This window comes from Parabacteroides sp. PFB2-10 (assembly GCF_029893085.1).
In the GTDB taxonomy this organism is placed as follows: Bacteria; Bacteroidota; Bacteroidia; order Bacteroidales; family Tannerellaceae; genus QVMG01.
Map to the genome: position 1 here is coordinate 230,686 of NZ_JARXWI010000003.1, position 57,671 is coordinate 288,356.

The following is a 57,671-nucleotide window of genomic DNA, read 5'->3' on the forward strand; positions in this document are numbered from 1 at the left end:
TCGTATTCACCTGTCGTACCATTGTATTCATAAATATCATACGGATGATTGATTGTTTTACCGTTATTAAAAGTCAAGTCGATAGCGGCATATCCTTCCAGGTATAACCCTTTAGTCAATACATCCAAATCAATACGAATACGCGGTTTCAGATTCAGTGTATTGTTCTTGTACCTATTTGTTCCCGGCAAATCCGTTACCATGATAGCCGCGTTACGGGTAAGACCATCTACACCGGCACGATACAAACCGTTCGGGTACTTTGCCGGTACCATGGGGCTTGTCTTCAAGAAATATTCAAACATATAATCGGTAGCATAGATACCACGGTTACGCGCTTCCTGACGCCCCAAAATATCTAAGCTAAACTTGATTGCTTTCGTCACCTTTGCATCTACATTGGCTGAGAACTGATACTGTCCATAGTTTTGTGCGCTTTCCTTATAGATAGCATCCTGCCACATATACTGGAAAGAGGTATAGAAAGATACTTTCTCAGAACCACCGCTTACCGACAAACTATGTTGTGTGCGCGGTGCCCAATTTTTAGCTACGGCATCCCACCAGTTGATATCGCCATAATTGATTGGATCTTCTCCACTCAATATTTTCTCGATTGCTTCATCGGAATAGGTCTGTGAAAGTCCGTGACCGGCATCGTATTCATTGATATAAGTAGCATATTGGTAAGAGTTCAACATCTCCGGCACGCGGGTAGGTTGTGATACAGAGTAGCTACCGCTGTAATTGATATTCACCTTTCCTTCTCTACCACGTTTGGTTGTTACCAGAATAACCCCGTTCGCTGCACGCGCACCATAGATAGCTGCCGAAGCATCTTTCAGGATAGAGATCGATTCGATATCTTCCGGGTTCAAGCGAGAGAAGCTACGGTCTGCAATACCGTCTACCACGATCAATGGAGAAGTACTACCGGTAGTACCCTTACCACGGATCAAAATACTGGCATTATCTTCGCCCGGCTCACCGGAGCGAACGTTAGCAATTACCCCTGCTGTTTTACCAGCCAAGGTATTCGTTAAATTGACTGCAGCCACTTTCTTCAGTTCATCACCTCCCACCTGAGATACCGAACCGGTCAGTGTTGCTTTCTTCTGCGTACCATACCCCACGACGATCACTTCATCCAATCCGGTCACACTCTCTTGCAGGGTAACATTGAAGTTTCGTGTACTCCCTACTGTCAACGTTTGTGTCGTATAACCGATATAGGATATCTCCAGTTGAGCGTTCGTACCGCGAACAGACAAAGAAAATTCACCATCAATATTGGTTACGGTACCATTGGTCGTACCTTTTTCCACAATACTAACCCCAACCAACAGTTCCCCGTAGGCATCGGAAACAACACCTCGCAGCTGGATAGTCTGCTGTTGTACTCCCATGGCAGTTCCTATTTTATCATTTGCTTTCGCAGAAAGCGTAGCGCATGCAAAGAAACATGTGAATAAAGCGTAAAAAGAGATTTTACGAGCTATTCTATGTGATTTCAAATAAATATTCATGTTTTTCTTTTTTTGTTTTAATTAATAGATCAAGATTATCTCTATCCGGTGATTTCCTATTTCGGCAACTTGAATGAATAGGTCGCTTTTAAATCTTTATCAAGCCAGCTTTCATACACATAACAGTCGATATAAATCTCACCTGTTTCCATATTGTAATAAGATTTATTATCCTTTACATCGTTGCTTCCACCATAGGCTTTCAAGGCTTCAAGGAAAGTATAGATCTCTATTTTCTTGCAATTCGCTTGACCCGGCATATCTTCGTCGGTTACCGAGAAGAGAACAGCATACCATTCGCCATCACCACCAAAGCCATATTGTGCTTTATCGAGCACATTCTCCCATTCAATAGCACGTCTACAATCTTTTGCGTGGAATATCCGGTTCGTGACATTACGCGTTCTTTCATTGGTAATCACTGTCAGATCGTATGTTCCCACTAAGCTCTTCGCTACCTCCAGGTAGATCACTTCAGAGCCTATCACTTCACCTACTTCCATATCTTCCTTCACCAATACCAGCGGTACCAGGTAGAAATCCGATAATTTAAGACCGGTAATATCAATCTCATAAGCGATATCAACACCTTTCGAACCAGCATTGATCTTACCATTGGTAATCTTGATCAGATCTGCACTCGGAAGAGTCTTGTAATTTGTCTTTTCTGTGGCATTATATGCTGCAATCAGAGAAGGATCATAAACCATATTGATAGTCAATTCTTCCGGCAATACGGAGTTGGCAGAAACAGTAACTGCTCCCTTAACTGGAGTGGAAAGAGAATACGCCCCTTTAAGCACAAATTCACCTTCTTCATCTACGGCATCTTCAATAGATACCTGCACACCGGTAATATTCAACAGGTAATAAACCGGCTCGTTCTGTGCCACAGCATAATCAACAGTAGAAGATTTAAAATAACAAGGCAATACATAAATAAATTCTTCCGTCAAATTCTTGGCATTAAACTCAATATCGGCTGCCAGTTTCTTGGTGCCGTCTAATTTCACCTGCCCAAGAGAATAGTTTGCTTCCGGAAGTAGCTTATACTGAGGGTCGCTCAACAAAGAGGCATTCTTGTCGACGGTCAAAGAGATGGCACTCGCATCAATACCCGTAAAGTTCAGGTTAGCCTCCATCGTTTTTGTTTCTTTGGCTGTGCTTTCTTCGACAAAGAAAAGATTAACGGGAGCGCTGGGGACAGTAGTTGTTACGGTAGCCGCTGCCATATCAATATGGAGAATCACCGTATTAGCACTTTCATCCTCATCTACCCCTTCTGATTTCTCTGCAATTGCCCGGATCGGCAAAGCATACTGGGATGCATTTTGTACAGAACCGGCGGATTTATAAAGCTGTTTGGACTTAACAACTACTTCAAAATCCGCATTTTTCGATTTGACATCAAATTTCACACTTGCCGGCATCGTATAATATTCAGCCGGAAGCATCTTGTAAGTTGTCCCGTTAGCCGCGTTAAAAGCACTCAACGCCTCTTCACTAACAGTCAATAACATCGTCAGATCTCTGGATATACCATATTGGCGACTATAAACCGCCTTATAGGTATCCGATTCATTTTGTGAAACAGCCGATATCTTCGCATACCCGGAGGTAGCAAATCCCGGATTAATCTCGACCGTAGGAATTGGGTTCTTCAGATCATCGGCACATCCGGCCATGATACATGCAAAAACAATGAGAAATAAATTTCTCACATAATGTAGTTTTCTTAGGTTCTTCATATCATTACTATTTGAATTAAAGTGTAATCGACAGCAAACATAGAGAATAAGCCTCTCTTCGCGTAGTATAATTGTCTAATAAAATAGCTTAATTATTTTATAATTCGAGAATAAATCAGCATCACCAACAGGCACACACACAAGATATTACAAAAAATAAATAGATTATTTTTTCAACTTCCAAGACTATATTTTCATTTCATTTATTTATCACATTTTTATTTACGAAAAAGACTTGCAAAATGGACAACAGAAAGAAAAGAGAGATCCATTAAAATTGCATATTAAGAACAAAGGTTGCTTTGTATTGCTTATTGTCTTTGGTGTAAACCAACGTGGGTTTGAGGGTGTACTTCTTTCCGGCTACACTGAATCCCGGTTTGTGCCCGTAGGTGATTATAAATGTCTCTTTGTCGTATTCAAACCATAATGGGTCGTTGTTTCCCCACGACCCTTGGTTACCCGCAGCTGTGCAATAGAAACCGACATTAGCGGTGTAGGAGTACGAATAGCTACCATCGCTTTGTAATAATCCTAATACGATTTTACCCTCTTTGGGTTCAACAGTATTCCCGCTGGCAATGGGCAACGTATTTCCACTGAATACTTGCGATGGCAGCACGAAGGCTTGTAGCAGTTTCTGCAGATCGCCATTGCCTTGCAAGTCGATAGAACCTAATATGTAATCCGCCTTGGTTGCGTCGCATATCAGGTCGTAGGTGAAAGAGATATCTTTTATGTCGGCATCGGGATCTATGTTGAAGTTGCCCAATAAATCAGTTCCTTCGAACTTCACCTTGTAGGGCCATTGTGCATCGTCTGATTCCTTATCGTTCCAGCCATGTATGACATATTGTGCGGGGGCACCCTGCACTACGAGGTATAGTCGGGTGGTATTGGCAGGAATGGTGTACGTTATTTGACTTTCGCTCTCTTTGTGCATAGGCTCGTATCGTGCTTTGCCGTTTACAATGGCTACAAATCCGTATCTCCATCCTGCTTTTACATGGTGGTTGTTGTAATAGCGGGTAGTGCCAACGACATTGCCATCGCCATCGATCATAGAACCCGGATCATCGGCAGCCAATACACTTCCGGGTTGCAACCCAACGAAGTCGGCTTTGATGGTTGTTCCCGCATCGGGTACATTGAGTGCTATCACGTTGAATCCGGTTGTTCCCGGGCAACTGGCATAAGCTACCTGATAGTAATCGCCTGCGCTAAACAGTTTGGTTTTATAGTTTCCGGCCGATGAGGGACGGTAATCGCGCACTACATCCAAGTCGTAGGTCACCATGCGTGTGGCATAGTCATACATATCTTCGTATAGCGTTTCTACCTTGTTGTTGCAGAAAAGACGCATATAGGCAGAGAGAGCATCTTCGGGTTTGACCGATTGTTTCCAAATTTCAGCAACACTCTCTATACCGTGTTTCTGCGCCCAATAGTATGGCAACCAATAACTCGCATAACGCATCCACTCATGTTCGAAGCTGCGATGACAGTTTGCTTCCCATACGCTGACGTGGTAGCCAAATAATTCATTCGGATAATCCTGGAACGATTGCCATTGCGCGCACTGTTCCCAGAAGGCACATCCACCGTTACTGCCTTCGTAGCCATAACGGAAACCTTGTGCAAAATCCTTAGGAGCACCTTGTGCTACTTTATCACAATATACCTGATACTGGAAACTGTGTCCGATTTCGTGTGCAATGGTCGAACCCACCGGATGGCAAGTGCTGGGATTTACCCACAAAGCGCCAATCACATCGTCGTATCCACTACCGTAAGCCATCCATTCCGTCGTGTAGTGCATATATATTTGCATTTTGTACTTATCAAGATTGGAGGCACCGCTACCAGTATTGGCAAACTTCAATTTTTCAATATTAGTTTTGTAGAATTGTTCAGCCTTTACTAATAGGTCATCAATGTCTACCCTCAATTCGCCGGGCACATCAGAGCTATTGGGGTTATTGCCAAAGCCTGCTTCCCAAAACACAAAGAAGTGTTCGCTCTGTTTGTAGCGGAAAAATGACCATTTAGACGTTTCTAACAACATATTCATATTGGAGAACTCTCCCGGTTTATGGTATTTTTCGTAGTCAGGTATATCTTTGGGATCGATTTCTTTGCCTATCGGGGCTGTGTTTTCTTTTTGCGTAATGGTGATTTTACCTTTACTTGTACCACAATGAATATAAATAATTGCACTACGCGGTTCTTTTATTTCATTTTTCTTTACAGTAACATTTACCTTGGTAAGATATGCTCCCACACCCTCTTTTCTATCCAGCTCAATCCAATCGGCTGACACTTCGGAAGTCCATTTGCCCGAAGCTGTAAAACTGATTTCAGTTACTCCGCCTGTTTCTTGAACAATTATTTCCGATTTTTCTACTTTCACAGAGTCAACAAGTATAGGATCATCGTTTTTGCAACTCTGTATGCCTAAAGCAATCAGTAACAGTTCTAATATCAGAATATGGTGTAGTTTTTTTAGCTTCTTCATATTATTTCTATTTGAATTAAAGTGTAATCGATAGCAAACATAGATAATCCTCCCCCCTTCGCGTAGCACAATTGTCTAATAAAATAGCTTAATTATTTTAGAAAACCCAAACAAGAAAAAGTCCGGTAAAGATTCGAATAAACCTTTACCGGACATCGAGACTATCTATCTACAATTGATTAATTATAGCCGGGATTTTGTTTCAACTCTGCACTCAGCTTCCCGACCCATTACTCACTGGGATATCCGGGGTTTTGCTTCATATTCTGGTTGGTATTGAGCACGTTGTAAGTGAAAGGGAAGAGAGTTCTGTATTCGTTACCGGGCTCTGCCACGTGGTTGAACCAGTTCTTTGTCGTGAATGTTCCAAAGCGGATCATCTGTTGACGACGCTGCATTTCGCAGGCAAATTCCCAACCGAGTTCGTCATACAAACCACCCAACACGACCGGCGTCTGGTCGCCGGGCACATCGATATTGCCATTGAGGTCGAGGGTTCCATATTTCATAACGGTATTACCCTTCAGATAAGCAGCGTCAACCGTTGCCTGAGCTGGATCGTCGAACGCGCGGGCACGGATCTGCGAAACCAAAGCGGCCGCTTCTTCTTCTCTTGTTCCCATACGCAACAAACATTCAGCTTTAATCATCAGCGTTTCAGCATAACGGATAAAAGGAACATCGTTCGCCCAAACGGAAGTCGAAGGTTGGTTTCTGGCTTCGAACTTACCTACGCGCAAACCGTAATTTTCACTAACATCTTTTTTGGTCGCATTGGGGTTATCCGGCGTGGGAGCGGGTACTGTCGGAGCCGTCATAGCAGGAACGTGATTGATCGGGCAGAAAAGCACCGTTCCGGTAATCGACGGAAAATCCTGATACTGATTGCCGTTGATCCAAGTCTTTTCAAAACGTTTATCATCCGAGATCAATTTGTTTTCTTCGCCTTCACGTATGTTAGTGTACGAGTTGATGAACTGAGGATTCGCGCACGAACCGCTCCATCCACCCCACGAGTTGCCAAAAGCACGACCCCAACCCGATGCAAACCACTTACGGTACATCAGGAACGGAGCATACACCGCATCATGGGGAATAGCCCAGATAATTTCTTTATTGGTGTAGTCCGTACTAACCTTAAAGTTATCGGAATAGTCGGCGGAGAGTTGGTATTTTCCCGAATCGATCACTTTCTGTGCAGCATCGAGAGCTTTCTGCCACTGAGGTGTACCGGTATAAACCCCGGCATTCAGATAAACGCGTGCAAGGGTCATATAGGCCGCCCACACATTCAGACGTCCATACGTATTCGCATTTACCTCTTCCGACAATAATCCGGAAGCGATAACGGCTTCGAGTTCGCTTGTCACGAAATCATACACCTGCTGACGGGTAGACTGTAAAGGTACTGTGGTGTCGGTAAAATCAGTCACGATAGGAACATTGCCGTGCGTGTCCAACAAGCGGCTATACCAGAAAGCGCGGATAGCGCGCAACTCGGTGAGCATGATATCCTTCTGATTTTCGTCAGTAAAGGGTAATGCACCCGATTCAATCTGAGCCACGATACGATTCGTGTTATTTACACCATTGATACTGCGGCCGTAAGGACCGGTTACGTGTCCATCGCGCGGAGTCCATTTATGCTGGTGATTGCGAAGATAGATACCGCCATCGACCCATCCGGTAGGACGTTCGGGGGTAATAATAACGTCAGCCGGTTCTTCCTGCGCGTCGAATTCGCCGTACCAGTCATAGAACTGACGCATGGGCTGGTAAGCCTTTGCCAAAACAGAGGCAATGTCTTGTTCGGTCGGAATAAATGACGCCTCGGTAATCTCTGAGAAGACCTCTTCGTCGAGATTAAAACAACCTGTAAATAGGCAAAGTGACAGTAGGGATACTCCCCATTTATATATGCTTTTCGTTTTCATAATTTTATTACATTTTAAAGTTGTTAGAATGTCACATTAACCCCGAAAGTAAATGAACGAAGGGTTGGATATTTGTCGCGCTGGTCGGAACCGGCATCCATAATGGTCGAACCGCCGCTGCGACGGCTGGAAATCCTAACTTCGGGATCGAGTCCTGAATAACTTGTGATAGTTAACAGGTTCTGGGTCGCCGCATAAACACGCAATCTGTTGATATATTTTGACTTCAGATTGAACGAGTAACCAAGGGTCACATTATCGATCTTCCAGTAACTACCATCCTCCACATAGTGGCTGACATATGACTGCGCACTGGTCAAGATATGGCTCTCGCCGGTGGGTTGTCCGGTGGCTACGTCCACTACAGGATGCAGGTCAAACGCGCTGTTCAACGAGTTGTAGAGGGTACCTGCATTGGCATAGAACATCTCCTGATAGTTGAGGATCTTTTGGCCGAACGCGCCACGCATATTGATCGACAGGTCGAGGTTCTTCCAGTAGATCGTATTGTTCCAGTTTAGGTAATGTTTGGGAATACCATTACCTAAGATCTGCTTGTCATCATTATTGGCTTCTTCCGCCAAACCATAATAACGTTCTGTAATGTTCCCGTTTTCATCTTTTTTCAAACGTTCTACTACCCATTTACCGTCTTTGTCGACACCGACCGATTTCCAACCATAGAAGTTACCGATGGGATTGCCTACCTGCACCCGGTGAGTGTATTGCTGAACAGGTTCACCCGTATGTCCTGTGTCGAAATAGTCGACGGTCATCTTAAACTCCTCATTATCGATGGAAACAAGTTTGTTCTTGTTGGTGGAATAAGACATGTTCGTTCTCCATCGGAACTCCTTCGTCTGAACCGGAACAGCGTTTATCATAATCTCGAACCCACTATTGGTCATCTCACCTACGTTGGCTCTGAGGCTTCCGGTTTGGTAAGGAGGAGAAGGTACGCTGTAGTTGTAGAGCAGGTCTTTGGTGTCGCGTTTATACAAGTCAATGGCACCACCCAGACGGCCTTTAAACAGGTCGAAGTCAACTCCCAGATTATATTCATTTTTCTTTTCCCAGCGCAAATTGGGGTTCGCGTTACGCACAGGTCCCAACTGGTTGATCCATTTGCCCTGATAGAGGAAATACTCGCTGTAGCCTACTGAAGCCAAAGCCTGGTAGTTGCTGCCTGCGTCGGTACCTGTGACACCGAACCCTAAACGCAGTTTCAATAGGTTGATCCAGGAGTATTCTTTCATAAAGCCTTCCTGATCCAGACGCCAACCGGCCGAGATACTGGGGAAATTACCCCATTTGCTGTCTTTACCGAAGCGAGACGAACCTTCGTGACGCAGGGAAACCATCAAAAGATAACGGTTGTCATAGTTGTAGGTCGCGCGGGCGAACAAACCGATCAACTTGTTAGAGCTTTTACTGGAACTCATAGGCGATGTGATGATACCCTCTTTCACACCGAGACCGGCATCCAGGTTGTTCCAAAGGTAGGCGTCGGTAGGGTATCTGGAGTTGTTAGCCGAGAAATATTCGTACGTATAGTCATAGTAGGAATAACCGGCGACTGCGCCAATAGTATGTTTGCCAAAAGTCTGATTCCAGGTGCCGATAAGTTCGAGCTGATTGCTCACCGAATTATTGGTGCTACGGGAAGCTGCTCCGTTCGTGCTACCTTCTGTTGAACTCGCGGCCAAACGGGTGGTATAACTACCGGTAATTTGGTTATTATTCGTACGCGAGTAGGTCATCTTTAAGGAGAGGCTTTCTATCGGACGGAAATCCAACGAGCCATTGAAACGCAGACCTCGGGTACGCACTTCACCTTTCTGTTCGTTGACAATCGACACGGGGTTATCATAGAAGTAGATCGGACGTTCCAAATAGATACTGTTCGGAGTCTCATCCCAAACTGCTTCGCCTGTGCCATAGTTCGGATTGTAAACCGGCTGCGTTGGGTTCTGAATAAGGGCATAACGGTAGATATCCGTATTGAAATCGCGGCTTCGTAGACGCTCGTCGGCGATAACCGAAGCGGTAGAGATCAACTTATCGTCGAACATACGGTGAACAAACTCAAAGCGACCACGCGTGGTTTCCGTCTCCATCGTTTTCATGGTTCCCTGATTTTTGGCATAAGTAAGGTTAGCTATAATGCTGGTATTTTTGCCACCTCCACGGAAGGTAAGATCGTGGTTATGCACAAAGCCGGTGCGAGAAATCTCATCCAACCAGTCTGTATCATAGCCAAAATCCCTATCATTCGCACCAATAAAACTATATCCTTCGTCCCAACGCTGACGAAGATCGGAAGCGTCCATAAAATCGGCCTTTTTGACAAAAGTCTGAGCCGTAACATACCCGTTGTATTCTATGCTCGTAGGCGCTTCACGACGAGGAGTCTTGGTGGTGATAATGATTACACCATTGGTACCACGTGTACCATAAATAGCCGTTGCTGAACCGTCCTTCAACACATCGATCGATTCGATATCCTGCGGAGACACCGTGCTGAAATCGCCCGGAACACCATTAATAAGGATAAGCGGATCCTGAGTCCCGGTTATTGATGAGTTACCGCGAAGCATAACTGAAGTGCTTTGCGTAGGGTCGCCTGATGCTGTGGATATCTGCAAACCGGCCACCTTACCCTGAATCAACTGCCCGGCATCCACAATAGAGCCTGTATTAAAGGATTCTGCCTTCACTGTGGCCACCGAACTGGTCACATCCGCTCTCTTCTGTGTACCATACCCAATCACCACCACTTCATCCATCAGCTGTGAATCTTCCTGCATACGCACATTCACGGTTGGCTGATTTCCAACAGCTACTTCCAATGACTTAAATCCTACATAAGAGAACTGAAGCACCGGATTCGATCCGGTCACCGTAAGTGAGAACTTACCGTCCACATCGGTGGTGGTACCATTTGTCGTTCCTTTTTCCACGACATTCACCCCTGTAAGCTCAAACCCTTCTGCATCAGTCACTGTACCACGTACTGTTTTTGATTGTTGTTGTACGGACAAGATGCTTTCCTCTTCACCACCACTTGTCGGGCGTGTAAAATCGGATGCACTCACACTGAACAAGACACTACTGGCCAGAAATAGGATACCCCATCGCCTGCCAGGAAACTTTGTTTTCTTTTCCATAATTGTAATCAGATTAGATTAAGTGTTTTTTCACAAGTTGTTATAAAGTGTAAAGGAAAGCAATCTGTTAATTTTTCAGAAATAAAATAGTCCATATAAATACAAAAAACATACAAACACCCAAAAAATCAATATGCATTTATTTATTTGTGTATCTTATATTTAAGGAACTTTCATTAGACATTATTTCTATTTTTTTGGACTATACATCACTTAATTTTATGAAACATTCACCAAACGGATTAACATTTTTTGAAAAGCACCCTCTCCTATTCCCCATCTCTTCCAAACATTACATATGTTTATATCCCAATGTAAATCTTCAACCATATCGCAGTAATGTAAACAAACATTAAAACACCCATTCCCGCCGAAACCCTCAATTTACGATTTGTAATTTCCGCGGGATTTTGCGCGCAAAAAAGCGGGACTTCGGAGACAAACTCCCGGGAGAAACACTTTTTAACGTATGGGATTGTAAGCAAAACAGCCGTTTTGCTTACAGTCCGTATTTTAACATTTGGGAGATTGACGTGCGAAAGTGAACGGTGAGATCTTCAAATCGGAAAGAAATTGAAGATACAAGGTATATCAGATCAGTATCTAAAAGCTCCCCTTCTTAGAAAAGAAGGGGGGGACCGCTGCTTGCAGCGGTGGGGTAATTTGAATTCTTTATAAATGTTTTTCCTATTTCTTTGATAGTCACAAATACACAAAACAGAACAAATGTGTGATTTTTAATACATCAAACTACCCCACCATCGCAAGCGATGGTCCACCCCCTTCTTTTCTAAGAAGGGGAGCTTTTGGATACTTATTTCGCTACTCCTTGAATCTTCACATTTTACATTATATGAATCCCTCCCCAATTCCTATTTCCTTCAAACCTTTAAAAACATGACATGTCGGGTTATTCAGGAAAAAGTCTTGTTAAAAGATAGGATTTATAGCTGATTTAAGTTATTTTTGCAAAAGCGCGAATAATATAGTAATAAAAACCACATGAGAAAAAGATTCACTTTATTCCTTTTACTGATTATACCACTATGGGGCCACGGACAATCTGCCAAACTGTATACGGCCGACAGAGAGCTTTCCAGTAGCCTGATTAATAGGGTGTATCAGGATCGTAATGGGATGATATGGGTTGCTACGGAAGATGGATTGAACCGCTACGACGGTGCCAAGTTTACCATCTATCGACATGAGTCGGGGAATGTTCATTCGTTGATGCACAACTATGTCAATTTTATCGCAGAGGATTCGAAAGGGCATCTGGTGGTAGGAACCTATAGTGGGGTGCAGATGTATGATCCGGAGCTTGACCGCTTTACTCCCCCTGCGACATGGGAACACGGGGGAACGTTCGAGGGGAATGTGACCGACTTTCTGGAGCGTAAAAATGGTGAAGTATGGCTTTCAGGTAACGCCTTGTGCGGGTTAATCATCCATGACGACCGTTTGTTTGTGCGGCGGCTTTCTCTGCCTATCCCAACCTCTATGGTGGGTACGCTTATTGAAGACCGGAACTATACCCTTTGGATGATGCGGGGCGAAGAAGGGATCTACCGGATGGATGCCGACAACCAAATAAGACAGTATACGAATCTCAATGCTTCCAGTATATGTGAAGATCAAAACGGCGATATCTATGCCTCTACCATGGGCAACGGCTTGTTTAAGTATGACGTGGATACGGATAGTTTCGTGAACATCTCGAGTCGCGAACAACTGAACCTGCCGGTTAAAACCCTTTATTCGAACAGCCAGAACGAACTCTATATGGGAACCGATGGAAAAGGCATTAAAATCTTTATCAGCCGGACGTTGCAAATAATAAACTATGACTTCGATAATACCTATTTTGACTCCAAAACCTCCAAAGTACATGCTATATTGAAAGATAATGCAGGCAATTTATGGCTTGGTGTCTACCAGAAAGGATTGATGAAGATTCCGCAACAACCCAATAGTTTTAAGTATATGGGGTATAAATCCATTGATAAGAATATTGTCGGTTCCAATTGCATCACGGCTCTTTTTAAAGATCATGAAGGTGTTATGTGGGTAGGCACCGACAACGATGGTATTTATGGGGTTACGGAAAACGGAAAACAAAAAGTGCATTACAAGATAACTGACAGCCCCTTTTCTGTGCCTTCTACCGTATTTAGCCTGTATGAGGATTCGAAACACAACCTGTGGTGCGGATCGTTTCTCAACGGCATGGGCAAGTTAGACAAAGAGACTGGGTTGTGTACGTACCGGAAAGACCTGTTGGATCACGATGGCAAACGCGTACCGCGCGTATATGACTTTGCTGAAGATAATGATCAGAGGCTCTGGATCGCCACCATGGGTAGCGGCTTGTTCTATTATGATCTGAAGACCGACCGGATCGTGTACAATAGGAAAATGAATGCGGGCATCAATACCTGGGTTACCTGTTTGAGGCATTCAAAGGATAATATCATTTATGCGGGCACATACGATGGTTTATACAGCATCATTCCGGATGCCGAAGAACCTAAGATTCAGAAGATGCTGGTCAAACAGATCATTCATTCCATCTTTGAAGACCACCAGGGGATTATCTGGATAGGAAGTGCTGAAGGACTTTTCAAATGGGATCCCCAGACGCAGCGAATGAGTTCATACACCACAGCCGACGGCTTGCCGAGTAATGCTATTTACGCTATTCAGGAAGACGAACAGCACAATGTATGGATAAGTACCAATGAGGGACTTTCAAAACTATATCCGGAGAGTCAGCAGTTTTTCAACTACTATGTAGGTGATGGCTTGCAGGGGAATGAATTTAGTAAAAATGCCTCCTTTAAGGATAATAAAGGCAACATCTGGTTTGGCGGAATGAATGGTATAACCTATTTCAATCCGTGGGAAATAATTAATCCGGCGAAGAAATGGACCGTACGCATTACGGACTTCTACTTACATAATCAACCGGTCAGAAAGGGGATGTTGAGTGATGGGCATGATATTATTGATGCTCCGGTGTTCGAAGCAGAAGAATTCCATCTGTCCCATAAAGACAATGCGTTTAGCATTGAGTTCTCGACACAGGAATTGACCGACCCCGAACGAATGACTTACTACTATGCGATGAATGACGATGCCTGGGTTGCTTTGTCGGCCGGAACCAACCGGGTTTCATTCAGCAACCTGATACCGGGCACCTACCGCTTCCGCCTGAAAGTGGTGGACTATACGATCGAGTCGGATGTAAAAGAGATTATGATCCATATCCGTCCGCCCTGGTGGGCTACGTGGTGGGCCAAACTCCTCTATGTGCTTTTCACCATAGGTGTCGTAATCGGTATTGCTATGCAGATACGCCATCGCTACCGTATGCGTCAGGAGATGATGCAGCATGTACATGCCGAACAGATCAACGAAGCCAAACTGCAATTCTTTATCGATATTTCGCATGAAATACGCACACCGATGTCACTTATCATCAGTCCGCTGCAGAAGCTGATGAGTAGCGATACGGACAAGGTGCGCCAAAAAACCTACCATACGATTTATCATAGTGCCGAACGCATCCTGAAGTTAATGAATCAATTGATGGATATTCGTAAGATCGACAAAAAGCAAATGTCTTTTGTCTATTATGAAACAGATATTGTGAAATACTTGGATGACCTGTGTGATGCGTTTGCACAGGATGCTTCAAAGAAAAATATCACCTTGACATGCCATCATCCGGAGGAAACCGGCGAGCTGTTTTTGTGGGTCGACCCCGGAAGTTTTGATAAGATTATCCTAAACATACTTTCGAATGCGATTAAGTTTACGCCCAACCAAGGTCATATCGATGTCTATCTGGCTACGGGTGAGGATAAAGAGGTGGATGGTCCATTGAGCCGGTATGCCGAAATAACCATAGCCGACAATGGTATTGGTATTCCTTTGGCGGAAAGAGAGCGGGTGTTCGAACGTTTCTACCAGATACGCAACAATGTGAACAATTCCGGTGTGGGAACAGGTATCGGTCTGCAACTCACCCGTTCGTTGGTAGAATTGCATCAGGGGGATATCCGTATAGAAAGTAATCCGAACGAGGCACCCGGCACACGTTTCATTATTCGTTTGCCTATGGGACGCGACCATTTGCGTGTCGAAGATATAGGGAAAAAGGAGGAAAAAGAAGCTACCGTTTCTTCTCCGGTAGAGGAGATGATAGATCCGGAAGAGATGATGGATCAGGAGAGGGAGGCTGTCGGCCGTTCGCGCACGAAAAGCCGCATACTGATTGTGGAAGACGACGAAGAGATACGTCGTTATATCCGTGAAGAATTGTCGGATGAATTCCATGTACAGGAAAGCAATAACGGAAAGGATGCATTGGAGCTTATATTCAAACGAATGCCCGATCTGGTGATAAGCGATGTGATGATGAATGAAATGGATGGTTTTACGCTTTGCCGCAAGATAAAACAGAATGTAAACCTGAATCACATCCCTGTTATTCTCCTTACCGCCAAAACAACGGATGACGACAACATAGAAGGGTTAGATACAGGAACTGATGCCTATCTGACAAAACCATTCAATATGGAGATCCTGCGTAAAACGGTGAAGAACCTGATCCGGAGCCGTGAACGCCTGCGCAATACCTTTAGCGGGCAACAACACCAGGAGGACAAGTTGCAAAAGATCGATATGCTTTCACCAGACGACAGGCTGATGGAGCGTGTTATGCGGGTGGTAAATGAGAACCTTTCTAATCCGAACCTGACGGTAACCATGATTTGTAATGAAATAGGCATCAGCCGCGTGCATCTGCACCGTAAGTTGAAGGAACTGACCAACCAGACAACACGCGACTTTATTCGGAATATGCGCTTAAAGCAAGCGGCGAATCTTTTGTCGGAAAAGCGATATACAATCGCAGAAATAGCCGAATTGACGGGCTTTTCGGATCCAAACAATTTCTCGACCGTTTTTAAAGAACTGTATGGGGTTCCACCAACGGTTTACATGGAGGAACGCCTAAACGGGAAAGGGGATGAATAGAAACAAAAAAAGGAGACTGTTGATTCAGCCTCCTTTTTTTGTATATGCTTGGAGATTAATATCCTAAGATAGAAAGCATCTGTTTTGCATAACGTCTTCCCAGTTCTCTGTATCCGGCAGCATTGAAGTGCAGATTGTCTCGTGCCACATCGCAATCAGCCGAAGAAACAACATAACTGTTGGGATGAACTTCCGGCAAGGTGTTGATGATCGCATTCATGGAAGCGCAAACGCCTCCCTGCTTTTCATGCACCACTTCGCCGGCAAGCAGCGGAACAGAGTTCGGAGATAGTTTAAGATCCTTGAGCAGGTTATCGTACACCTCTTTTACCTTTTTAGGCCATTCCTGGTCGCCGGTATTCGATTCACCCTGGTGCAACAGAATGCCTTTGATCACTCCACCCTCTTTCTGTGCCTTAATGGCTAACTCCACCAAGCGGGCGTATGGGTTTCCATCGTATTCTTTTACCATATTCTTTAGCCAGTCCGGAGAGCTGTCTACATACGTCTGGAAATTCTCCTTATCGAATAATTCGATTTTACAACCACCTACGGCAACGTTGATAACGCCAACTTTGATATGCTCAGGCAGTTCTGCCACGAGGGTTCTCCCGAAATAATCGACGGGGGTAAGCCCGGTGCGACAGCGTACCAACGGAGGCACGGCTTTATACCATTCTCCTTTCGTGCGTCCACGATCCGAACAGTCTACGGCTTGCATCACCTGGAAACGTTTACTGACACCAATGGTATCCTGAGGTTCGATCCGGGCATTTCCTTCCATATTCGATTGTCCCAGGCATAGATACACATGGAACTCCTCTTTCGCAGGCTGCTGGAATATGCGTGAAACAAATGGTAAACAGGTATAGAGAGCCGAATGCCAGTATTCCCAATCGTGTCCTCCGTCGCGGATACGGAACTGGCAGGGAATACCTGCCTGGCGCATCGCACGGAAGAAGTCGATGTTGCGGTCGAGCAGGAAGTCATCGTCGCCACAGTCAACAAACCAGGAAACCGAACGAAGTAGCGCTTTGCGTGCCTCGTCGGCCTTTTGTACATATTTTACACAGCTGTTGTCGATCACCGAACGGGTCAGTTTCGCCATCGGTCCGTCGGCCTGGTTGGCAGGAGCAGCTCCCACTTCGGGAATGTCCATCAGGGCGCTCATCGCATAGACGGCACTAAACTTATCGGCATGGAGTTGACCGTATCCGGCAGCTCCTCCGCCACCCATCGAAAGACCTGCCACGGCACGATGTTGTTTATCGCCTATTACCCGGTATTTTTTCTCTACGTGAGGCAAAAACTCGGTAAAAAAGAAGGTTTCGTAAGCCCAGTTCGGCATATTGTAATAGCCATTCTGAACCACATTGGGGTCACCTCCGCCTGCATCGGGCGTGATGACGATCATTTCGCAGGCTTCTCCGCTGGCGGTTAATCGATCCATCACATCTTTGACACGTCCGGGACCTGTCCAGTCGGTATTGTTGCCCCACATGCCGTGTAACAGATAGAGCACCGGATAGGTTTTGCCTTTGTTCAGATCAAAACCCGCAGGAAGGAGTACATTGTATGCCCGCTTGGCATTCAACACCTCACTGTAAATCGTATCCGTGACTACCCGGCTTTGAAAAGGAGACTGTGCCTTTACCGATAATACACATAGGCATAGGGCTATGAGGTAAATAATTCGTTTCATGATAAATGATTTATAAAAATAAACAGAGGATCAAAGACCCTCTGTTTATTAAGTAAGACTATTATTATTATTGTCCCGATAAACCGGCTGCAAACCCGGCATAGGTATGCTTTCGGTTATTATTCAAATCCCATAAACCGATAGGCTCGCCTCCTCTCCAGCTGGAGCTGGTCGGGCTATCAGTGACAGCCCATTGCGTGATACCATAGCGTTGAGCGGCTGGAACAAGCTCAAAATACTTTTGGATGATGAAGGTATAGAAACCGGCCATTGCTTTATGGTGTTCTTCCGTCATATCTTCTGTTTTGATACCTGCCGCAAACGCCTTTTCTGTGATACCCATATCCAATTCTGTGATCTTGATTAATTTGCCGGTTGCGGCCAACAATTTAAACATATTCACAATAGACTCTTCCTGGCTCTTCTGAGCGGCTGCGTCCAAGATGTAACTTACGTGCATCTGTGTACCGATACCGTCGATCTTCGTTACGCCATCCGACTCCCATTGCTCAATCCATTTCACCAAGCTCTTGGCTTTACCGTTACCGTCCCACCAAGATTCGAGGTTATAGTCATTGATAAATAGTTTCAGATCCGATGGATTACCTCCGCTTTCAGCAAAATGCTGGCGAGCCAGTTTTACGGTGGTGCGAACATAGTCGTTATCACCTAAGTAATCTTGCCAGTAGAAGTTGGCAGCCGGATCGCCATTGGAGGCTGATTGTAAATCATATTTGCCATCGCCATCACCGTCACTTCCTGATAAAGCTTCATTGACAACATCCCAAGCTGTTACGTAACCGTCACAAGCTGTCATCATACCGGCGATCCATCTATCCATTGCACCGGTCAATGCTTCGGCCTTTTCTTCGTCGGTCAACGGAATGGTATTCCCGGACTCTTGTTTTTCGAAAACGATATCATCGAAATAATAAGTCGTAGCCACCTTAGACTCAGACAGGTTGAATGCAATCGTATTCATTCCTTTTTGACTCCCTGAAATAACTCCCGAATTTTTATACTCCTGCCATTCGGTAGTTACCTGTGGAGAACCCACCATAGCGTAATGCAAATAACCTCCAGGATTGTTGTGTGCTTGTGAGGTGATAGTTGCAGGTTTGCTAGCTTTGATTTTCATGCTGAAGTTATACGCTTCACCTTCTTCAAAAGTATGAGGTACCTTCACAAAGAACTGTGTATCCCATGCATTGGTCGGATCATCGCCTGATTCTATAACAATCGCGCGTCCAACACCATCAGCACCCGTACCGGCTGCACCAAAAGAGGCTGCTTTCGGACCATCTTTCTTTTCTGTTGCAAAGAAACAGGAAACATCGTTGCCTTCGCAATTACTATTGCTTACCAGGTTCACCCAATAGGTGCTTGGTCCTGGGGCAACGGCAACGATACCAAAGGTGTAACTATGCCAACCCGGTTTGCTCCAACCGGTCAGACTCTCTTCGTCAAAAGAAGGATTGGCGATTAAATTCTCGTCACTTCCTGTGGCTTTCAGTGACAAATCATCGAAGAAAAGCTCTCCTTCAAATGTACCAAAACAGAAGCGAAGTCTGTCTAAAGCGTAATTGGCTGTAAAGGTAACAGAGGCTTCCGCCCACTGTTCACCGGCAGCAAAACCAGGTAAATATTGTGTAGCACCTCCTTTAACACCCGGCCAGAAATTAACATTGGTGGCATTGGTGGCTTTGATACGCATACTGATCGTGTACTCCTGACCAACAACCAAAGGAGCAGCTGGGTCATAGTAAATTTCACTGTCCCATGGGTTGGATCCCTTCGTAGGAACAACCATGCGTAAAGCCGGATCAGCATCGTCTGGATCCACTTCTATTTCTTTATCTGCAAGCAGACTATTCAGATACTTATTGTTCTGCTGTGCATGCCAAGCCAATGTGTGCCCGTAAATAGTTGCTCCTCCAGCTTTTGCTGCCTGAACAAATCCAATCACTTTAGAGAAGTCCATTGACCCGTCATTTTTCACAATAGAACTATACTTCATCGCATTGCCTGCAGTCAGTTCGTCGAAATTGGAATTAGACATACGGTATACCAATCCCTCTTTGACATATTCACTCACGGTGACACCGGAACCCAACTTGAAGTTGGGATCCGTACTCCGGTTCACATAGGATTTCAATGCGTCATAGTCATTCAGGTATTCCATTTGCGTAATGGAAGCCGGCTTTTCTACATCATATTCTAATGCGGAATCATCCACACAGGATGTGATCGCCATACTGGCCAGGACGAAAGCTCCTAAAATATATTTTGTATGTTTCATATCTTTTTTATTTTATCGTAAGAAACTACTTGTTATTTCTCAGCCGGTGTAAACCACTCAGCTTTCATACCTCTGTCTCTTGCAACCAAAATATCATCCGTTACATAATGGTGCTTTTCATGAATGGTCTCTTTCCCACTCTTGGGGAAGGTCATTTCAACCTCAAATCCCGTTTCGAATTCCAGATACAGAGCGTCTCTGTCCTGATTACCCCAACTGTTCTTCTCGCCCAGTTCAACAAAACGTCCGTTGCCTTTCGCCGTTATGTTATAAACGCGAACACTGTCATTCACCTGTATCAAGGTATTTACCGGTGTTACGGCACATGCATTGCTGTTGTCGAAAGCGAGATTGAGTGATACTGGGAGATCCAGTCCTGCAGCGTTTGCATAAACAATCGGAAACTCAGTGTCGGTTAATGAGATTGTGTTCAACCCGAACACCTCATCTTTTTCGACATACTGGTGCTTGCGTGTTACATTTTCGGTTGCTCCGTTTATGGTTACCACATCCGTTCCCCGTCTCAGATAATTACCTTCCCACTTGTTAATGTACTTCACAGCATAAAGCGTGTAATCTTTCGGTACTACATCCCAATCGTCAGCAACTGCACGTCTGGGGTTAGCCACCACCGGAGTACCGGAAAGAATGCTGTCTGCATTGTTTACGCTTGTCATAACAACCGGAATAACATAGGTAGTTGTAATTGATTTCGGGTCGTTAAAGAAAGCATCAGTCAGCTGCACGGTTACACCGCCCAGTAATTTGCCTTTTTCAATAACGATCTTATCAGATGAGAGCGAATAATAATTTGAGGGCATAGGAGTAACCTCCTTGTCTGTACCATCAAAAACAAGTCCGTCGCATAATGAATTGTCTACACGGATACCGATTTCGATGTTCTTATTGTTTTTATAAACACCACCCATCGTTGCCATGATCTGACACTTATAGTCATTGTCCAGCGTGGTGTCAAATATATCCTCGCCTAAGCAAATGGTACGAATGGGGCTTTGATACGCAAAATACACAGCGGTATATTCGTAATCAGGAAATTCCCAATCGCCATTTTCGCAAGAGGTGAACATGACACCAGTTATTGCTAATAATAGAAATAATGCTCTTTTCATTTTATTGTTTATTAATCGTTCGACATGATTACCAACCCTTGTTCTGAAGCAGGTTGCTAAACTTGATTACTTCACCGTATGGTATCGGTCCATAATACATATAGTCTTGATATGAACGTGTTTCAACATCAGGAAGTACGTTGTATTTCCCTCCATTGATATTCATCCCTTTTGCGGGAACTGTCAACGTTTCTTTCCAACGGCGAAGATCCCAGAAACGGAAACCCTCAAAACAAAGTTCCAAACGTCGCTCATTACGAATCAATTCACGCATTTTGTCTTTGTTCCCTTTTATGGATTCCAGGTAGGCATCTCCATTATCTTTACCAACGCCTGCTCTGGCACGGATAGCTTTGACTACATCATAAGCAGAATAGCCATGTGCTCCTGTACCGGTGGGTCCCCATGCTTCATTCGCTGCTTCCGCATAACCCAAGAAGATTTCTGTGTAGCGGATAAACGGCTTATAGTGGTAAGCATTAGTCGCGGAACTTGGATTCGCATTTACACTCTGACACAACAATTTCTTCATGTAGTATCCGGTACGTGTGGATGTCTCTGTTTTGTTCAGCGCATTATTGTCCGAACCGTCGGAAGCTGTTGTAATCGTACTGCTCTGTGGACCTGCTTTGCTACCATTCCGGATGATATACAGATCGAGACGCGGGTCACGGTTGGCATACGGATCGTTTGCGTTGTATCCACTACCGCCTTCTGAGATAGGATATCCATTCGCCATAGGGAAGGCATCCACCAGATTCTGAGTCGGATTCAAACGTCCTTTACCAAACAGGGTAGGAGGATAATGTGTTTCTTCCAGTGATCTGTTATTTTCTTTGTTCGAACGCCACAGTATCTCTTTCGGATTCACACCGGCTTGCAAATTCTCAATTGTTTTACTAACGGCATACCATTGGTTTCCCAGCGGATCTATTTCTGCGATAGGATTGCTACCTAAGCCATTCAATACGATAGCCATTTGGTTGGCAGCATCTTCCCAGGTAACAGTCGTTCCTTCGGTATAAGCCGGGCTGGCTGCCAATAAGGCTGCCTGGGCACGAATCGCTTTCGCAATACGTCCGCTCATACGGCTACGGGCATTATCACCAAACACGCGGGTGTATTGACCTGCCGTAACCCCTCTGGAGCGATATTTAGCAGGAACGTCAATATCATCTTCTACTGAACCATAATCTTCCGGCAGTAATGAAATAGCCAATTCTACGTCGGCATTCAACTGGTTGATACATTCCTGGAATGTGTTACGGGGCAGGTTGAATTCAGAAGTAAGATCTTCCGGTTCGGTCAGAATGGGGATACCCAGTAATTGTCCGTCGGTAGCCCATCCACCATGGTTCAATAATAGGTGGTACATATAAAGTGCGCGCATACCATAGGCATCACCCTTCATACGTTCTTTAAACAATTCGGCTGCCACTTCGTCTTGTGCCCATTTTACATCATCGGCGATGGCAAGAAACTGATTCAGATATTGCCACGAAGCACGCAGGTACTGCCAACGATCCATCGGATTGTTGTTGGCACGCCAGGAACCGGTAGCCATCGTACGGTAACTATTGGCCGGGTCATTCGACACGGCATCGTCGGTAGCCACGTCATTGAATGAATATGAACCTAATGGATTACTGATATAGGCATGACCGAGTAGTCCAACAGCCCATAAGGGCATATTATACAAACTCTCCTTATCTTTATGATTTTCTATAGTTGGTTCGAACAGGTCGCCGCAACTTGCCAGCATAGAGATCAAGGGTACTATTAATACAAGTATAGCTACTTTTTTTATATTCTTCATAACTGTATTCATTTTAGCTGATTGTATCATTAAAAACTACACTTAACACCCAGGTTGTAGAAGCGTCTTTGCGGCGTACTTCCCACATTCATTTCCTGATGTTTGCGTTCTTTTGAAATAGTCAGCAGGTCATGACCGCTCAAATAGATGCTTAACCCTTTGACAACCGCATTTTGCAAGAGATGCTTCGGAAGGTCGTATGTTAGTTGTACTTGTGCCAGCGTAAAGCGGCTGTTATCGTACATCCAGAAGTCAGAGTTACGGAAATTGTTTTCACCGTTTGTTGTGGTCAGACGAGGATAAGTAGCTGTCGCTTTCGTCTCTTCTGTCCAACGGTTGCGTACGATTTCCGAATACTTATTGTCGCTACGAACCCAGTAGTAAGAGCTGTTCTTAAAACCATATCCGCCGAAAAAGCCATTACCCATAGCAAACAGGGTAAAGTCACGCCATTTAGCCGTGAAATTAACTCCCAGACGGAAAGGAGTACCTGAGCGTTCCAAGAATATCTCATCGTTGGAGTCAATCACCTCGTCACCGTTCTGGTCTTTATATTTAATATCACCCGGTTTCACGGTTCCAAACTGCTTCGGCGAATTGTCAATTTCCTCCTGGCTATTAAAGAAACCTAAGCTTTCTAATCCCCAAAGACTGCTCAGTGGACGTCCTACACGTGTTTGATAGTCATATGCATAGTTTTCGTCACGACGAGCGGCTTCAGCCGTGTAATACATACCGCTAACGCCTAATGTCAGATCCACTTCGCTTACTTTCTTATTCGCATACACACTGAAGTCAAAACCAGATCGTTTGTCATTGTTGTAATTGATATACGGAATAATCGATGAGGAAGGATATCCTGTTTGCGTAAAGTAAATAGGATAGAGTGAAGTCGGACGAGCAAGAGCTCCATCTACTCTATTTGTGAAATAGTTGAAATCAAAGGAAATCAGCTTGTTCCAAAGCGAACCGCGCAAACCTGCTGTTATTTCTTTCCGTTTCACAAATGTCATATTCATATTGTCTCCACTTTGGAATTCCGTAGCTGCTTCACCTCCAAGGTCACCCCAGGAATACCAGCCGCCTCGTTGCATAATAGCCTTATAGAGGTAGAATCCTTGTGAATTACCACCGGTAATGTCGATATCCTGATTGATGATACCCGCAGATACATTCACCATCAAATCGTCGAAAGCGGTATTATCGAAGAAGCTTTCCTTCACCGGACGCCATCCTAATGTCAATGTTGGTGAGAAACCGGCACGATTACCTTCCGGCAATTTAGCTGAATAGGGTATCGCTGCACTGAAATCAACATAATATTTCTGTTGGTAGTTATACGATGCCTGCAGACCTAAGTTGGCATTACTCAAGCGATGGTATTCTCCGTTTCGCTGCGTTTGCCAAGCATTCGCGATAAGCATAGCGAATACATTATGGTCGTCATTAAATGTCTGTTGATAATCGAATTGTGCCGACACATTATAGGTATAACGGTAAGCCGCGTTGCTGATGTTTTCATTACCTGTCTTACTGTCGTTACCATACTGTGTCACGCTGGCGATCATATCTTTCCCTGCATAGTTAGTCCATACCGGTTCAAAGGTAGCGTATTCGTTTGAATAACCCTGATTGTAAGTCGAAGCATAGTCGATACCATACTTAGCGCGGAAGAACAACCCTTGCAACAGAGGTTTCAGGTTCACGTCGAAACGGGTATTGAACTGAAACTGACGGCTTACAAACTTACTGTCACCGGCAGCATACGAGGCTGCGATCGGGTTTGTCGGGTCGAGCTGTGTACCTCCTAAGAAATACTTACCATCAATAATATGGTTACTGGCATTGATCGTATTCCATGACGGAATATCGTTTTCTTCCAGGTAGCTAAGCGGGATAAGGGGAGAAACGCGGTTAGGACGTAATGTGGCAGCATTCGACCACCAGCTGCCGGCAGCAGAGTACGAGTCGTAAAAAGTTACGTTCGCATCGGCCTGGCCTGTGATCAGTTCATGCAATTTCACGTCCAAGTTACCACGCACAAAGAAGCGGCTGATATAGTTGTCTGCTGCATTGGCAATTTTCAATGCCGAAGACTCCCTGTAATAACCGGTCGTTGTGTAGTATTTTACTCTTTCGTTACCTCCATAGATTTCCGCAATACCTTCCGAACGGTTATACATCTTTCGTATATAATCAGAAGAATACATATCCAAGTCCGGATAACGGTATGGGTTTATACCTGACCCATGATTGTAGATATCTTCTGCACTATAGCTCGGTGTTAATCCATCGTTTACACGTGCTTCATTGTAGAGTGTCATGTATTCGGCAGAACCCAAATATTTCGGATAAGATTTATTTGCGTACATACCGGTGCTGGCACGAACATCGATGCGGATATCGCCCATTTGCCCACGCTTGGTTGTGATCTGAAGTACACCATTGGCGCCACGGCTACCGTAGAGTACTACTGCAGCTGCCCCTTTCAATAAGGTGATTTGTTCGATTTCGGTAGGAATCACGTTGTTTGCATCACGTACCATCCCGTCGACAACAACCAGGTAAGAGCCCATGCCCCATAGATTACCATTCATACCACCCACAACGTTTTCCAAAAAATCCAAACTGTATGTGGTATAGGCTTTCTTTGTTAATTCCTCCACGTCGACCGAAGAAACACCTCCTAAAAGGTCTTCTTGATCCACGCTGCGAAATGCTACTTGTACTTTGCCCTCTACCTGATCACCCATTATATCCTGTAGTGCCTCTTGAGAATTGGCATGTACGGAACAGCAGGCGAATATGGCGCAAAATACGAGTCCTTTATATATATGTTTCATTGCTATCTTTTATTAGAGTTATCAATTTTTTACCAACCCGGATTTTGTGTAAATTCGGGATATATTGTGACATCCTCCGTTTTGAACGGTAACCAATAGTGTTTGCTTGAGAGATTACGCGTAATGATGACCTCTTCGTCCCAGTTTACTACCGCATTTTCCTTTGGATCAGCTTTCGGATCGAGCGGAGCCGCGCGGTCGAATAATTGTTCCGTTTTAATGTTGTAAGGATATTCTGTCAATAACAACCAACGACGAAGGTCATTGAAACGATGTCCTTCGAATGCCAATTCTACGGCACGTTCTCTACGCAATTCACTCATAAATCCATCCAAAGAAGCTGTGTATTTGTCGGCAACCGGACCAACGCCAGCGCGTTCACGAATGGTGTTGACCGCTTCGACAGCGCTTTTCGAGAAAGAGGCGTCTTTGGCATTAGCCGAACCATACCCTTGCGCTGCTGCTTCCGCATACATCAAGTAAACATCTGCCAAACGTAGCCACGACAGGTGGAAATGTGTAGAATAGCTATAGCCATAGGTCAAATCCCATTTATTCGCACCCATAGGGATGAATTTATAGTTCAGATAACCTGTGCGTGATGTCTTACGCGGGTCGTTACGGAAGTTACCACCGTTATACAGGTTGGCATAGCGGTATTGTTCATCTGACGGATCGGTGATGGTGCCCGATACCATCTTCACGCCGTCATATATGATGTCGTTGTAGAAACGTGGGTCTCTGTTTTTCCACGGATGTGTTTGGTCAAAGCTTGACTCCGGATCATTGAGTGGAAGACCGTCGACTGTACCATAGTAGTTGACATAATTAGCTGAAGGACAAAGTACGATACCGTCGCCTTCTGCCATATTAGCAATCTGATACGAGTTCATCTGACGCCAGTATGAGTCAGCTCCGTAAGTCGGGCTTCGCATGATCGCTTCCGTACCACCGGGCATCAACCAGTTCTGCTGCATGGTATAGAATAATGAACTGTATTTTTCGAAATCAACCAAAGCATATTGTGTTTCTCCGTTTTCTACCATACTCAACACCTTGCCGAAAGCAGACGCTGCTTTCTTACACATTTCAGCATCATAGGTTTTCGGACCGTTCACACCATTTGCCATCAACGGACTACCTGCATATAAATAGGTCTTTCCTAAATAGGCCAGAGCCCATATTTTGTTTGCACGCAAAGCGTTGTTACCTGCCGTACGACGACCGATCTCAGTGTCGTCCCAATTTACTGGAAGCAGATCGGCTGCTTTCTGAAAGTCGGCTGCCATTTTCTCTGCGTTTTCACGATAGGTTTCGCGCGGAAGAGTTAACGGCTCGTCACTTGGCAATACAGACTCGATATAAGGCAGACCACCCCAATACGTAGTCAGTTGGAAATAGAACCAGGCACGTAAGAAATAGAGCTGTCCTTCAACTATCTTGCGCTCTTCATCAGAAGCATCGGTCATTTTCCCGGCAGCCAGTGCTTCCAGTCCCATATTGGCCACGCGGATACCATACCAGGAACCACCCCATATCGCTTTTTTAAAACGGTCACCCCCTGCGCTCCAGCCACGATCGAGGAAACAGTGACCAGCACCAATATAATTACGGTAGTTACCCCGGTCGATACTAAATCCCATCAGGTATTCACCGTTACCGATAGTTACCACTTCATCTTCGCCCCAGTTAAACGAGCTTACCCAATATGCCTTGGCAACATCCGGAGCCAAATGATACATCCTTTCCACAAACCCCTGAAAGTTGGTGAAGTTCTTAAAGGCATCATCAGCTGAGATAACAGAATCCGGCTCTTTGTCTAAGTACTCCGTACAGGATGATAGACTGAACAAAACGGATGTTATCCCGCACAAATAAATTATTAATTTTGTTTTCATCATATTCTTAATTATAATGTTACTCTCAAACCAATATTAAAACGTCTTTGTGTCGGATAAGCGGAGCCACCTCCGGTATTCGACTCGCGGTCGTCAGGCATCTTAGTCCATAAGAATAAGTTGTTACCGTTGACATACAGTTTCAAGCTATTGAAACCGATAGATCTCAAATTGAAGGTATAAGAAAGTTCTGCATACTTCAAGCGGAGATAGGAGCCATCATGTATAAAGCGTGTACCGTTGGTAAATTCGCTGGGTTGTGCGCCCCAACGTGGCAGGGGAACATCTGCGTTAATGTCGTCTTTCGACCAATAAGAACCTTCATCGAAGGCCGTATTTCTCACACCACCCAAACTGTTTAGATTTACATAACGAGATACATTGTTTACCCCATAGAATTGTACGAAGAAACTCCATCCTTTATAATCCGCACCGATTTGGGCGTTGATGGTGTTCTGAGGTGTTCCGGTATATCCATAAGGCACTCGGTCGAACTGGGAAATAATACCGTCGGCATCGTAGTCGAGGATAATATAGTTACCCGGTATACGCGAGCCATCCAACGCGTCGTGTCCTGTTGATCCGTAGAGCTCATCCCAGTTGTTATAATAGCCCTGATCAATATAAGATGTTGTTTGGTTGATCGGCTTATTGGCTTTTTTCTGATATTCGGGTTTCATCTTTGGATCGTCCGCCTCAATAACTTTGTTTTCAGCGTGTGTATAAGCAGCATTACCCCAAAGACGCCAGTCCTTGTTTAATGATTTCGTCCAGCGAAGTTCGATTTCATACCCTTTACTTTCCACTTCTCCTAAGTTGGCAGCCGGTGCATTTGTACCATAATAAGAAGGTATAGAACGGTTCTCTCCTTGGAGGAAGATGTCAGAACGGTTGTCTTTAAAATAGTCGACTGATCCCGAGAGGGCACCTCCGAAGAGGGCAAATTCGGCTGCTACGTCTAATTTAGTAGAAACCTCCCACTGTACGTTGGGGTTACCCACCTGCGATTCATAATACCACCGATAGGGGCTCTTGCTTGAGTTAACCCCGGTCAAGCCTTGGTTGAATTGGCCACCATACCCCCAGGTATCCATATAAAGCCAGCGTCCAACATTATCATCCCCGATCTGTCCGTAAGAAGCTCTGAATTTGAAAAAGTCGAGCCATTTCAGGTCGAGTTTCTTCATGAAAGGTTCTTCTGTTACTACCCAACCGACAGCTCCTGAATTAAAGAAACCAAAACGGTATTCGGTAGCGAACTTTTCAGATCCATTATAGGCAGCGTTGTATTCGAATATATAGCGATTGTCATATTTATAGGTTACACGGCCTACCCAGTTTTCTCTGTAATAAGGCTGCATACTTCCGGTTGCATATTGCTCGCGGCTGAAGTCACCCATTGCTCCTACTTCATGCTTGCCAAACCTATTGTCATAGTTGAGCCGTGCTGAATAGTTGATACGACGATAAACACCACCGACACCACCGGCACCTGTTGTCCAGGCAATATTGTTCTGGTAGTCGAATTTATTGTTACCGTCAACGGTCATGTCGGTATGTTCTTTTCCTGTTTCCGGATCAATCCACTTATGGGGATTGTCTTCCCAGTCGTTTACGTCGTCGATACCGCGTCCCCCTTCCGAGAAGCTATTGTCAAACGCCAAACGTCCCTGAATAGAAAGTCCTTTCAACAAGAAGCCGAGGTCTTGCCTTAACGTAAAGTCGGTATTCAAACGGTCGTCGGTATTGTATCCTACCCCGTTTACACTGATATCTTCCATTGAGTTGGTCGATGCCTGTGTAGGATTCGGATAATAAAAACCGAAGGTACCATCGCTATACTTAGGACGGAATGCATCGGGTGCAATACCGTAGAACGCTGCCCATACCAAGTTTTCGTATTGTCCGCGTGATCCTTGTTTCACACCATGCGATCCCGAGAGGTTTACGTGCAACGTGGTGGTTCTTGTCAAATTGAAGTCCAAGTTACTACGTACATTGATACGGTTGTAGCTGTATCCCGTTTTGTATCCACGGTTGTTGTCGAATTTTTTGTAGATGTCACCCTCGTTGGCGTAGTCGATGCTGGCGAAATATTTCACAAAGCGTGTACCTCCTGAGATGTTCACATTCGCATTGTAGGAGGTAGCTACATCCTTCAGCAACTCGTCCACCCAATTTACATTCGGGTAACGTTCGAATTCTTCGAGGTTGGCCGGATAACGGTATTTACGAAGAACTTCTTCTGGCTGATAGTATGCCCACGATTCGGGTTTGTATCCCAATTCGTTTTCGATTACGCGGTTACGCAGGCTCAATGCATCGTAAGAGTCCATCAAAGCCGGCAATTTAGAGTAGGTTTTCAAGGTCGTACTCAAATTGACATTGATTGTTGCCTTTCCTTCTTCCCCACGTTTGGTGGTAATCAGGATAACCCCGTTTGCCCCACGCACACCGAATACGGCAGTCGCCGAGGCGTCTTTCAATACGGAGATCGATGCAACGGAGTTGATATCGATACCAGCCATCGGACGTTCGATGCCGTCAACGAGTACCAGCGGATCATTGCCGTTCCATGAGCTAAGACCACGGATGGTAATCTCAGGGTCTTCTTCCCCCGGTTTACCTGAAGAGGTCATGGTTACCACACCCGGTAAGTTACCGGTCAAGGCCTGACCTAAGCTACTCACACCCCCGGTGCGTTCCAGCGTTTTGCTGGTTGTTTGTGCGATCGCACCGACCACACTGACCTTTTTCTGCTGGCCGAAACCTACAACAACCACCTCTTCCAGTTCTTGCGTGTTTTCTGAAAGCGTGATGCGCATGGTTGTGTTTACTGCTACCTTTACCTCCTTGTCATTCATACCAATGTAGGATACGACAAGAATGGTATTGGCATTGGGAACGGTTAGTTCGAACTTTCCGTCGATATCCGAAACCGCCCCAACTGTATTATCTCCTTTTACTACGACATTAGCACCGATGACGGTTTCTCCGCTTTCATCGGTAATTATTCCTCTCACGGTTACTCTGTTCTGTGCCGAGATGGTCAAACAACTGAGTAAGATGAATAAAAGGAAGTAATGAATTTTTTGAATTTGTTTTTTTACATTTTCCATTACCGTTAGTTTAAGATATTAATAATATTCTCGTTTAATTGATGTTGCCGGAGAGCTATTCTGCTTATCCGGCTTGTTACTTTTAGGTGTCGTTGTACCATTCCATTTTACATTAATAGTTTTAGATTAATTTAGTGATTTTTCTCTAAGAGTATATTGTACATACCCATCGTGGTTCCCGTAAATCCTCCGGCTGCCGTGGTCGACAGGTAGGAGGCGTCAATATTTTTGCAAAGCAAATTCCATTTGTTATCCTCGGTCGCATAATAAAAATCATATACGGTTCCTTTGGATACAACCTTTAGGTCGATGACTGTTGCCTCGTTCATTATACTACTACTCGCCAATGTTTTGCTCTCATTCTTTTCTATCTGTTGAAGAGATACCTGTTTTTCTTTTCCCTCTATACCGACAGAAAGGAAATATTGGTGCCTTTCATCTTTAAATAAAAGAATCCCTGCTTTTTCGGTTTCATCAGATGGGTTGAAAAGCATGCGCGTACTACATTCGAATTTATGGTGTTGCATACGGCGGCAGATAAAGGCGGGTGTAGCTTTTTCCGTTGCACTGACCGGAGAGCCTTTCAATGTGAGGTAGCCCGGTGTTTCGGTCAATGAATATAAATCGGTAGCCGGTCCTCTCAGTGTCATCCAACTCATATCTAATGTATTCTCATCGAATGTGTCATGCACTTCGAAGTTACCGAAAGTAACGGTGGAATCGCGTTTCGTACCTTCCCGTTTTACGATCACCGGAATAACATCCTTCTGCTGGGTGATATAGGGAAACCCATCGTCACTCCATTTTACCGGCATGGCAAAGGTCTCGCGTCCCAGGTTCTCAAATTTGTTGTTGATCGGGCGGCAAGCCAGAAAGAACGCCCACCAGTCACCCTCTTTTGTCTGAATCAGGTCGGCATGACCGGCACAGGTAATAGGGTTGGGGCGGTCGGCACTTAATTCTCTTTGACTTAGAATCGGATTGTTCTCCCATGGAGTGAACGGCCCCATCGGAGAATCGCCACGGAAAATAACTTCGGAATGCCAGCCTCCGGTACCACCTTCGGCAGACATAAGGAAATAGCGGCCATTTATTTTATAAAGATGTGGCCCTTCGATCCAGATCGGTTTGTCTTCGGGGCATGCACCTTTGTCGATGAGTATTTTGCGGGGGCCTACGGTCTGGTCTGTCTGAACATCGAATTCCTGAATGCGGATGGTGCGGTGTCCATTATATTCCGGTTTGTTGTTCGGCGCGTCGTCGTTGTTTACGATATAGGCTCTGCCGTCTTCGTCAAAGAAAAACGAAGGGTCGATACCCTGGATGCTTGGCAACATGATTGGATCCGACCATTCTCCAAAGGGATCTTGTGTCTTCACAAAGAAGTTGCCCGCGCCGACATTGGTCGTTACCATGTAGTAGGTTTTGTTGTGCGGGTTATACTCGATAGCCGGTGCGAAGATACCACCGCTTATGCCTTGTCCCGTTAGGTTGACCAATTGGGAGGGGCGGTTCAACACATGTCCGACCTGCTTCCAATTGACCAGATCGCGGCTATGGAAAATGGGAACTCCCGGAAAGTAAGAAAAACTGGAGGTGACCAAAAAATAATCGCCCTGATCGTTTGCGCAGACACTTGGATCAGAGTACCACCCCGGCAATACCGGATTGTAGAAGCAATTCTCTTCCGGCAGTGGGTTTGATGTGTAGATGTCATCTTGACCGATGTAGCTGAAGTGGTCAAAAAGAGCTACGGATTTCCCGATAGTAGGCAAACTTTTGTTGTCTTTCGTGAAACTGCACGACGTAGCGGTTAGGCTAACGATGCAGGCCGAAAACAAAAAAGTAAACCATGGTTTTATGACTTTCTTCATTCTGTGATTTTACTATGCTCCATTTTACTCCATTTATCGTAACCACAACAGAGCGACAGGTGGAAAAATTGGTTTTCTCATGATTCCCTGTGGCTCCTCAATTGAAGTGGCTTTTTTCGTAATGCAAACATAAAGAGTCGAATTCAATAAGTTGGCGAAAAATGCTACACGCATCTTTAAGGGTGTTACATGTTTTCTTTTTTATGTAACATTCCTTTTTCTGTATGTTACATTTTGTTTGCATACCGCTTTATATCAGCACTTTGCATTTTTGACGACTGTTTTGTCGAAAGTTTGATTTAGAATGGGGCAATTCACGATGTTACATAAAGAAACCGTTTGCGAAAGCCTGAGCTTTGGCGCAAACGGTTTAACAATCTAATAGAACAAATAGACTAATACACTAAAAATACCATTTGTCTCATGCGGAAGGCTGAGACGGCATTGAAATTACTGTTTCTTTATTATTTGCAATCTTGCATTTGCCACTTTACAAAAATAAGTAACACAGTGACATGATAATAGAGATGGTGTAACCGAAATCTTTAACAAGGGTACAGAAACACCCCGTTGCGTTACATTTTTCTCCCCGCATGTTACATCTTAAAAAATGTATCCGAATAATTGAAAATCGGCCTTAGGCAAATAGGATAGTCACCTTTTTGAAGATCTCACCGTTCATTTTCGCGAGCCCAACCCTCAAAATGTTAAAATACGGATTGTAAGCAAAACGCCTGTTTTACTTACAAACCCATACGTTAAAAAGTGTTTCTCCCGGGAGTTTGTCTCCGAACTCCCGCTTTTTTGCGCACAAAGTCCCGCGGAAATTACAAATCGTAAATTGGGGGTTTTTATCAAAATCCGTTATTTAACATTTATTTACACATTCGATCTGCAAAAAGATAAGAGAAAGAAGTTCCTCGCCCCTACCCCCATTTCGCCGTAAAACCTCAGGAAAAAAGAGAGCCAAAGGAAGAAGAAAATGGTTAATTAACAAGAATCACTGCTTTTTATTAAATGATTTAAAGTAAATTATATACATTTGCATCTTATTGAAAGGATTCTAATAGTATGAAAATTTCCTTTTTACGCGCCATTTTTTCGATTACTCTGATAAGTATTCTTTGTTGCCCGAAGACAACAGCAGAGCGATTCCGGTTTCGTCATTATGAGATAAAAGACGGTTTGCCTTCCAATACCGTGCGCACCCTGACACAAGACAGCCGTGGCTTTATGTGGTTTGGTACGGAAAACGGACTGAGCCGATTCGACGGCTATTCCTTCAAAAATTTCCAATACACCGCAGGATCCCCCTCCTCCATCGGCAGCAACTATATTTATGCTTTATATGAAGACCCGAACCAAAACCTCTGGGTAGGGACAGACGACGGTGTCTATATTTATAACCCGGAATCGGAGAGTTTTTCTTTTTTTGATAAAAAAACCGATAAAGGGGTTCTGATTAAAAGCTATATATCAGCGATTCGGGCAGATCAACATAACAATATCTGGATCTCCACCCATGCGCAGGGGATATTCCATTACGATGTGGAAAAAGAGCAGTTATATCAGTACACCGCCGAGTCGGGCACCCCGAATGCCACAGGCGCGAATATGATTCTCTTTGTCTATGTCGACAGAGAGAATACAGTCTGGGCCGCTCCCCAGCGAAGCCTGCCTATCATAAACAAATACGATCCTATTTCGCGCCAGTTCACTACCCTGGAGCTTTCGCTCCCGAACGTTGACACCAATGATTTTGGCGTCTATGCCATGATCGAGGATAGCAACCATGACTATTGGATCGGTACCTGGAACCATGGGCTTTGCAAAATGGACAAAGAGACTGGTAAACTGGAACAGTTCATAGCTCCCGGAATGGTCAACGGGGTTTCGCATATTCACTATGTAACTGAGTATGAACCGGGACTATTATTGGTAGGTTCCGACGACGGGTTGATTATTTTCGATACGAGAACATACGAAAGCACGTTGATGACAGCCTCCGAGTTGAAGAGCAGTACGCTGTCGGACAAATTTATCTACCCAGTCTACAAAGACAAAGAGGGGGGACTATGGATCGGCACCTATTACGGAGGGGTCAATTACGCACCGCCGACCAAAGGCGATATTGAAGGGTACACCCATTCAAGGTTTTTCAATTCGGTCGGGGGAAACATCATCAGCTGCTTTTGTGAAGATCAGGCCGGGAACATCTGGGTGGGTTCCGACGACGGAGGCTTGAGTTGTTTCGATCCGGTAAAAGAAACATTTACGAATTACCTCCCGCAGCCAGGAGTAAACAGCTTGTCTTACCATAATATCCATGCCTTGTATACAGACAAGAACAAACTATGGATCGGCACCTATTCCGGGGGATTGAATGTATTCGACCTGCAAACAAAGCGATTTACCCATTATTTCCCGAAGACAGACGACCCCTCGTCGCTATTAGGCAGCAGCGTCTATTCCATCTATAAAGATCTGGACAAGAACCTGTGGATCGGTACCATGGAAAGGGTCTGCCTCTATAATCCGGAAAAGGACAACTTCATACGGATGAAAGAAACAAATACGACTACCACCGATATCATCGACGACCGGAAAGGTAATGTGTGGTTTGCCACCTGGGGGAAAGGGTTGTTCCGCTACAACAAAGAAGACAAAAGCTGGCATCATCATCTCTATAACGCAAACGATAGTTCGTCACTTCCGAGCAATCAGGTCAATTCGCTTCATTTAGATGCCGATGGTGTTTTGTGGTTCGGAACAGATAACGGACTGGCCTCGTATAACAATGAAAACAATTCATTCCTTTCTATTCCGCTGGATATAGCAAGCAATAAAATCAATTTTATAGAAAGTATAGACGGAACCCTATGGCTTGCTACCATGAACGGGCTGATCGGCTACAAGCCTTCAGACAAAACCGTTCGGACATTATCTAAGAATGATGGTTTGTTGAGCGACCAGCTCAACGTAAAAGCCGGCTTATTAAGCAGCACCGGCGATCTTTATATTGGCACGACAAACGGATTCAACCGGATCCGACCGGAAGAAATACATGAAAACAATTTCACACCTCCCGTATTTATCACCAACATCCAGGTATTCTACAAAGACCTGATGATAAAAGAGAAAGGGATTTTACGAAATTCTATTCTTTACACGGATAAAATAGAATTGTCTTACAAAGAAAGTGTTTTCAGTATAGAGTTTGTTTCGCTCAGCTATAACGCGCCCGACAAAAACCAATACAAATACAAACTGGAAGGTTTTGACAAAGAATGGAACTATGTCGGCAACCAACGCAAAGCGACATACACCAACCTGCCGGCGGGTAGCTACATATTCCATGTCATGGGAACCAACAGCGATGGTGTGTGGAACGAGAAAGAAAAGACACTCCATATTGTGATACACCCGCCCTTCTGGCTGACCACCTGGGCCTATACCCTCTATGCGATCCTTTTCTTCGGTGTTTTAGGCTATATTATCTATTTCATACGCCAGCGGGCAGAGAAAAACCATCGAAGACGCTTGCGCATACTTCAACACGAAAAAGAGAAAGAATTACAGGAAGCGAAGATCAACTTCTTCACATTCGTGGCGCATGAGATACGTACGCCGGTTTCGCTTATCATCGGTCCGTTGGAAAAAATTATGGAAAACACGGGAACCATGCCGGATGTGATACGGGATAGTTTCAATATTATTGACCGGAACAGCCAGCGATTATTGAGTTTGGTGAACCAGTTGCTCGATTTCCGCAAAGCGGAAGAGGGGGCTTTTATCATTCAGTTTGCCCAACACGCAATGTATGAATTACTACAAAATGTGTATATACGCTTCAGGCCTTTGGCTGAACAAAAGAGCATAGCCATCACATTCGACATGGAGGACCATGATCTGAAGGCAACAGTCGATGCGGAGGCGGTCACGAAAATAGTAAGCAACCTGTTGACCAATGCGATTAAACATGCCAGAAGCAAGATAGCAATTCGTTGTTACGCCGAAGACAAACACGTAATTATCACCGTATTCGACGACGGAGAAGGAATCATCCCGGAAGAGCAGGAGGGCATTTTCCGTCCCTTCTACCAGGTGGAGAAAAACAAAAAACCGGGTACGGGCATAGGGCTTTCATTGGTCAAATTGTTGACTGATGCCCATAAAGGAACAATAAAAGTAGATAGTATCCCGAACGAACAGACCCTGTTTATCCTCACATTGCCTATCGAACAAACCATAGCGCAGCCGGTGAAGATATCCGAAACCAACGTACTCCCGGATGAAGAAACGGAAGAGAAACAATCACAGCAGCAAACCACTCCCGAAACAGTCGACAACGATCAACAGAAAGCGGAAAAACCACTCTTGTTGATCGTCGAGGACAATGCCGATATGCGGGAGTTCTTGCAAAACAATCTACAGGAACATTACCGAACAGTGGTCGTAAAGAACGGAAAACAGGGGTTGGAACAGTTGCGGAAACAATCGGTCGATATCATTATAAGTGACGTGATGATGCCTGTTATGGACGGATTAACCTTCACCAACGAGGTGAAAAAAGATCTTGCATTCAGCCATATCCCCCTTATCCTACTTACGGCCAGAACGGATAAAGACTCCAAACTGACCGGAATGCGGTCGGGCGCAGACGCCTATATAGAGAAACCCTTCTCACCGCAACTGCTTCAGGCGCAGATGGAGAACCTATTGCTCTCCCGTAAGAACCTCCGGAAAAAATTCTCCGAAATGCCCTTCATCCCGCTGCAAAGCGTAGTCGGCAATAAAGCAGACGAGAAATTTGTAACCCGGTTGAACAAGATCATTGAAAAGAATATCTCCAATACGGATTTCTCCGTCGACGTTTTAGCCGAAGAACTGAATATCAGTCGATCGGGATTGTTTGCCAAAGTAAAATCTTTGGTCGATATGACGCCGAATGAACTGATCCAGTTGATCCGTTTAAAAAAAGCGGCGCAGCTTTTATCGGAAAAGGAATTCCGCATCAACGAGGTTTGCTACCAGGTAGGATTCAATAACCCCTCCTACTTCTCCAAGTGCTTCCAGAAACAGTTCGGTATGCTGCCGAAAGATTTCCATAGCCATAACGCGAAGTCGGAATAACAGAAACTGCCTATTTCCCGAAGCGGGAGGTATCGACTTCTTTATGTTCTTTCTTCGTATAGCCGCCGAATTTGTAGGAGAAGGCCAGGCGTACCATTTGTATATCGTTGATCTTCGTCATACGGCTCCACTGATTGCCCTGGTTGATCTCGATGCGACGCGGATAACCACTGGCAAAAATATCGGTAGCGGTAAGCGTAAGCGTAGCCTTTTCTTTTGCAAAGATATATTTCAATGCCGCGTCCACCTTGTAGACATAGCCCAGGTCGTAGATTCCTTGAATGGCTCCGGGCGTAACATATTGCCCGTCAACCGTTAGTTTCAGGTTCGGAACGCGGGGAAGGCTAAAGGTGTTCGACATCACAAAAGCCCCGACAAAAGCATGGCGGTCGAAGGACATGTCATGGAAATGGTCACTCTTTTCCTGCATACGGAAGCCTTGCACAGTGATCCGACTGTTCCACCACTCCCCTACCCGGAATGGAATAATGGCAACCAATCCGGTTTTCAGTCCGTAATCAAAATTCTCAAAACGGAATACATTCTTCACCTCCGAATCGCTCTGGTAGGGCACCTGGGTGAAATAATCCGGTTCGTAGGTGCAGAAAGCCATAAAGATATATTTCTGCTTCAGGATATACATCAACTGGCTGTTATAGGAGCGATAGGGTTTCAGATGCGGATTGCCCACCACTTCGGAATAGGAATTAAGCGGATAGCTCTTCGGGCTCAGATCCCAGTAGGAAGGATAGGTTTTATCGCTGGTCACATTCAGTTGCATGATATGATAAGGCGAGAAGGTATAGCTCATCGAAACCGTCGGCAATAGGGTCCATTCATTCCAGAGCGTCATATCCTCTTTCAACGAGGCATAGTCCGACCGGTAATAGTCGCCCTTCAAGGCAACCGAGGCCGACAGGCGCGAACCGAACTGAGTGGCAGTCTCCACAAATACATTGGCCGTATAATCCTGCTGTCGGTTATCCTCCAACTGTTCCGGTGCCGGCTGATAACCATTCCCCTTATCATAAGCATATTCCAGATAGTTATCCGACTGGGTATAGCCACCCTGCGCCCCATAGTTAAGCGACCACTTCCCAAATTGATGTGACTGATTGAGATAAGCCGAATAACGAGATACGTCTTGTGTACTATTATTACGCATCTTCGTATCGTCAGCACTGTCACTGCCGTAATCATTGAAAAACATATCAGACGGATCATGGTATTTCGTAAAGTCCAACCCGGCGCGTAGTCCTTTATGCCCTTCAAACAGCAATCCAACATTATGCAACTGCGTCGTACTCGATGTCACCGCGTTAGACATACGCGATTCGCCGTTTGTCTCGCCAAGGGGCGTATAAACCGTTGTGGCATCCCGCTTCGACTCGCCATCTTCCAGATTCAAATAATAAGAGGCCGAGAGTTTATCCTTATTGGAGAATGTATAATCCATCCCCAAACGGGCATATCCACTATTTCCTGTATTCCGGCTCCGCCCTTTCTGATCGATATGGATCACCTCCTGACCGACCGTATGTCGTGCCTCTATATCTTCTCCATCATAGCCGCGCCCTTTGGATGCGTCGACCAGGAAGTCGATCGTCAAACGGGATGTGGAATACAACAGATTAGCATTCATGCCAAATGCCTCATAGTATCTCTGCCGGTAGTTGGCACCCACCTCGCCCTGAAGGACAGGCTCATCGCTCGTAGGGGCGTCCAAGACCACATTGATGATCGAGCCTTTCACATGGTAACGCGCCGGGGCGTTATACATCACCTCCGCCTTCAATACCCGTGAGGCTGGGATGGTCTTCAACAATTGAATCAACTGGGCCAAAGAGAGGGTGGTCAATTGACCGTTGATCACGATATCGAGGCTACGCGCCCCAACCAATTCGATGGAATCGTCACTTCCCGTTACCCCCGGCAATTCTTTGATCGCCTCGAAGGCGTTAATACTGGCTTTATCCTTTATCAGTTGAGGAACATCATACGAAAGCGACGAACCCTCGACCCTGACCACCGGGCGTTCGCCTTTCACCACCACCTCATCAAGGGCAAAGGCTTTCGGCTCCATCCGGATGGTTCCGATATCACCCGAAGTACACTCTTTCGTCAATGTCTCGAACATCAGGTGCTGACACATCAAACGAAAAGACCCGTCTATCGGTGTCGTCAACACGAACACACCCAGGCTATCCGTCATAACGGCCTCCACAAAGACAGAATCCATCGTTTGCCGGATGACCGCTACCCCTTCGATCGGCAGTTCATCGGGATCAAGCACTTTCCCGGAAACAGACTGGGCTTTCATCATCAACGGACTCGCCGCCAAGCATACTATCAGTAGGAATCGCATCATGTTCATTTGTTTTATTAATGTAGACGCAAAGAAACGCTCTTTTTCGCAAAAACTATGTTACCACTTGCTTACGAAGTGTTATTTAGTCTTACCAAGCTGTTGATTTTTCGCCTTTCATTAGGCTTACCCGGATTCCGGTTGTATTTTTGTTCTGTTCATTTAGATGATTGAAATCGTATGAAACCTCGCCTTCACTTCAAATTAATCGGTTTGATGATCATCTCCGCGTTGATCGGTTTGATCGTCTTTCAGGGCTATTGGCTGAAAGGGCTGTATGGCACGCTCTACAGCCAGATGGAGTCTGATATCCGGGAAGCCATGCGCATAGCCGACTATAAAGAGATATTCTACCGCATGGAGGAATACAAACAGAAACGAGGCGACGGAGAAGAGTACAAAGGAGGAATAAGTTTTGGGCAAGTCGAGGTAGAAGCCAGACAAGACAGTCTGCCATCGGCTGAAAAGCTGGCTTCGGTCGATGTAGGAGAGATCGATCTGACAGAGATCGACCTGAAAGAAGAGGTAGAAACAGCATTAAATGAGTTATTATCCGCCTTGAACAGTCTGGAAGAAATCATTCTCCAGGGCATGCACGACCAGTTCGATTCCATCGCCCACATACAGTTTGAGAACTACGACCGCTTTTTGGTGGATGAGTTAAAAGCCAGAAACATCCATGCCCACTATCAGGTCTATCTCGTGTTCGAAGCACAGAAAAACCATCAGGTGTTTCGCACCTTAAGCAAAAGCCATCCCGCTATGGCGCCCGATACGGCAACGGCCGTTTTCGACTGGAAAGATGCCTCCTACTATGATTATCCGGTGCGGATGAATCCGAAATACCTGTCGGAAGCCGATCCGACCATCAGCGATCCTTTCTCCTATCGGTTGTATATCAAATCGCCTTCACGCATTGTCTTTCGACAGATGACAGGCATATTATTAACTTCTTTCCTGTTGTTGCTCATTATCCTCGTCGCTTTTCTCTATCTACTGCGAACGATTATGCGGCAAAAGACAGAGGAGGAGTTGAAAACGGACTTTACCAACAATATGACGCATGAGCTGAAAACACCGATATCGATCAGCTACGCAGCGGTCGACTCCCTATTACACTTTGGAGATCCGGTCAACGAAAAACAACGCAAATACCTCACCATTGTCAAGGAACAGCTGACCGGGCTGGCCGGACTGGTCGAACAGATACTCACCCTCTCGGTCGAAAACCGCAGTACATTCAAACTCCACCCCGTTGAGATAGAGCTGAAAGAACTCATCGTTCAGCTACAGGAACAATGGCTGATGAAAACGAAACAACATATACGCTTCTCAACCGACATCCCGGACGGGCTGACGGTAATGGCCGACAAAACACATCTCTACAATATCATCAACAACCTGATCGACAACGCGGTGAAATACAACAACAAAGAGATGTGCGAAATAACCATCGGGGCAACTAAGGAGCAGGAAGAGATACGCATCAGCCTAAGCGACAACGGTCCGGGTATCAGCCAGGCACATCAAAGCCGTATTTTCGACCGATTCTACCGTATCCCGAGCGGGAACCTGCATAATGTAAAAGGACATGGACTGGGTTTGTTCTACGTAAAAGACATGATGAAAAAACAGGGCGGCGACGTAACGGTTGAAAGCCAGAGCGGAAAAGGAAGCACGTTTCATCTTATTTTGAAAGGGTAAAGGATGGAAAAGATCAACGTTTTATTGGTAGAAGACGAAGCAACCCTGGCGATGATCATTAAAGACACGCTGGATGGCCCGGAGTTTGATATTCAAATTGCGGAAGACGGTCGAGAAGGACTGCGCCTGTTTAGGGAAAAGACGCCCGACATCATCGTAACCGACGTGATGATGCCCGCCATGGATGGCTTTTCCATGGTCAAAGAGATACGCCAGAGCGATCCGTCCATCCCGATCCTGTTTCTCTCCGCCCGCTCGGCAGCCTCCGATGTGGTGGAAGGATTTGAGATCGGCGGAAACGATTACCTGAAAAAGCCGTTCGGCATGGCGGAACTGATTATCCGCATCAAGGCATTGCTTCACAAGGTGGAATACCGCAAACCGGAGATCCACCTGTTTGAAATTGGTGCATACACATTCGACTCGCTCACCCAGACACTCTCTTTTCAGGGAGAAAAGGAGGCATTGAGCAACCGGGAATCAGAAATACTCAAGCGACTTTGCGAAAACCGCGATCAGGTGATGCCTATGAAAGAGATTCTGCTCGACCTATGGGGCGACGACTCCTTCTTCAACACACGCAGCCTACATGTATTCATCACCAAACTTCGCCGCAAGCTATCCCGCGATCCTTCGATACGGATTCTGAATGTAAGGGGTATCGGATATAAGATGATCGTCGTCCACGGTTAACTTTTAACCTATAAAAGACTGATTTATTGCAAGAAAATGTTATATTTGCAATAACAACAAAACCAAACCTTATATTCTTATGTCCGAATACCAACCTTTACTATCATCCGACACCCGAACTATGAATAAAACTCCTTTCAGGAAGACCCTTCAGGAAGTACTACGGATTATGCAACGCAGCGATCCGTATAAAGCGATCGACAAAGGCTTTGCGAAGCTATTGACATTCTTCGAAGCCGACAGGATCTATATTGGCTATTTCAATGAAGCCGATAATTCTATCTCTTTTATTCATGATATATCCACCGATGGATCCGATGGCATTGCTTCCTTCTTAAGCAACCAGCTGTCGGACGCTAAAGTGATCTATGAAAAAGATTTTCCCTGGTGGATCAATAAAATCAAACGAGGGGAAGACACGATCATTGACGATGTGTTCCAAATGCCACCGGAAGCCTCTTTTGCCCAAAAATTAATGATTGCGAATGGTGTTAAGTCGACGCTATGCACCAGCATACATTGCGAGCATACGATTTGTGGATTCTTAGGCATAGAACATACGCGTAAGACACATACCTGGCTTGAATCGGAGATCGACAACCTGCATCTGTTCTCCGATCTTTTCTCTCTGATGATTCAAAATGAACAAAAAGAGGAGATGAAAACCAATTTCACTAAACTGAGCATGGTGATCAACACCTGCAATTCGTACATCTGGGAATATGATATTCCAAACGATGAGGTAACCATTGACTATAGTCTGCTTGACTACGAACATAGCGTCATTCTGCGTTCTTCCGAGAGTCAACGCAACCACCATAAAGGAGGACATTTAGAACAGATTCACAAAGAAGACTGGGGAAAAATACAAAAACAAATTGCTCGCCTTATTAACGGTGAAATCGACTCTTTTACGGAAACGTACCGGCAATATCTCAACCATGAATTGCGATGGGCGACCACCTACTTTCACACGTATGCATACGATGCAGAAAACAAACCCTGCAAAATTATTTGCTTGACCACCGACATTACCCAACAACGGGAGAATGAACTGGAACTGATTAAAGCCAGAGAGGCAAACAAAATCAAAACGGCCTTCATTGCCAATATGAGTCACGAGCTGAGAACACCATTAAATGTGATTGTCGGCTTTTCCTCTATTCTGGCCGAAAACAATAAAACGGAAGAAAACCAATACTTCATCGACCTGATTCAAAAGAACAATTTTATCCTATTAAATATTATAGACAACATTCTCAACTTCACAAAGATTGAATCGGACACTTTGGAATACAACAGGAGAATCACCGATATAAAGAAGGTATGCGAAGAGGCCGTCGGCATCAACTACAACAACCGGAATCCGAATGTAGAACTTATCTTCGATCAGAGCCTTCCCTCCTGCCCGGTTTTGACCGACCACGAACGGATTGTGCAGGTGTTATTCCATTTATTGGATAATGCAAACAAATACACGGAACAAGGGACAATCACCTTAAGCTATCAGAAACAAAATGATTGCGAACTCCGGGTAGAAATCAAGGACACGGGTATAGGGCTTCCCAAAGAAGAGAGGGAAAAGGTATTTCTTCAATTCTATAAAGTTGACAATTTCAAGACCGGACTGGGCTTAGGATTGCCTATTGCGAAAAAGATCATTGAAGATTCAGGGGGGACAATGGGCGTTGATTCGGTAAAGGGAAAGGGGGCGACCTTTTGGTTTACCCTGCCGCTGGCTCAAAGCTCCGATTGATAGGTTTTCAACGCCTGGGCGATCTGATCCGGGCAGGAGGTAGTTTTGCTACCGCAACAAATACCTTCCAGACGCGAAATGGCCTCATCAACCGACATGCCCTTTATCAAAGCGGAAATGCCTTGCGCGTTTCCTTCACAACCACGCTCGACCCGCAAATCGGTAATTCTATTATCTTCAATATCGATCAAAAGCTTTTTCGAGCAGACTCCGCCTTGCGGTATATACACTATTTGTTGTTTATCTTCCATCTTGACACACTATTCTTAATGAAGATACAAAGGTAAAGAATAATTTGACTATTTTTGCCCATGCCTAATTCTAAGGAAATGACATACGAAGAAACGCTTCATTACCTCTATACAAGCACACCGGTTTATCAACATAGCGGTGCTTCGGCCTATAAGCCGGGGTTAGATACCTCCATGGCTTTAGACTCTCTTTTACATCATCCGCACACAGCCTATCGATGTATCCATATAGGAGGCACCAATGGGAAAGGTTCCGTTTCGAATATACTGGCTGCCATTCTTCAACAGGCAGGCTATAAGGTTGGTTTATACACCTCGCCTCACCTTGTGGACTTCCGGGAGCGTATCCGGGTAAACGGAGAGATGATTTCGGAGAGATACGTGGTCGACTTTGTCGCTAAATACAAAAAGGATTTCGAACCCCTCCACCCCTCTTTCTTTGAACTCACATCGACCATGGCATTTGCCTATTTTCGCGATCAAAAGGTGGATTTTGCGCTTATTGAGGTTGGACTCGGCGGACGTTTAGACAGCACAAATATCATTACGCCTATCCTCAGCATCATTACGAATGTGAGCAAAGACCATACCCAATTCCTGGGAGATACCCTGGGCGAGATCGCTTATGAAAAGGCGGGCATTATCAAACAGGGTGTTCCGGTGGTGATTGGAGAACCGGGGGATGAGATCACGGAAAAGGTATTCCGGAAAAAGGCAGAAGAGATGCAGGCGTCGCTACATATACCAAGTGAAGAGCATGTATTGAAGAGTGATGCCCATCTGTCTGAATATGGAGAATGGTTTTTTGATACGACGGATTGGGGCATGTTGTTCGGTGAATTGGGTGGTTTAGCACAATTCAAGAACGCGCAAACTATCCTCTGTTCGCTTCGGGTGCTTACCGGACTGGGAGTGACTATTCCGCAGGAAGCCGTTAAAAACGGCTTTGAGAATGTAACCCAAATCACCGGATTGCAAGGCAGATGGCAGGAGGTATTGACGCATCCCTACACCATTATCGATACCGGGCACAACGTAGGCGCCTGGCAATACATCACCTACCAACTGGAGGCGGAAGCTAAGGAGCGTCCTCATCTTTATATGATCATAGGCTTATCGAACGACAAAAACATCGAAGAGATTGTAAAAATGATGCCAAAAGAGGCGTATTACTTTTTCACTCAAGCCTCCATTGACCGTGCTCTTCCGGCCGAGCAGTTGGCACAATACGCTGAAATGGCCGGTTTAAAAGGCGAAGTATTCCCTTCAGTGGTAGATGCGGTATTTGCCGTGATGGCTACGGCCAACGATGAAGATATAGTCTTTATCGGGGGAAGCAATTTTATCGTAGCGGAAGCGCTTCCGCTTTTTGAAGAAACAGATTATTCTTTAAACTAAATACTAATATCATGACAGAAATTATTCGTAAAAAACTAAACGACTCAAAAGCCGCACGCTGGACAGCACTGATCATTGTTTCGTTCACTATGATGTGTGGCTACTTTATTACCGATGTAATGGCGCCACTGGAAGACCTACTTATGCGCACATACAACTGGAGTGGAACAGAGTACGGTCTGTTTACAAGTGCTTATGGTTGGTTCAATGTATTCCTTTTGATGTTGATTCTCGGGGGTATTATCTTAGACAAAATGGGGATTCGGTTTACCGGTAAAATGGCCTGTTTATTGATGCTCACCGGTGCCTTGATAAAGGCGTATGCTGTTTCTTCCTATTTCACGATGACAGGAACGATTTTCGGTGTGAACGCACAGGTGATGATTGCCGGTTTAGGCTTTGCCATCTTCGGTATGGGCGTAGAAATTGCCGGAATCACCGTAAGCAAAGTGATCGTTAAGTGGTTTACAGGGCATGAATTAGCATTGGCTATGGGACTCCAGGTTGCTCTGGCACGTATCGGTACGGCCTGCGCTTTAGGCTTCTCTCTTCCACTGGCAAAACATTTTGGTGCCATCTCTGCTCCTGTTCTTATCGGCGCCTTATTATTGTGTATCGGAACACTCTCTTTCTTTGTGTATGCCGTTATGGACAAAAAACTGGATGAATCCATCGAATCATCATTGGACGGAGAGAAAGAAGAAGGATTTAAATTGAGCGATATTAAAATGATCGTAACCAACAAAGGGTTTTGGTTGATCGCATTCCTGTGCGTATTGTTCTATTCAGGCGTATTCCCATTCCTGAAATTTGCGACGAAAATCATGATCTACAAATATGGGGTCGAAGAGGGTCTGGCCGGTTATATCCCAAGTCTCCTTCCTTTTGGCACGATCTTATTGACTCCTTTGTTTGGTAGTTTGTACGACCGCATCGGAAAAGGAGCCACATTGATGTTGATCGGTTCTTTTATGTTGATTGTCGTACATGGCCTGTTTGCCTTACCGATATTGAATGTATGGTGGTTTGCAACCATTATCATGATTGTACTGGGTATTGCCTTCTCCCTGGTTCCTTCGGCCATGTGGCCTTCTGTGCCTAAAATCATTCCGCAAAAGCAATTGGGTACTGCCTATTCATTGATTTTCTATGTGCAGAACTGGGGATTGATGGGCGTGCCTTTCATCATTGGTCTGGTGATCGATAAGTATGCCATGACGACTCTTCCTGATGGTACTGTAACATACGACTACACTATTCCGATGTTGATTTTCACACTCTTCGGCGTATTAGCCGTTATTGTGGCGCTTATGCTGAAAGCAGAAGACAAGAAAAAAGGATACGGACTGGAACTTCCTAACATTAAGAAAAACTAAATGAAGAATGAAGAGTGAAGAATATTTTCACTCTTCACTCTTCTTTCTTCATTCAACTATGATCTGTTTCCCGAATGCGAAAATAAACTTAGGTCTCTATGTTGTGGGTAAGCGTCCTGACGGTTACCACAACATAGAGACCGTTTTTTATCCGATCCCGGTAAAAGATGCGTTGGAAATTGTCCCTTCGGCAACAGGGAACGATCATTTTATGCAAACCGGTATTCCTATCGGAGGAGACCCTGCCAGCAACTTAGTGATGCGCCTATTGGCTCTGCTTCGTACAAAACAGGCCATTCCACCGTTAGACATCCACCTTTTAAAACAGATACCTTTTGGTGCCGGACTGGGAGGAGGATCCTCGGATGCGGCCTTCATGTTGAAACTGATCAATGATTTTTGTTCGCTGGGGCTATCGTCCGGTGAAATGGAGGAAATAGCAGCTAAGATCGGAGCCGACTGTCCTTTCTTTATTCAAAACAGACCTGTCTTTGCGACGGGTACAGGCAATATCTTCACACCGGTTACCATCTCACTGGAAGGCTATTATTTCGGTTTGGTCAAACCACCGATCGCAGTCTCCACGCCCGAGGCATACGCCGGAGTGACTCCCCGGAAGCCGGAAAGATCATTAACAGAGGTCATCACTTGCCCCGTAGAGACATGGAGAGAGGAAATGACAAATGATTTTGAGGCTCATCTGTTCCATAAATACCCTGCCATAGCTGCCATAAAGCAACAGCTTTATGATAACGGAGCCATTTACGCCTCCATGTCCGGATCGGGATCTTCCGTTTTCGGTTTGTTCCGGGAATCGGTCAGGATACGTCCCCTCTTTCCTGATTATTATGTATGGGAAGGGCTTCTACCCGCTCCCTTTTAATTTCTGATTCAACACTAAAAGAAGGGTGTGTGTCGCCGTATGATACGTCGACACACACCCTCCTTTATTCATATAAAAACTCTACAGTTTACGGATTTTGAATCAATTCGGTCGGATAGGCATCCAGCTCTGCCTGTGGAATGTATTCGACAACAATATCAGCCGTTGGCTGCACAACCGGGAATACCGGAGAACCACTTAAATGGGTACCCGGATACCGACGATCCAAGGTAAAGCCATTTCTGAAAATATCCAGCTTGCGATGTCCTTCCCAAGCCAATTCCAAACGTCTTTCATCCAGAATACACTCCAAGAGATCCTTACCGGCAGGCAATGTCGAGAGAGTCAATTCCGGAATATTCGCTCTTTCACGGATTACATTCAGGTCGCTAAGAGCCGCGGCATCATTACCCAAATGATAATTGGCCTCTGCCCGGTTCAGATATATTTCTGCCAAACGGATATACACCGGAGAATAGAGATGCGACTGATCTTCCTGCAACGATACTTTATAGATGAACCGAATCGGGAAACCATTACGATCTTCCAACGCCTCTTCTATCTTCACATAGTATTTCTTACTATCACTCTTTTTTGTCACATAATAGCGAATCTTTCCATTGTCCGTTTCCTTCTGAACGATATCACTGGTATAAAGAGCCGCACTCGCCGCATCGATCACATACTCATCGCCCTCTTTCGTTACAGTCGCATGTTCATAGGTATAGGTATTCGTACTTTCATTGCCTACCACATACAACATCCACAAAACACCCGGAGCCTTTACCTGGTCGACTACAAAAGCATGACGCAGGTCGCTTTCGTTTTCGTTCAACAACTCCATATAGGTCGAAGAAGGATACATTTCTCCCCATCCGTTTTCATTGATCTTCGCATAGACAGATCCGACAGAATACCACGCCATATGATAGTCTTGAAAATCCTTATCTTTCACCATGCGGATAGCAAAAATCGTTTCCGTATTGCTTTCCGGAACATGGCGGGGGTATTTCTGGTACGTATCGCCACGCAGAAGCGTATATCTTCCTGAGTCAATCACCAGATCCGCGTATTCCTTCGCTTTCGCCCACTCGCCCATATACAGGTAAATACGCGACAAATAAGCATAAGCCACCTCTTTAGACGCATAGATATTCGTCTTTTCACTTCCCATCAGCGAAGCCGCTTTCAACAGATCCTTCACAATCTGGTCGTACACCTCTTTGACCGTCGCACGTGTCGGGAAATCATCCAGATCGGCTGTCAGCTTCAAAGGAATACCCAGGTTGGTTTCAGGGCTTTGCGCATAAGGGCGTCCGAAGATATTACACAGGTTGAAATAGAGGAAGCCGCGAAGGAAATAGTTTTCCCCCAAGACCTGATCCAGCACCTCGCTCTCGCCTTCCCCAAGCTCTTGAATAATATTGTTGACACTCGCAATCGTCTGATAAGTAAACTTCCAGACGCGGCCAGGATAATAGTTATCACGTGAGCGTCTGAATGTGTATAGGTTGTAGAACAAATCGGATGTCGTTCCGCTCAAAGAGACGTTATCCCCTCCGAATTCATTCACATAATGGATCGTTTTATAGTAATATTCCTCTTTTAATTTGGCATAATTCCCCAGCGTGATTGTTTCCAGACTGTTCGCATCCATATTTTCGTTTGTGATCTCATCATATGGCAAACGTTCCAGGTCACAGCTATTCAGGAGAAGGAAAGCCATCATAAACAGAAATGATTTTAGTAATGTTTTCATATCATTTGCTTTTTAATGTCGTTAGAAACTAAGATTGACTCCCAAAGTAAATTGGCGTGACAGAGGATAGACATCCGTGCCCGGATCTCCGTTGTCTTTTCCTGCTCCGATTTCAGGATCGGGACCGGAGAAGCTTGTGATCGTAAACAAATTCTCACCCGACAAAGAGATGCTGGCATATTTTATCTTAGCCTTCTTCAATAGATTTGCCGGCAAATCATACGAAAGCGTCAGGCTGTTCAACCGGAAATAGCTGCCATCTTCTAAATATCTCCCCGATCTCTTTTGTGAGTCTTTGTTACCACCGGCTACCGGTTTCGGATGGGTGGCAATATCGCCCGGTTTTTCCCAACGGTTCCATCCATCTTTCAGATTCATGGAGTTGAATGTAATATAGGCACCGTCGTTATCATAGAACTGGCGGGCAGAATGATAGATATTATTGCCCGACACAAAGGTGAAGGCGCCTGACAACGACAAGCCTTTGTAGCTCAATGAAGTCATCAAACCTCCGGTGAAATCGGGATTCGAACTACCTTGCTTCACGCGGGTTGCCTTCGATAAATCGGTTGTCTGCGTGCGGCTTCCGTCTTCATTATAGATATACCACATCGGGTCACCGGTTTGGACATCCACCCCGGCCCATTCTTCCATATACCAGGTATCGATCGCTATCCCCTCTTCCAGGATCTTATTGCCCGAAATCTGTGGTTTGCCTTCATACAGTTTTTTAATCTTGCTCTTATTGAAACCGATATTAAAGTCCAGAGTCCACAAGAAATCTTTTGTGCGAATAAGATCCGGGCTTATCGTTACTTCAACCCCTTCGTTCTTCACCGCACCGATATTTTGGTACTGGCTGTCGTACCCGGTGATGGAAGATAAAGAAACCTGGTACAACAAATCGGAGGTGTTCTTATTGTAATAGTCGATATTCAAACCAACCCGGTCAAACAGGCGGGCATCCAACGCGATATTGGTTTCATAACATTTCTCCCAGCTCAACGCATAGTTACCCAATCGTTTCGGAAAAGCCGACGGAACACCATTGTAGTTGGTGCTCAGGGAGTAGACAGACATATAGCCATAATTGCCCGATCCCGGCGTATTACCGATCGATCCGTAGCTGGCACGCAGCTTCAATTGATCGATGAAATCGATCTTTTTCACCATTTCTTCCTGATCGAGAGCCCATCCTAAACCGAAGGTAAAGAAGCCTCCGTAGCGATCGTTCTTTCCAAAACGGGAAGAACCATCCACACGATAAGAGAACTGTGCCATATACCGGTCGTTATAGGTGTAATTGGCATTAAAGTAAACCGACTGCATCGCCCATTCATTCTTACCGCCACCTACGGCATAAGCGTTTGAAGCCACACCCAACACCTCAGCGCCGCCGGGAATACCGCGTCCTTCCGCATTGTTGGACTCCTGCTTATAATCACTGTATTCATACCCCAGGAAAGCACTCATCTCGTGTATGTTATTCACGATCTTATTGAAACGCAACAGTTGATTGGCATACCGAGAGGTATAGAACGTATTGGACGCTCTCAAATGGCCATTGTCTGCCGCGCCGGAAGTCGAACGAGGGTCTGTATATCCTTCCGTCAGATGGTATCGGTAACCGATATTATTATTCGATTCAAATACCAGGTAATCCGTAAAACGATAATCGAATCCGAGATTAGCCGTTATACCCAATTGTTTTCCTCTGTCGTAGTTCCACTGCAGGTTGTAGAGGTAGTTAGAAGCATCACGCCCATGCCAGTCTTTTTCCGTTCCTTTCCGAACCGAACCATCCGGATTGTAGGGATAATCCCAGGGCAGATAGGTCATAGCGCTATAGATAGAATGCTGCTTGTTGTCATCTTGCCAATAGCTGCCGGAGAACTTTGCTTTCAATGTCAGACGATCGTTTACCTTATAATCCGTATTGCTTCTGAGATTGTAGCGCTGGTATTCAAATCCTTTGATTGTCCCTTCGGCATCGTAGTAGTCGCCCGACAGGAAAGAGCGGATCTTTTCGTTACCAAAGGTGTACGAAACCGTATAGTTTTGTGTAAAGGCATTCTGTGTGGCTATATCAAACCAATCCGTATCATACGCAAGCACATCTTTATTGAACCAGGTAAGAATACCCGAGTTCTCCAGATTATCCATCGATTGGGTATAATCATACAACTCCTGGGAATTCATCAGATTGAACTTGCCCAAGGTAAGCTTTGATATACCGAACTTAGCGGAAACATCAATCTTGCTTTCACCCATCCGCCCGGTCTTGGTTGTCACCAATATAACCCCATTGGTGGCCCGCGATCCGTACAAGGCTGTTGCCGCCGCATCTTTCAATACGCTGATGGTTTCGATCTCATTCGGGTTCAACTGAGCTCCCGTTCCGGAGACCACCCCGTCGACCACCCACAACGGATCGACCGACGAGTTCAGGGTGCCCTTACCACGGATACGGATTGTCGCTGCATCGCCCGGACGTCCGGAGCTGTTCAACACCTGTACACCGGCCACTTTCCCCTGCAGCATCGAGTTCACATTAGGCGATGTGACTGTTTTCAGCTTTTCAGCGCTCACCACAGAGATAGCACCAGTCACAGAACTCTTTTTCTGTGTACCATACGCCACCACAATCACCTCACCGATTTTAGCCACATCCTCTTCCATGACGACAGATAGCTGCGTCTTGCCATTCAATGCCACCTCTTCGGTTATAAAGCCAATATAGCTAAACACAAGGACAGCCTCCGGATTGGCCACGTCTAAGGTGAAATTACCATCAATATCTGTAATGGTGCCGTTCGAGGTGCCTTTTTCAAGAATATTCACTCCGATAAGCGGTTCGTCGGAGTCGCTCACAACATGACCCGTAACCGTGATCCGGTCTTGTTCCAGGTTGTTCATTTCCATAGCAAACATAACATCATGGCTATAACCATTTGTCGCATAAGCCATTCCAATGCTCAAGAATAGAAAAAGAATACTTGTTTTCATAGTCTTAGAGCCTTTTTTCCGTGGGCGATAGGTATCGCCTGATCTAAAGCTTTGTTTCATAGAATTACAAAATGTTTAAGGTTGATACTTTGTTAGGTTCTGTTACTTTTTTGCATAGTTATAAGGGTGGATTGCGTCTATTCATTCGATTCTCTTTTTAGTTTGACATCTATTTAATTACTCTCGTTTTTTTCTTATGATCACAAGATCTGCGTCTATTTCATAGTCCACGGAAAAATGCCTTTTTCCGTAAGGCACGAGCTGTTATATCAGATTGATCTAATTGATTTTCATATCCTGAAGTATTTCCGTGATAAAGAGGGGAAATCGATTGCATCGTCCGACCAAGCCCGCCTGGAAGGGATTCCAGTGGTTAGTTAAAGTTTCGTTGTATGTAGAAAAGGTCTTAGTCACAGCGTTTGTCATTCTTTTCGACAGACAAATATAATTATTTTTTTTAGAAAATATGCCTAATGGGGCAATATTCAGCCATTCTACAACAATGTAAACAAACGTTAATTTGCCTATTTTCGACAAAACACCCAATTTACGATTTGTAATTTCAGCGGGACTTTGCGCGCAAAAAAGCGGGAGTTCGAAGACAAACTCCCGGGAGAAACACTTTTTAACGTATGGGATTGTAAGCAAAACGGCCGTTTTGCTTACAATCGCGATTTTAACATTTGGAGAGAGACCGCCTCTCCCCGGGTCAGCGGCAAAAGGCTTAACAAAGCGGCTGTACCCCTCTTTGTTATCGAGAGATTACTCCAATGCCTGATAAACAGTGTTCAGGAATTTCTCCCATATTTTCGTATCGGGAACACGGTTAGTATACAGGAGGATAATCATATCTTCTTTATGGTCTATGATGTAATCGGTATTGGCCATGCCGCCCCAGGAGAGTGCGCCGGGAGAGACCATAGGCGTGAAATTACTGATGGATTTGCGCTCCACAGGGTTTTCGGGATGAATCTGGAAAGCCAGTCCAAACTGGAAATCGGCTCCTCCACTGTTGGGATAGGGCAACTGGTTTTCTTTCATCATTTCTACGGTATGACGACCTAAGATGCGCTTTCCGTTGAACACACCATAATTGAGTATCATCTGACAAAAGCGGGCATACCCTTCGATCGTCCCGCTCAAACCACTGGAGCCTGCCGCATAACGCCGATCGGCTCCGAAAGGATTCTTGCCGCTCCACATCTCAGTCGGTTCAATGGCGCCCGATTCATTCTGGCGATAGACTGTCACAAAGCGCTCCCGGTAAGATTCGTCGTAGAAATAGGCCATATCCTTGATGCCTAAGGGCTCCAATATCTCTTCGCGCACAAATTCCTGCAAAGGCTTTCCCGAGAAATATTCCACCAGATAGCCGCACACATTCGAAGCGGGGTTGTAGTTCCAGTTCGTTCCCGGTTCAAACAACAGCGGACATTTCACCAGATCTTTCACATATTCGGCCAGGGTCGGATAATCGCTCTTCATCATATCTCGCTGTGGATTCACCCCCGACGAATGACTCAATAGATGGCGTATGGTCACCGGCTGGCGCACCGTACGGGTATCGACCTTCGTATCGCTGATCCGCCGTTCGATCACCTGATCCGTCATTTCCGGTATATACCTCACCACCGGGTCGTCTAATTGAAATTTACCCTGTTCGAACAAGATTAAGAGAGCTACCGAGGTGATCGCCTTTGTTTGGGAATACATCCGGAAGATATCGTCTTTCTGCAGAGGAATCTTCTTTTCCACATCCCTCCAGCCAAAGGCTTTATGATGAACCACCTGCCCGTTTTTGGCCACAAAGGTCAACGCATGCGGGATAATCCCTTGGTCGACATAGTCTTGTAATACCTGATCGACGCGATCGAGTCTCGACTTATCCACCCGGATGGCTTTATAATCGGGTGAATATTTAAACGTTTGGGCGACAGCTCCCCCGTGACTGATGCCTGACAACAGGCACACCATGCATACCATGCTAACTAAAGATTTTTTCATAACTCACCTGTTTAAAATGATTTACAGCAAAGCTATAAAAAACAAGGAATGATTTGTTTCTGAGAATGTTATAATTATGTAAAACTTTTCGCTTCGAAGGATTGTTTTTATTTTAAGCAATTAAGTTTATTGTGTGTATTGAAAATAGATCTATTTTTGTATGTAAGCAGTGCCATTCGTATGAAAAAAATAATCCTCATACTCTTTGTTTTTCTACTTCCGATCTCCTTGCCGGCTCAACGGGTGGGTTTGGTGATGAGTGGTGGCGGAGCAAAAGGAGCAGCCCATATCGGGGTGATCAAAGCGTTAGAGGAAAACAATATCCCCATTGACTATATAACGGGGACATCCATTGGTTCCATAATAGGCGGCCTCTATGCCATGGGCTATTCGCCCGATGAGATGCTGGAGTTATTGCTTTCTAAGGAATTTTCCTATTGGCAGTCGGGGCTGGTAGGGGAAGAATACAGTTATTATTTCCGGGAGCCCTACCCTACCCCTGCGTTTGGCCATTTTGCCATCGATTTTTCAGATTCTTTGCAGATAAGACCCAACTTTCTCACCCCAACCAGCCTGATCAATCCGATCCAGATGAACCAGGCTTTTATGGGACTCTTTGCGCAGGCAACGGCCAAAGCGGCCTGGAATTTCGATAACCTGTTTGTCCCATTTCGCTGCGTAGCTTCTGATATTTATGCCAAAAAGGCTATTGTCTTCCGCAATGGCGACCTGGGAGACGCCGTGCGTGCCTCCATGAGTTTCCCTTTTGTTTTCCAGCCTATCTGGAAAGATAGCATACCGCTTTACGACGGGGGTATTTATGACAATTTCCCCATAGATCCCATGCGGGAGGATTTCAATCCCGACTTTATATTCGGTTCAGCCGTTGCGGGAGCCGACCAGGGAAAGGTGTCGGAAACGCTTACGAACCAGATCGAAAACATGGTCATGCAGCGGACAAACTATGACGTGCCGGAAGAAGAGGGCATGATGATCCATTTTCGTTTTCCGGACGTCAACCTGCTTGATTTCCCGAGGGCAAAAGAGTTGATGGACATAGGATACAACCGCACGATATTGCTTATCGACTCGATCAAGGCACGTGTGCCCCGCGAGGTACCCTTAGAGGAGGTCAACGCCCGCCGGAAAGTCTACAAAGAGAGCCTTCCACCCCTTGTTTTCAGGAATATATATGTTACAGGCGTAAGCGATGCACAGAAATTGTATATCGAAGCACAATTGCAGCGCGACATCAACAAGGAATTTTCCATGGAAGAGTTCCGGCGCGCCTATTTCAAGATGTTGACCTACTCAAAGATCCGCGAGATCATCCCCCATGCGATCTACAACCGGAAAGAGAACAAATTCGACCTTTACCTGGATGTAAAGATGAAAGAGGAAGTGAGTATCGGGTTCGGCGGTAACGTATCGTCGCATCAGGCGAATCAGCTCTTTCTGGGCATCGGGTATCAGTTCCTGGGGCAATTGGCATCGGAGGCCGTAGCCAATTTCCAGGTGGGAAACTCTTTTAGCGGTATTATGCTGGATGGCAAGGTGTACCTGCAAAGCCGGGTTCCCTCTTTCCTCAATCTGCGAGGTGTTTATTCGCATAAAAACTTTTCGGAAAGCCAATCGCTTTTCTATGAGGATGTCGTACCGGCCATTATGAAGCAAAAGGAGGGGTATGCCAAGCTGATACTTGGGTTGCCGTTTATGAACAAGGCGAAGGCTGAAATCGGCGTGGGCATAGGAAGCCTGAATGACCGTTACTTGCAGTCGTCCGACCTCACCGCTTTCGACCATAGCCGCTATAATCTCTTTCAGATATCATTGAGCCTGCATCAGAACACATTGAACTCAAAGCAATACCCTATCTCCGGTAGTCGAAAAGCCCTGACGGCTTTCTTTGTGTCGGGGAATGAAATATTCAAAGAGAAAGCAACCGCCGACAGCCGGTCGACAAAAGAGCAGCACCACAGCTGGTTGCAGATGAAAGGAAGGTTAGAGAATTACCATGTATTAAGTAGCCGTTTCAACCTGGGCTACTCACTTGAGACGGTTATATCCAGTAAGAACCTGATGAACAACTATACCTCAAGCCTGTTGCAGGCACCGGCATTCACACCAACTCCGCATAGTAAGATTGTTTTTAACGAAGCATTCCGGGCCAACCAATACCTTGCGGGAGGAATCTCTCCTATTCTCAAGCTAAGCCGGGTGGCGCATCTGCGCCTGGATCTCTACACCTTCAACCCCTTGTATGAGATCCGGAAAGACGAAGAGCTGAAGCCTTATTACGGCAAATTCCTCCGTAACTTTGAATACATGGGCGAAGCCGCTTTGGTTGTCCAGTTGCCTTTTATCTCGTTAAGCGTTTTCGCCAATGGCTACAGCTACCCGAAACAGAACTTTAACTTCGGGTTGAATATCGGCTACCTGATCTTTAATCCGAAATTCTTGGATTAAGAAGCTCCCATAAAATTCAAAACAGTTTCTTAAAAAATCAGCCACCTGCCATGACCGCTGTCAAAGAGATGGCTGATAAAGGAAACCTATTTGGAAAAGGGTTAGTAGGTTTCTATCAGGGGGGTGTTAGTGTTACTTGCAATTTAGTATCTCATGAGCGGATCCTAACGTTTTATTACTGGCAAAATCGATGACCTGTACGTTATTATAGAGTTTTTTATTCTCTCCATCGAACACATTCAATACGATCTTTTCATCAGAGAGAC

General features: G+C 45.2%; 28 protein-coding genes (2 of these 28 only partly in view). 9 read left to right on the forward strand and 19 right to left on the reverse strand.

What is annotated here, in order from left to right:
- The 5 genes from M2137_RS04185 to M2137_RS04205 all read right to left on the reverse strand — a co-directional run.
- Window positions 1–1,406, reverse strand: the beginning of a protein-coding gene (locus M2137_RS04185) for a TonB-dependent receptor (protein WP_280765202.1). 1,582 nt of this gene lie to the left of the window's left edge; only the first 1,406 of its 2,988 coding nucleotides appear in the window; it begins with the start codon at window positions 1,404–1,406; its stop codon lies beyond the left edge, outside the window.
- Between the two features lie 176 nt (window positions 1,407–1,582).
- Window positions 1,583–3,247, reverse strand: a complete 1,665-nt coding sequence (locus tag M2137_RS04190) for a DUF1735 domain-containing protein (protein WP_280765203.1) — start codon at window positions 3,245–3,247, stop codon at window positions 1,583–1,585.
- Window positions 3,248–3,545: 298 nt separating this feature from the next.
- Window positions 3,546–5,789, reverse strand: a complete 2,244-nt coding sequence (locus tag M2137_RS04195; RefSeq protein ID WP_280765204.1) for a DUF6055 domain-containing protein — start codon at window positions 5,787–5,789, stop codon at window positions 3,546–3,548.
- Window positions 5,790–6,019: 230 nt separating this feature from the next.
- Entirely contained in the window at window positions 6,020–7,723 is a 1,704-nt protein-coding gene (locus tag M2137_RS04200; protein ID WP_280765205.1) for a RagB/SusD family nutrient uptake outer membrane protein, read from the reverse strand.
- A 23-nt stretch (window positions 7,724–7,746) separates the two neighbouring features.
- Entirely contained in the window at window positions 7,747–10,890 is a 3,144-nt protein-coding gene (locus tag M2137_RS04205) for a TonB-dependent receptor (RefSeq protein WP_280765207.1), read from the reverse strand.
- A gap of 1,002 nt (window positions 10,891–11,892) precedes the next feature.
- Here M2137_RS04205 and M2137_RS04210 point away from each other — a divergent pair.
- Window positions 11,893–15,930, forward strand: a complete 4,038-nt coding sequence (locus M2137_RS04210) for a hybrid sensor histidine kinase/response regulator transcription factor (protein WP_280765209.1) — start codon at window positions 11,893–11,895, stop codon at window positions 15,928–15,930.
- Window positions 15,931–15,985: 55 nt separating this feature from the next.
- On the opposite strand, the gene M2137_RS04215 is transcribed toward M2137_RS04210, so the two are convergent.
- The 8 genes from M2137_RS04215 to M2137_RS04250 all read right to left on the reverse strand — a co-directional run bounded on the left by M2137_RS04215 (window position 15,986) and on the right by M2137_RS04250 (window position 32,611).
- Window positions 15,986–17,632: a sialate O-acetylesterase gene (locus tag M2137_RS04215; protein WP_280765210.1), complete on the reverse strand. Its 1,647-nt coding sequence runs from the start codon at window positions 17,630–17,632 to the stop codon at window positions 15,986–15,988.
- Window positions 17,633–17,699: 67 nt separating this feature from the next.
- A complete protein-coding gene (locus tag M2137_RS04220; protein WP_280765211.1) occupies window positions 17,700–19,931 on the reverse strand; it encodes an endo-1,4-beta-xylanase in 2,232 nt (743 codons plus the stop codon).
- A 32-nt stretch (window positions 19,932–19,963) separates the two neighbouring features.
- A complete protein-coding gene (locus tag M2137_RS04225) occupies window positions 19,964–21,061 on the reverse strand; it encodes a DUF5627 domain-containing protein (RefSeq protein ID WP_280765212.1) in 1,098 nt (365 codons plus the stop codon).
- A gap of 28 nt (window positions 21,062–21,089) precedes the next feature.
- Entirely contained in the window at window positions 21,090–22,877 is a 1,788-nt protein-coding gene (locus tag M2137_RS04230; RefSeq protein WP_280765213.1) for a RagB/SusD family nutrient uptake outer membrane protein, read from the reverse strand.
- Window positions 22,878–22,906: 29 nt separating this feature from the next.
- Window positions 22,907–25,720, reverse strand: a complete 2,814-nt coding sequence (locus M2137_RS04235; RefSeq protein ID WP_280765214.1) for a SusC/RagA family TonB-linked outer membrane protein — start codon at window positions 25,718–25,720, stop codon at window positions 22,907–22,909.
- A gap of 29 nt (window positions 25,721–25,749) precedes the next feature.
- The gene (locus M2137_RS04240; protein WP_280765215.1) at window positions 25,750–27,618 is read right to left on the reverse strand and encodes a RagB/SusD family nutrient uptake outer membrane protein; all 1,869 of its coding nucleotides are present in this window, start codon (window positions 27,616–27,618) and stop codon (window positions 25,750–25,752) included.
- Window positions 27,619–27,629: 11 nt separating this feature from the next.
- A complete protein-coding gene (locus M2137_RS04245; RefSeq protein ID WP_280765216.1) occupies window positions 27,630–30,737 on the reverse strand; it encodes a TonB-dependent receptor in 3,108 nt (1,035 codons plus the stop codon).
- Window positions 30,738–30,868: 131 nt separating this feature from the next.
- The gene (locus M2137_RS04250; protein WP_280765217.1) at window positions 30,869–32,611 is read right to left on the reverse strand and encodes a glycoside hydrolase family 43 protein; all 1,743 of its coding nucleotides are present in this window, start codon (window positions 32,609–32,611) and stop codon (window positions 30,869–30,871) included.
- Window positions 32,612–33,682: 1,071 nt separating this feature from the next.
- Here M2137_RS04250 and M2137_RS04255 point away from each other — a divergent pair.
- Window positions 33,683–37,744 (forward strand): two-component regulator propeller domain-containing protein, encoded by a 4,062-nt coding sequence (locus M2137_RS04255; RefSeq protein WP_280765218.1) that lies wholly within the window; start codon window positions 33,683–33,685, stop codon window positions 37,742–37,744.
- Window positions 37,745–37,754: 10 nt separating this feature from the next.
- On the opposite strand, the gene M2137_RS04260 is transcribed toward M2137_RS04255, so the two are convergent.
- Entirely contained in the window at window positions 37,755–40,112 is a 2,358-nt protein-coding gene (locus M2137_RS04260; protein ID WP_280765219.1) for an outer membrane beta-barrel protein, read from the reverse strand.
- A gap of 177 nt (window positions 40,113–40,289) precedes the next feature.
- Here M2137_RS04260 and M2137_RS04265 point away from each other — a divergent pair, with 177 nt between their 5' ends.
- The 3 genes from M2137_RS04265 (at window position 40,290) to M2137_RS04275 (ending at window position 44,262) form a co-directional block, all read left to right on the forward strand.
- Window positions 40,290–41,813: a HAMP domain-containing sensor histidine kinase gene (locus tag M2137_RS04265; RefSeq protein WP_280765220.1), complete on the forward strand. Its 1,524-nt coding sequence runs from the start codon at window positions 40,290–40,292 to the stop codon at window positions 41,811–41,813.
- 3 nt (window positions 41,814–41,816) lie between these two features.
- Complete coding sequence (locus tag M2137_RS04270) at window positions 41,817–42,506, forward strand: response regulator transcription factor (RefSeq protein ID WP_280765221.1); 690 nt, start codon at window positions 41,817–41,819, stop codon at window positions 42,504–42,506.
- 79 nt (window positions 42,507–42,585) lie between these two features.
- Entirely contained in the window at window positions 42,586–44,262 is a 1,677-nt protein-coding gene (locus M2137_RS04275; RefSeq protein ID WP_280765222.1) for a GAF domain-containing sensor histidine kinase, read from the forward strand.
- Here M2137_RS04275 and M2137_RS04280 read toward each other — a convergent pair.
- Window positions 44,247–44,513 (reverse strand): TIGR03905 family TSCPD domain-containing protein, encoded by a 267-nt coding sequence (locus M2137_RS04280; RefSeq protein WP_280765223.1) that lies wholly within the window; start codon window positions 44,511–44,513, stop codon window positions 44,247–44,249. The genes M2137_RS04275 and M2137_RS04280 overlap by 16 nt on opposite strands.
- Window positions 44,514–44,591: 78 nt before the next feature.
- Between M2137_RS04280 and M2137_RS04285 the strand changes: the two genes are divergently transcribed.
- Genes M2137_RS04285 through ispE form a run of 3 tightly spaced genes read left to right on the forward strand, consistent with a single transcriptional unit; the run spans window position 44,592 to window position 48,170 of the window.
- Entirely contained in the window at window positions 44,592–45,911 is a 1,320-nt protein-coding gene (locus M2137_RS04285; protein WP_280765225.1) for a folylpolyglutamate synthase/dihydrofolate synthase family protein, read from the forward strand.
- Between the two features lie 11 nt (window positions 45,912–45,922).
- Window positions 45,923–47,287 carry an MFS transporter gene (locus M2137_RS04290; RefSeq protein WP_280765226.1) on the forward strand — a complete coding sequence of 455 codons (1,365 nt, stop codon included), beginning with the start codon at window positions 45,923–45,925 and terminating at the stop codon, window positions 47,285–47,287.
- 58 nt (window positions 47,288–47,345) lie between these two features.
- Entirely contained in the window at window positions 47,346–48,170 is an 825-nt protein-coding gene (gene ispE / locus M2137_RS04295; protein ID WP_280765269.1) for a 4-(cytidine 5'-diphospho)-2-C-methyl-D-erythritol kinase, read from the forward strand.
- Between the two features lie 88 nt (window positions 48,171–48,258).
- On the opposite strand, the gene M2137_RS04300 is transcribed toward ispE, so the two are convergent.
- From M2137_RS04300 to M2137_RS04310, 3 genes are all read right to left on the reverse strand, one after another.
- Window positions 48,259–49,929: a RagB/SusD family nutrient uptake outer membrane protein gene (locus M2137_RS04300; protein ID WP_280765227.1), complete on the reverse strand. Its 1,671-nt coding sequence runs from the start codon at window positions 49,927–49,929 to the stop codon at window positions 48,259–48,261.
- Between the two features lie 21 nt (window positions 49,930–49,950).
- Window positions 49,951–52,935: a TonB-dependent receptor gene (locus M2137_RS04305; RefSeq protein WP_280765228.1), complete on the reverse strand. Its 2,985-nt coding sequence runs from the start codon at window positions 52,933–52,935 to the stop codon at window positions 49,951–49,953.
- A gap of 762 nt (window positions 52,936–53,697) precedes the next feature.
- Window positions 53,698–54,939, reverse strand: coding sequence for a serine hydrolase domain-containing protein (locus M2137_RS04310; protein WP_280765229.1), 1,242 nt, complete (start codon window positions 54,937–54,939; stop codon window positions 53,698–53,700).
- A gap of 180 nt (window positions 54,940–55,119) precedes the next feature.
- Between M2137_RS04310 and M2137_RS04315 the strand changes: the two genes are divergently transcribed.
- Window positions 55,120–57,405 (forward strand): patatin-like phospholipase family protein, encoded by a 2,286-nt coding sequence (locus M2137_RS04315; protein ID WP_280765230.1) that lies wholly within the window; start codon window positions 55,120–55,122, stop codon window positions 57,403–57,405.
- 132 nt (window positions 57,406–57,537) lie between these two features.
- Here the strand turns inward: M2137_RS04315 and M2137_RS04320 are convergent, their stop codons facing one another.
- On the reverse strand, window positions 57,538–57,671 hold the 3' end of the coding sequence (locus M2137_RS04320; protein WP_280765231.1) for a hypothetical protein. It continues 310 nt past the right edge of the window; only the last 134 of its 444 coding nucleotides appear in the window; its start codon lies beyond the right edge, outside the window; it ends in the stop codon at window positions 57,538–57,540.

Bases quoted from the DNA above. Each gene is read 5' to 3' on its own strand.
- M2137_RS04195 (WP_280765204.1), bottom strand. From the start codon at position 5,789: ATGAAGAAGCTAAAAAAACTACACCATATTCTGATATTAGAACTGTTA.
- M2137_RS04200 (WP_280765205.1), bottom strand. From the start codon at position 7,723: ATGAAAACGAAAAGCATATATAAATGGGGAGTATCCCTACTGTCACTT.
- M2137_RS04205 (WP_280765207.1), bottom strand. From the start codon at position 10,890: ATGGAAAAGAAAACAAAGTTTCCTGGCAGGCGATGGGGTATCCTATTT.
- M2137_RS04210 (WP_280765209.1), top strand. From the start codon at position 11,893: ATGAGAAAAAGATTCACTTTATTCCTTTTACTGATTATACCACTATGG.
- M2137_RS04215 (WP_280765210.1), bottom strand. From the start codon at position 17,632: ATGAAACGAATTATTTACCTCATAGCCCTATGCCTATGTGTATTATCG.
- M2137_RS04220 (WP_280765211.1), bottom strand. From the start codon at position 19,931: ATGAAACATACAAAATATATTTTAGGAGCTTTCGTCCTGGCCAGTATG.
- M2137_RS04225 (WP_280765212.1), bottom strand. From the start codon at position 21,061: ATGAAAAGAGCATTATTTCTATTATTAGCAATAACTGGTGTCATGTTC.
- M2137_RS04230 (WP_280765213.1), bottom strand. From the start codon at position 22,877: ATGAAGAATATAAAAAAAGTAGCTATACTTGTATTAATAGTACCCTTG.
- M2137_RS04235 (WP_280765214.1), bottom strand. From the start codon at position 25,720: ATGAAACATATATATAAAGGACTCGTATTTTGCGCCATATTCGCCTGC.
- M2137_RS04240 (WP_280765215.1), bottom strand. From the start codon at position 27,618: ATGAAAACAAAATTAATAATTTATTTGTGCGGGATAACATCCGTTTTG.
- M2137_RS04245 (WP_280765216.1), bottom strand. From the start codon at position 30,737: ATGGAAAATGTAAAAAAACAAATTCAAAAAATTCATTACTTCCTTTTA.
- M2137_RS04250 (WP_280765217.1), bottom strand. From the start codon at position 32,611: ATGAAGAAAGTCATAAAACCATGGTTTACTTTTTTGTTTTCGGCCTGC.
- M2137_RS04255 (WP_280765218.1), top strand. From the start codon at position 33,683: ATGAAAATTTCCTTTTTACGCGCCATTTTTTCGATTACTCTGATAAGT.
- M2137_RS04260 (WP_280765219.1), bottom strand. From the start codon at position 40,112: ATGATGCGATTCCTACTGATAGTATGCTTGGCGGCGAGTCCGTTGATG.
- M2137_RS04265 (WP_280765220.1), top strand. From the start codon at position 40,290: ATGAAACCTCGCCTTCACTTCAAATTAATCGGTTTGATGATCATCTCC.
- M2137_RS04270 (WP_280765221.1), top strand. From the start codon at position 41,817: ATGGAAAAGATCAACGTTTTATTGGTAGAAGACGAAGCAACCCTGGCG.
- M2137_RS04275 (WP_280765222.1), top strand. From the start codon at position 42,586: ATGTCCGAATACCAACCTTTACTATCATCCGACACCCGAACTATGAAT.
- M2137_RS04280 (WP_280765223.1), bottom strand. From the start codon at position 44,513: ATGGAAGATAAACAACAAATAGTGTATATACCGCAAGGCGGAGTCTGC.
- M2137_RS04285 (WP_280765225.1), top strand. From the start codon at position 44,592: ATGACATACGAAGAAACGCTTCATTACCTCTATACAAGCACACCGGTT.
- M2137_RS04290 (WP_280765226.1), top strand. From the start codon at position 45,923: ATGACAGAAATTATTCGTAAAAAACTAAACGACTCAAAAGCCGCACGC.
- ispE (WP_280765269.1), top strand. From the start codon at position 47,346: ATGATCTGTTTCCCGAATGCGAAAATAAACTTAGGTCTCTATGTTGTG.
- M2137_RS04300 (WP_280765227.1), bottom strand. From the start codon at position 49,929: ATGAAAACATTACTAAAATCATTTCTGTTTATGATGGCTTTCCTTCTC.
- M2137_RS04305 (WP_280765228.1), bottom strand. From the start codon at position 52,935: ATGAAAACAAGTATTCTTTTTCTATTCTTGAGCATTGGAATGGCTTAT.
- M2137_RS04310 (WP_280765229.1), bottom strand. From the start codon at position 54,939: ATGAAAAAATCTTTAGTTAGCATGGTATGCATGGTGTGCCTGTTGTCA.
- M2137_RS04315 (WP_280765230.1), top strand. From the start codon at position 55,120: ATGAAAAAAATAATCCTCATACTCTTTGTTTTTCTACTTCCGATCTCC.